General features: G+C 37.0%; 58 protein-coding genes (1 of these 58 running past the window's edge). All 58 read right to left on the bottom strand.

What is annotated here, in order from left to right:
• Positions 1 to 128 precede the first annotated feature (128 nt).
• A complete protein-coding gene (locus tag FS486_RS00005) occupies positions 129 to 2,354 on the bottom strand; it encodes a DNA translocase FtsK (protein ID WP_313956963.1) in 2,226 nt (741 codons plus the stop codon).
• Positions 2,355 to 2,508: 154 nt separating this feature from the next.
• The gene (locus tag FS486_RS00010) at positions 2,509 to 4,176 is read right to left on the bottom strand and encodes a ribonuclease J (RefSeq protein ID WP_144509204.1); all 1,668 of its coding nucleotides are present in this window, start codon (positions 4,174 to 4,176) and stop codon (positions 2,509 to 2,511) included.
• Positions 4,177 to 4,606: 430 nt separating this feature from the next.
• Positions 4,607 to 5,488 (bottom strand): 4-hydroxy-tetrahydrodipicolinate synthase, encoded by an 882-nt coding sequence (gene dapA / locus FS486_RS00015; protein WP_144509206.1) that lies wholly within the window; start codon positions 5,486 to 5,488, stop codon positions 4,607 to 4,609.
• A gap of 25 nt (positions 5,489 to 5,513) precedes the next feature.
• A complete protein-coding gene (locus FS486_RS00020) occupies positions 5,514 to 6,551 on the bottom strand; it encodes an aspartate-semialdehyde dehydrogenase (protein WP_144509207.1) in 1,038 nt (345 codons plus the stop codon).
• 154 nt (positions 6,552 to 6,705) lie between these two features.
• Positions 6,706 to 7,293: a dipicolinate synthase subunit B gene (locus tag FS486_RS00025; protein WP_144509208.1), complete on the bottom strand. Its 588-nt coding sequence runs from the start codon at positions 7,291 to 7,293 to the stop codon at positions 6,706 to 6,708.
• Positions 7,287 to 8,090: an NAD(P)-dependent oxidoreductase gene (locus tag FS486_RS00030; protein ID WP_144509209.1), complete on the bottom strand. Its 804-nt coding sequence runs from the start codon at positions 8,088 to 8,090 to the stop codon at positions 7,287 to 7,289. The genes FS486_RS00025 and FS486_RS00030 overlap by 7 nt, the downstream gene beginning before the upstream one ends.
• Positions 8,087 to 8,359: a YlmC/YmxH family sporulation protein gene (locus FS486_RS00035; protein WP_144509210.1), complete on the bottom strand. Its 273-nt coding sequence runs from the start codon at positions 8,357 to 8,359 to the stop codon at positions 8,087 to 8,089. Before FS486_RS00035 ends, FS486_RS00030 begins: the two co-directional genes overlap by 4 nt.
• A gap of 1,008 nt (positions 8,360 to 9,367) precedes the next feature.
• A complete protein-coding gene (locus FS486_RS00040) occupies positions 9,368 to 10,603 on the bottom strand; it encodes a M16 family metallopeptidase (RefSeq protein WP_144509211.1) in 1,236 nt (411 codons plus the stop codon).
• 94 nt (positions 10,604 to 10,697) lie between these two features.
• Positions 10,698 to 12,818 (bottom strand): polyribonucleotide nucleotidyltransferase, encoded by a 2,121-nt coding sequence (pnp, locus tag FS486_RS00045; RefSeq protein WP_144509212.1) that lies wholly within the window; start codon positions 12,816 to 12,818, stop codon positions 10,698 to 10,700.
• Between the two features lie 153 nt (positions 12,819 to 12,971).
• Positions 12,972 to 13,241 (bottom strand): 30S ribosomal protein S15, encoded by a 270-nt coding sequence (rpsO, locus tag FS486_RS00050; protein ID WP_144509213.1) that lies wholly within the window; start codon positions 13,239 to 13,241, stop codon positions 12,972 to 12,974.
• A 133-nt stretch (positions 13,242 to 13,374) separates the two neighbouring features.
• A complete protein-coding gene (gene ribF / locus FS486_RS00055) occupies positions 13,375 to 14,322 on the bottom strand; it encodes a riboflavin biosynthesis protein RibF (RefSeq protein WP_144509214.1) in 948 nt (315 codons plus the stop codon).
• Position 14,323: 1 nt separating this feature from the next.
• Positions 14,324 to 15,244, bottom strand: coding sequence for a tRNA pseudouridine(55) synthase TruB (truB, locus tag FS486_RS00060; protein WP_144509215.1), 921 nt, complete (start codon positions 15,242 to 15,244; stop codon positions 14,324 to 14,326).
• Positions 15,245 to 16,059: 815 nt separating this feature from the next.
• Positions 16,060 to 16,404 carry a 30S ribosome-binding factor RbfA gene (gene rbfA / locus FS486_RS00065; RefSeq protein WP_144509216.1) on the bottom strand — a complete coding sequence of 115 codons (345 nt, stop codon included), beginning with the start codon at positions 16,402 to 16,404 and terminating at the stop codon, positions 16,060 to 16,062.
• A 22-nt stretch (positions 16,405 to 16,426) separates the two neighbouring features.
• Positions 16,427 to 16,705: a DUF503 domain-containing protein gene (locus FS486_RS00070; RefSeq protein WP_144509217.1), complete on the bottom strand. Its 279-nt coding sequence runs from the start codon at positions 16,703 to 16,705 to the stop codon at positions 16,427 to 16,429.
• Entirely contained in the window at positions 16,705 to 18,942 is a 2,238-nt protein-coding gene (gene infB / locus FS486_RS00075) for a translation initiation factor IF-2 (RefSeq protein ID WP_144509218.1), read from the bottom strand. The genes FS486_RS00070 and infB overlap by 1 nt, the downstream gene beginning before the upstream one ends.
• Positions 18,943 to 18,946: 4 nt before the next feature.
• Positions 18,947 to 19,267, bottom strand: a complete 321-nt coding sequence (locus tag FS486_RS00080; RefSeq protein WP_093263075.1) for a YlxQ family RNA-binding protein — start codon at positions 19,265 to 19,267, stop codon at positions 18,947 to 18,949.
• A complete protein-coding gene (rnpM, locus tag FS486_RS00085; protein ID WP_144509219.1) occupies positions 19,264 to 19,542 on the bottom strand; it encodes an RNase P modulator RnpM in 279 nt (92 codons plus the stop codon). The genes FS486_RS00080 and rnpM overlap by 4 nt, the downstream gene beginning before the upstream one ends.
• Positions 19,543 to 19,567: 25 nt before the next feature.
• On the bottom strand, positions 19,568 to 20,698 hold the full coding sequence (nusA, locus tag FS486_RS00090; RefSeq protein ID WP_144509220.1) for a transcription termination factor NusA: 1,131 nt from the start codon (positions 20,696 to 20,698) through the stop codon (positions 19,568 to 19,570).
• Positions 20,699 to 20,720: 22 nt separating this feature from the next.
• The gene (gene rimP, locus FS486_RS00095; protein WP_144509221.1) at positions 20,721 to 21,200 is read right to left on the bottom strand and encodes a ribosome maturation factor RimP; all 480 of its coding nucleotides are present in this window, start codon (positions 21,198 to 21,200) and stop codon (positions 20,721 to 20,723) included.
• Between the two features lie 220 nt (positions 21,201 to 21,420).
• On the bottom strand, positions 21,421 to 25,734 hold the full coding sequence (locus FS486_RS00100) for a PolC-type DNA polymerase III (RefSeq protein ID WP_144509222.1): 4,314 nt from the start codon (positions 25,732 to 25,734) through the stop codon (positions 21,421 to 21,423).
• An 87-nt stretch (positions 25,735 to 25,821) separates the two neighbouring features.
• On the bottom strand, positions 25,822 to 27,081 hold the full coding sequence (gene rseP, locus FS486_RS00105) for an RIP metalloprotease RseP (RefSeq protein WP_144509223.1): 1,260 nt from the start codon (positions 27,079 to 27,081) through the stop codon (positions 25,822 to 25,824).
• 37 nt (positions 27,082 to 27,118) lie between these two features.
• The gene (gene dxr / locus FS486_RS00110) at positions 27,119 to 28,270 is read right to left on the bottom strand and encodes a 1-deoxy-D-xylulose-5-phosphate reductoisomerase (protein ID WP_144509224.1); all 1,152 of its coding nucleotides are present in this window, start codon (positions 28,268 to 28,270) and stop codon (positions 27,119 to 27,121) included.
• A gap of 17 nt (positions 28,271 to 28,287) precedes the next feature.
• Positions 28,288 to 29,079, bottom strand: a complete 792-nt coding sequence (locus FS486_RS00115) for a phosphatidate cytidylyltransferase (protein WP_144509225.1) — start codon at positions 29,077 to 29,079, stop codon at positions 28,288 to 28,290.
• Positions 29,076 to 29,870, bottom strand: a complete 795-nt coding sequence (locus tag FS486_RS00120) for an undecaprenyl pyrophosphate synthase (RefSeq protein WP_144509226.1) — start codon at positions 29,868 to 29,870, stop codon at positions 29,076 to 29,078. The genes FS486_RS00115 and FS486_RS00120 overlap by 4 nt, the downstream gene beginning before the upstream one ends.
• 284 nt (positions 29,871 to 30,154) lie before the next feature.
• Positions 30,155 to 30,712: a ribosome recycling factor gene (gene frr / locus FS486_RS00125; RefSeq protein WP_144509227.1), complete on the bottom strand. Its 558-nt coding sequence runs from the start codon at positions 30,710 to 30,712 to the stop codon at positions 30,155 to 30,157.
• On the bottom strand, positions 30,712 to 31,437 hold the full coding sequence (gene pyrH / locus FS486_RS00130; protein WP_144509228.1) for a UMP kinase: 726 nt from the start codon (positions 31,435 to 31,437) through the stop codon (positions 30,712 to 30,714). Before pyrH ends, frr begins: the two co-directional genes overlap by 1 nt.
• Positions 31,438 to 31,674: 237 nt before the next feature.
• Positions 31,675 to 32,559 (bottom strand): translation elongation factor Ts, encoded by an 885-nt coding sequence (tsf, locus tag FS486_RS00135; protein ID WP_144509229.1) that lies wholly within the window; start codon positions 32,557 to 32,559, stop codon positions 31,675 to 31,677.
• Positions 32,560 to 32,649: 90 nt separating this feature from the next.
• Entirely contained in the window at positions 32,650 to 33,372 is a 723-nt protein-coding gene (gene rpsB, locus FS486_RS00140; RefSeq protein ID WP_093263113.1) for a 30S ribosomal protein S2, read from the bottom strand.
• Positions 33,373 to 33,521: 149 nt separating this feature from the next.
• The gene (locus FS486_RS00145; RefSeq protein WP_144509230.1) at positions 33,522 to 34,004 is read right to left on the bottom strand and encodes a DUF6115 domain-containing protein; all 483 of its coding nucleotides are present in this window, start codon (positions 34,002 to 34,004) and stop codon (positions 33,522 to 33,524) included.
• Positions 34,005 to 34,012: 8 nt separating this feature from the next.
• Positions 34,013 to 34,315 carry an RNA polymerase subunit sigma gene (locus tag FS486_RS00150; protein WP_144509231.1) on the bottom strand — a complete coding sequence of 101 codons (303 nt, stop codon included), beginning with the start codon at positions 34,313 to 34,315 and terminating at the stop codon, positions 34,013 to 34,015.
• Between the two features lie 354 nt (positions 34,316 to 34,669).
• Entirely contained in the window at positions 34,670 to 35,443 is a 774-nt protein-coding gene (locus tag FS486_RS00155) for a FliA/WhiG family RNA polymerase sigma factor (RefSeq protein WP_144509232.1), read from the bottom strand.
• Positions 35,444 to 35,537: 94 nt separating this feature from the next.
• Complete coding sequence (locus tag FS486_RS00160) at positions 35,538 to 35,831, bottom strand: hypothetical protein (RefSeq protein WP_144509233.1); 294 nt, start codon at positions 35,829 to 35,831, stop codon at positions 35,538 to 35,540.
• A complete protein-coding gene (locus FS486_RS00165; protein ID WP_144509234.1) occupies positions 35,831 to 36,328 on the bottom strand; it encodes a chemotaxis protein CheD in 498 nt (165 codons plus the stop codon). Before FS486_RS00165 ends, FS486_RS00160 begins: the two co-directional genes overlap by 1 nt.
• Before the next feature lies 1 nt (position 36,329).
• A complete protein-coding gene (locus FS486_RS00170) occupies positions 36,330 to 36,959 on the bottom strand; it encodes a chemotaxis protein CheC (protein WP_144509235.1) in 630 nt (209 codons plus the stop codon).
• A 3-nt stretch (positions 36,960 to 36,962) separates the two neighbouring features.
• The gene (locus FS486_RS00175; RefSeq protein WP_144509236.1) at positions 36,963 to 37,418 is read right to left on the bottom strand and encodes a chemotaxis protein CheW; all 456 of its coding nucleotides are present in this window, start codon (positions 37,416 to 37,418) and stop codon (positions 36,963 to 36,965) included.
• A 32-nt stretch (positions 37,419 to 37,450) separates the two neighbouring features.
• Positions 37,451 to 39,508: a chemotaxis protein CheA gene (locus tag FS486_RS00180; protein ID WP_144509237.1), complete on the bottom strand. Its 2,058-nt coding sequence runs from the start codon at positions 39,506 to 39,508 to the stop codon at positions 37,451 to 37,453.
• A gap of 14 nt (positions 39,509 to 39,522) precedes the next feature.
• On the bottom strand, positions 39,523 to 40,632 hold the full coding sequence (locus tag FS486_RS00185; RefSeq protein WP_144509238.1) for a protein-glutamate methylesterase/protein-glutamine glutaminase: 1,110 nt from the start codon (positions 40,630 to 40,632) through the stop codon (positions 39,523 to 39,525).
• A 4-nt stretch (positions 40,633 to 40,636) separates the two neighbouring features.
• Positions 40,637 to 41,503 (bottom strand): MinD/ParA family protein, encoded by an 867-nt coding sequence (locus FS486_RS00190; RefSeq protein ID WP_144509239.1) that lies wholly within the window; start codon positions 41,501 to 41,503, stop codon positions 40,637 to 40,639.
• Positions 41,487 to 42,605 carry a flagellar biosynthesis GTPase FlhF gene (flhF, locus tag FS486_RS00195; protein WP_144509240.1) on the bottom strand — a complete coding sequence of 373 codons (1,119 nt, stop codon included), beginning with the start codon at positions 42,603 to 42,605 and terminating at the stop codon, positions 41,487 to 41,489. The genes FS486_RS00190 and flhF overlap by 17 nt, the downstream gene beginning before the upstream one ends.
• Entirely contained in the window at positions 42,602 to 44,635 is a 2,034-nt protein-coding gene (gene flhA / locus FS486_RS00200) for a flagellar biosynthesis protein FlhA (protein ID WP_144509241.1), read from the bottom strand. Before flhA ends, flhF begins: the two co-directional genes overlap by 4 nt.
• 24 nt (positions 44,636 to 44,659) lie before the next feature.
• A complete protein-coding gene (gene flhB / locus FS486_RS00205) occupies positions 44,660 to 45,745 on the bottom strand; it encodes a flagellar biosynthesis protein FlhB (protein WP_144509242.1) in 1,086 nt (361 codons plus the stop codon).
• A gap of 1 nt (position 45,746) precedes the next feature.
• Positions 45,747 to 46,523 carry a flagellar biosynthetic protein FliR gene (gene fliR, locus FS486_RS00210; protein WP_144509243.1) on the bottom strand — a complete coding sequence of 259 codons (777 nt, stop codon included), beginning with the start codon at positions 46,521 to 46,523 and terminating at the stop codon, positions 45,747 to 45,749.
• Positions 46,524 to 46,527: 4 nt separating this feature from the next.
• Complete coding sequence (fliQ, locus tag FS486_RS00215; protein WP_144509244.1) at positions 46,528 to 46,797, bottom strand: flagellar biosynthesis protein FliQ; 270 nt, start codon at positions 46,795 to 46,797, stop codon at positions 46,528 to 46,530.
• A 12-nt stretch (positions 46,798 to 46,809) separates the two neighbouring features.
• On the bottom strand, positions 46,810 to 47,475 hold the full coding sequence (gene fliP, locus FS486_RS00220; protein WP_144509245.1) for a flagellar type III secretion system pore protein FliP: 666 nt from the start codon (positions 47,473 to 47,475) through the stop codon (positions 46,810 to 46,812).
• A complete protein-coding gene (locus FS486_RS00225; protein WP_144509246.1) occupies positions 47,468 to 48,145 on the bottom strand; it encodes a flagellar biosynthetic protein FliO in 678 nt (225 codons plus the stop codon). The genes fliP and FS486_RS00225 overlap by 8 nt, the downstream gene beginning before the upstream one ends.
• A gap of 4 nt (positions 48,146 to 48,149) precedes the next feature.
• The gene (locus tag FS486_RS00230; protein ID WP_144509247.1) at positions 48,150 to 48,512 is read right to left on the bottom strand and encodes a response regulator; all 363 of its coding nucleotides are present in this window, start codon (positions 48,510 to 48,512) and stop codon (positions 48,150 to 48,152) included.
• 18 nt (positions 48,513 to 48,530) lie between these two features.
• On the bottom strand, positions 48,531 to 49,691 hold the full coding sequence (gene fliY / locus FS486_RS00235) for a flagellar motor switch phosphatase FliY (protein ID WP_144509678.1): 1,161 nt from the start codon (positions 49,689 to 49,691) through the stop codon (positions 48,531 to 48,533).
• Positions 49,684 to 50,682: a flagellar motor switch protein FliM gene (gene fliM, locus FS486_RS00240; RefSeq protein ID WP_144509248.1), complete on the bottom strand. Its 999-nt coding sequence runs from the start codon at positions 50,680 to 50,682 to the stop codon at positions 49,684 to 49,686. Before fliM ends, fliY begins: the two co-directional genes overlap by 8 nt.
• Before the next feature lie 28 nt (positions 50,683 to 50,710).
• A complete protein-coding gene (gene fliL / locus FS486_RS00245; RefSeq protein ID WP_144509249.1) occupies positions 50,711 to 51,145 on the bottom strand; it encodes a flagellar basal body-associated protein FliL in 435 nt (144 codons plus the stop codon).
• Positions 51,135 to 51,356 carry a flagellar FlbD family protein gene (locus FS486_RS00250; RefSeq protein ID WP_144509250.1) on the bottom strand — a complete coding sequence of 74 codons (222 nt, stop codon included), beginning with the start codon at positions 51,354 to 51,356 and terminating at the stop codon, positions 51,135 to 51,137. Before FS486_RS00250 ends, fliL begins: the two co-directional genes overlap by 11 nt.
• A gap of 67 nt (positions 51,357 to 51,423) precedes the next feature.
• Entirely contained in the window at positions 51,424 to 52,404 is a 981-nt protein-coding gene (locus FS486_RS00255) for a flagellar hook-basal body complex protein (protein WP_144509251.1), read from the bottom strand.
• 81 nt (positions 52,405 to 52,485) lie between these two features.
• Complete coding sequence (locus FS486_RS00260; RefSeq protein WP_144509252.1) at positions 52,486 to 52,866, bottom strand: TIGR02530 family flagellar biosynthesis protein; 381 nt, start codon at positions 52,864 to 52,866, stop codon at positions 52,486 to 52,488.
• 19 nt (positions 52,867 to 52,885) lie between these two features.
• The gene (flgD, locus tag FS486_RS00265) at positions 52,886 to 53,581 is read right to left on the bottom strand and encodes a flagellar hook assembly protein FlgD (protein ID WP_144509253.1); all 696 of its coding nucleotides are present in this window, start codon (positions 53,579 to 53,581) and stop codon (positions 52,886 to 52,888) included.
• Between the two features lie 3 nt (positions 53,582 to 53,584).
• Positions 53,585 to 54,799, bottom strand: coding sequence for a flagellar hook-length control protein FliK (locus FS486_RS00270; protein ID WP_144509254.1), 1,215 nt, complete (start codon positions 54,797 to 54,799; stop codon positions 53,585 to 53,587).
• 33 nt (positions 54,800 to 54,832) lie between these two features.
• Positions 54,833 to 55,432, bottom strand: a complete 600-nt coding sequence (locus FS486_RS00275; protein WP_144509255.1) for a MotE family protein — start codon at positions 55,430 to 55,432, stop codon at positions 54,833 to 54,835.
• An 8-nt stretch (positions 55,433 to 55,440) separates the two neighbouring features.
• Positions 55,441 to 55,890 carry a flagellar export protein FliJ gene (gene fliJ, locus FS486_RS00280; protein ID WP_144509256.1) on the bottom strand — a complete coding sequence of 150 codons (450 nt, stop codon included), beginning with the start codon at positions 55,888 to 55,890 and terminating at the stop codon, positions 55,441 to 55,443.
• Position 55,891: 1 nt separating this feature from the next.
• On the bottom strand, positions 55,892 to 57,214 hold the full coding sequence (gene fliI / locus FS486_RS00285; protein ID WP_144509257.1) for a flagellar protein export ATPase FliI: 1,323 nt from the start codon (positions 57,212 to 57,214) through the stop codon (positions 55,892 to 55,894).
• Between the two features lie 5 nt (positions 57,215 to 57,219).
• Positions 57,220 to 57,671 carry the 3' portion of a flagellar assembly protein FliH gene (fliH, locus tag FS486_RS00290; RefSeq protein ID WP_186321276.1) on the bottom strand. The gene runs 328 nt beyond the window's last position, so 452 of the gene's 780 nt are visible here — the last part of the coding sequence; its start codon lies beyond the right edge, outside the window — the gene reads right to left on this strand; its stop codon occupies positions 57,220 to 57,222.

Below are 57,671 nucleotides of genomic sequence, written 5' to 3' on the forward strand. Positions count from 1 at the left end.
ATTTTATTTTAAAACAAAAAAGACTGTAGGCAAACTCGAAATTTCGAGTTTGTCTACAGTCTGAAATACTTTTATTTTTATTTAAATAAAAGTATTTATTAAAACTTCATACAACTGTAATCATTTTGTCATATAGAATCATGATCTGAAGCGTGTTTTGGAACTAGTACTTGACGTGGCTTACTTCCTTCATAAGGCCCAACAATTCCACTCAACTCAAGCTGGTCAATGATTCTAGCAGCTCTTGAATATCCGATCCTAAAGCGACGCTGAAGAAGTGATACGGAAGCAGTCTGCATTTCTGTAACTAATTGGACTGCATCATCAAAAAGCTCATCTCTATCTATTTGCTCATTGGATTCTTCTACCTCATCTGGAATCATTTCCTCTTGATAATTGGCTTTTTGCTGTTCAATAACGAAGTCTACCATTCGTTCAACTTCTGCATCTGATAAGAAAGCACCTTGTACACGAACTGGTTTTGAGCTTCCCGCCGGTAAGAATAGCATATCTCCTCGTCCTAATAGTTTTTCTGCTCCCCCCATATCGAGAATCGTACGAGAATCGATTGCAGAAGATACTGCAAAAGCAATTCGAGAAGGTATATTTGCTTTGATAATTCCTGTAATAACATCTACACTCGGTCGTTGTGTAGCAATAATTAGGTGAATTCCAGCAGCTCGCGCCATCTGAGCCAAACGTGTGATAGAATCCTCTACGTCATTTGACGCAACCATCATTAAGTCTGCTAGCTCGTCTACGATAACTACAATATACGGTAGTTTTGGATGCTTTTCTTCATTCTCTATATTCCACTTATCGATATGATCGTTATAACCTTCCATATTGCGTGTTCCTGTATGAGAGAATAAATCATATCTCCGTTCCATCTCAGAAACAATTTTCTTCAATGCTTGTGATGCTTTTCTAGGATCTGTCACTACTGGAGCTAGTAAATGGGGAATTCCATTATAAACATTTAACTCCACCATTTTCGGATCAATCATCATCATTTTTACTTCATGTGGTTTTGCACGCATCATAATACTAGTAATGATTCCGTTTATACAAACACTTTTCCCGCTTCCGGTCGAGCCGGCAACTAGTAAATGTGGCATTTTGTTTAACTGTGCAAGCACCGCCTGGCCTGTCACATCTCGTCCAAAACCAATTAGCAATTTTAAATTTGGTTTATTATTCTCTTCGGATTCCAGTACTTCCCGTAAACTTACAATCGCCACTTCTTTATTTGGCACTTCTATGCCAATAGCTGATTTACCTGGGATTGGTGCCTCAATCCGAATATCCCTCGCAGCAAGTGCAAGCGCAAGATCATCATGCAAGCTCACGATACGGCTTACTTTTACCCCAACGTCTGGAAGAACTTCATATTTTGTTACAGCTGGACCTAAATGCACCTGTGTCACTTTTGCTTTTACACCAAAGCTTAAAAAAGTTTTCTCTAGTTTTTTAGCATTTGCTTGAATTGCATTTAACTCGCCACTTTGATCGCTATGTGCAGGTGCGTCTAATAACGTAATGGAAGGCAATTGGTAATCTTCATTCTCCACGACTTCTGCTTCCATATTAATCTCAATTGGTTCTGAAACTTCTACTGGTTCTTCTTTTTTCACAATACGTTCTGTAAATGCAGAAATAATTGGTGATGTGACTTGTTCTACTTCTTCCTCATTCGAGGGTAATACCTCTTCGTGGATAGTCACTGCTTCTTCCTGCAATGATTCTTTTTTGGCCCGTCGCGTCTTTCTTTCGGCAACGACTGGTTTCTTTTTTTTCTTACGATTTATCGCTATTTCTTGAAGTTTTGGAGCTAATTCTATTAAATAAGGTACAAGTGCTTTTCCTGTCAATAAAACAAGACCTATTAATAATAAAAGCCATCCTGCAATTTTCGCTCCCGCCGAATCAAACAGTACATGAAAAGAAGCAAATAAAATAGCCCCTATTATTCCCCCACCTAGAGAACTTGTTCTGTTCGTAATTCCTCCACTTTCTACTAACACTCGATAACTTTCCCTTAACACAGAATTTGTGACTAATGCCTTTCCTTCAAACAATTGCTCGAAAAGCGCTAAATGACTAAAGAGCAGTAAACTACTTAAAACGAAAACACACCCTAGTAAAAGACGATGATTCCAAGCAGGGAAACTCTGCTTAATCATTATAATAAGTGCATAAACAATGAACATAAAAGGAATAGCTATATGCCAGTTGCCAAATAGAAAATAGCCAATATATGCGAGCCCTCTACCTACCAAACCATATTCAAAGAAAGAAATGATAGCTAATCCTATGATTAGTAGACCTACAATTTCAAACATTAAAGGATGCATTGGTGGTTTTTTCTTCGTTCCTTTTTTTGCTGGTTTTTTTTTCTTTTGAGCCAAAATAATCACCCACTTTCTTGAAAATGTTAGTTTCTTTAGAACAAGTTTAAAAAAAGGATCTCCCTCCATAATCGGAAAGGAAATCCCTCTATTCTTCATATTAATATTCCATAATAATCGGGATAATCATTGGACGTCTTTTTGTTTGTTGGAATAGATATGAATTTAGCGTATCACGGATTTCTTGTTTTATGTTTGTCCATTCAAACGTTTCTTTATTCACATATTTTTCAACAATTGTTCTAACTAATTTCGCCGATTCATCCATTAGTTCCTCTGACTCTCTCACATATACGAAACCTCGTGAAAGAATTTCAGGACCGGAGGCAATTTTCTTTTGAGCACGGTTTAATGTTACAACAACGATAAAAATACCATCTTGGGAAAGAAGCTTGCGGTCTCGTAAAACGATGTTTCCGACATCTCCTACACCTATTCCATCAATTAGAACATTTCCTGCTTGTACTCTTCCACTCATTCTCATTTTTCCATTTTTATATTCGACAATATCTCCCTTATCCGCTATAAAAATTTCAGACTTCGCCATACCGGTATCTTGTGCCACTTTGGAGTGTGCCATTAACATACGATATTCCCCTTGAATCGGAATAAAGTACTTTGGTTTTGTGAGATTAAGCATCATTTTTAAATCTTCTTGACTACCATGTCCTGATACATGAACATTTTTACTTGAAGTAAGCACTTTTGCGCCTACTTTTGCTATTTGGTTCATCGTTTGATACATTCCAACTTCCATTCCTGGAGATGGAGTGAACGTGATTAACACCGTATCAGTATCTTTGATTTTAATATCTTTATGGTGTTTGCGAATCATTTTTTCTAAAGCTTCTAATGGCTCACCTTGATTACCAGAAACAATGACAACTACTTTCTCATCATCATATTTAGAGATTTCTTTAATAGAAATTAGCGTGTCCTCTTGAACAGTAAAATATCCAAGATCTAATCCTATCTCAAATGTATTTTCTAGCGTTTTACCTGCAATTGCTACTTTTTTTCCAGTTTCCGCAGCCTTGTCCAACACTTGCTGAATACGAATAAAGTTAGATGCATATAAAGCTACTAAAATACGCCCTTTTGCAGCGTGGAATGTTTCTGATAATTGGTTTTCAATCACGGCTTCTGAAGTTGTATAGCCTGGTCTTTCTGCTTCAGTTGAATCGGATAATAGGATAAATACACCATCCTCACCTAGCCCTGCTATTTTAGCGATGTCTGGACGATATTTTCCTTTAGCAGATTGGTCAAATTTAAATTCTCCCGTGTGTACAATTGCACCTTCTGACGTATGAAAAACAATACCAAGTGAATCTGGAATACTGTGAGTCGTATGGAAGAATGTTACATACGTGCTTTGAAAGTTCATTCGACTTTTATTCGTTACTTCAAAATATTTTACAGATTGTTTTGTAGGCAATGCTTTTAAGTGCGTTTTTGCTAGAGCTATCGTCAACTTAGAACCATAAACTGGTGCTTGTACCTTTTGTAACAAATACGCGATAGATCCTATTGCATCCTCATGCCCGTGTGTTAAAAATATCCCTTTTACTCGGTCCTTATTTTCTTCCAAGTAGGTAATGTCTGGGATAACTATGTCAATTCCGAGCATTTCATTTTCAGGGAACATAAGTCCGCTATCCACCACAAAAATTTCCTCATCTATTTCTACTACATACATTGCTTTTCCGATTTCGCCAACTCCACCGAGCGGGATTATACGAATAAGTTCATTTTTTACTTTTACCAAATCTTTTCCTCCTATAAATCAATTACGCCTCGGCAGAATTGCGGACAGATTTTGAATTTGCTTAGGCCTGCTTGATGCAGATCAGTTAGCTCAAGATCATGAAAGCGACAATTTAAGACTAACCTTATTCTAAGAGTCTGTTCAAAATCTGTGAAATCCGCCGAAAGACTTAACTTTTCAGCAAGGTTGTCCTCACTGAATTGCTATAATATATTGGTATTCATCTCGCCGCTTTCTCTAAAAGTGGGAGATATCTAATCCTATGTTAGCTTGTTGAATTTTTTCTAAAAAGTTTAACCCGTCCAACATCCACTAGTTTTTATTATATCGAACGACAACGATTCGCACAAATAAAAAAAAGACGGAAAGAAAAATAAAATGACCACTGCAAAGGGTACACTTTGAATTTCCTTCGTCTTTTTTATAAAAATTATTTATTTTTCAAGTATTCATCCCAAATTTGGTCAAACTCACTTTTCTCTTCAAGGGTCATTTCAATAAGTGGTAATCGTAAAGCACCTGCGTCTACTCCTACTTTGGAAAGTGCATACTTCACTACTACTGGATTAGGATGTGCGAACAATCCATTAATAACCGGTAATATAGTTTGGTGAATTTTTGCGGCTTTTGAATGATTTCCAGCAAAAAATGCTTGAATCATTTGCTGCATCTCTTCTCCAATTACATGAGATGCAACGGAAATAATACCTGATCCCCCAAGTGCCAACAATGGTAACGTTAAAGCATCGTCTCCACTATATACTTGAAAGTCCTCTGAAGTACCTGCTAAAATTTTCGTCATTTGATTCAAATCACCACTTGCTTCTTTTGCAATTTGAATCGTCGGTATTTTACTTAAAGTGATAAGCGAATCCGGCTCTAAATTGATAACTGAACGTCCTGGAATATTATATACAACAATCGGTAAGGTGGTAGCCTTTGCTATTGCTTCAAAATGGGCAATCAGCCCTCGTTGGTTGGGCTTATTATAATATGGTGTAACTATCATTAGCCCGTTTACTCCGAGCTCTTCCACTTTTTGCGACAACTCAATGGTAGCAGCTGTATTATTACTACCTGTACCAGCTATTACCGGGATTCTATTCGCCACTTTTGCTATTACAAATTGAATGAAAGCTAATTTCTCTTCTTTTGTAAGTGTAGGAGATTCTCCGGTAGTTCCGCAAACGACTAGGGATTCAGTTCCCGTCGCTATCAAATGTTCAATCAATTTCTCTGTAGCATGATAATCAATAGAACCGTCCTCTTGAAAAGGAGTAACCATCGCTGTCGAAATTCGTCCTATATTCATCTAGATCACACCTCTTTAATAATGCCTATAAAATACCTTCCTCTATAAGCGCTTCTGCGATTTGGATAGAGTTAAGCGCCGCTCCTTTTAACAGATTGTCAGATACAATCCACATATGGAATCCATTCGAATTAGAAGGATCCTTTCTAATTCTCCCTACAAAAACATCATCTTGGTCTTCCGCAAAATATGGCATTGGATATTGTTGATGTTCCGGTGCATCTTGCAATGTGATGCCTTTTGCATTAGATAATAAATGCTTTAAATCATCAACAGAAACGTTTTGTTGATCCATTTCAATATAAACGGATTCAGAATGACCAGTTACTACTGGAACTCTTACACAAGTCGCAGCAATTGACAAATCTGGCAAAGACATAATTTTTTTTGTTTCATTCATCATTTTATGCTCTTCTAGAGTAAATCCATTTTCTCCAAATATATCAATTTGGGGAATTACATTTCCCCCAATTGGATAATGTTTATCGGCACTTTTAACTGGTAAGATTTCAGGTTGAGGGTTATTCTCACAAATCTTTTCACTTTGTGTCGTTAATTCATTTATAGCTGCTGCACCTGCACCTGAGACAGCTTGGTAAGTGGAAACAATTACTTTATTCAAACCATATTGCTGTCTAATTGGCTCGAGCGCGCAAACCATCTGAATAGTCGAACAATTAGGGTTAGCAATGATCCCTTGCTGCTCATATAACGCCTGTTTATTTACTTCAGGTACAACAAGTGGAGTGTCTTTATCCATCCGAAAAGCGCTTGTATTATCAATTACAATAGCGCCACGACTAACCGCTTCTTTGGCAAGCACTTTTGAAATTGAGCCACCCGCGGAGAAAAATGCTATATCTACTCCCTCAAATGATTCTGGTGTTGCTTCCTCAATCGTATATGTTGACCCTTTAACTTCCATCTCTTTACCAGCAGATCTAGTTGAAGCTAAGAGTTTTAAATTTGAATATGGAAAGCTTCTTTCTATTAATTTTTCAATAATTTTTTGACCGACAGCACCTGTCGCCCCAACAACTGCTACTGTATACCCCTGTGACATAAAAGCTCTCCTCCTAAAATCAAAACATATTGGCGATATTGTATCATATTATACATTAAAATACACTATCATTTATATTTATCCTCATTTACAGGCTGTATGGGTTCAACTAAACATAAGCGGGGGAAAGCCCCCTGCTCTCAAAAGTTTCCCCTTATAATGAATGAGTGATGAGCAGAGGCTGTAATTGTTTTTTCTGAATGGCATGTTCAACTGTAGGTATAATTCTTGTGAAATCAGCGATTAAAGAATTTGGTTTGGTTGAAGGATTGTCTTGACCAAAGGGGATAAAATATATATTTTTTGTTGATAAAAGCTTCATAATATTCATGCCGTTTAAGCCTAATGCATCATTTGTAGAGATTCCTAATACTACTGGTTTCCCGTTTCGTAAAGTTGCCTTCGCGGCCATCAGAACTGGTGAATCCGTTTGAGCATTAGCTAGTTTACTAATAGAGTTACCTGTCATTGGTGCTATAACCATACAATCGAGTGGGTTGGTTGGCCCAAAAGGTTCTGCTTCTACAATTTTTGACACAACCTTACTACCACTTGCCGCTTCAATTTTTTCAATCCATTCTTCTCCCGTTCCAAATCTAGTAGCAGCCGTTAATACAGAATACGTAATGATTGGCACAACGGTCGCACCTAAATCCGTAAACTGTTTGATCATAGGAATCACTTCCTCATACGTACAATGAGATGCAGTAATTCCAAGACCTATGCGAAGATCCTTCAACACTCGTTTTCCTCCTTTAAAAAAGACAAATGATTTTGAACCGATTGAGCAATTAAATAACCTGCATCTTGCGGGAAATACACCCCTGGCAAACTAGTGGAAATAGCATAGTTTGCAGGAATATTTTCTTTATCAAGTAAACATCCTGGATTGGAAGCTAGATCGAATACTTGTTTAAAGCATGTAGCCTGTTCATTCGACAACCACTTGGAAGGTATTGTATTAATCAAGTAAACCGACTCGCCCTGTTGTTTTTCTACTACATTTTCTAACGTTTCTATTTGATAGCCGTAGCTTTTTGCTTCATACAATTGGTGTTCTGACCGCACCGATATGATCACTTTCCCGCCTAAATGATGTAATGCATGAGCAAGTCTTTTCCCAACTCTTCCGTAACCAGTAATGATAAATTGTTTATTATAGATTGCTTGTTTTTCATGTGTATAGAAATAATTTATAAAGCCTTCAGCAGTCAGATTGGCATTGTCCCAAATATATTGTTCATCTTCTAAATAGGAAAATACATACCGATCTTCACGTGTTATTTCTTGTTCTATTTCTTCATTCTTTTTACCAATAAATAAGACTTCACAGGATTGCGGTAAAATAAATGAACATTCCATCTTAAGTGCTTGAATAGGTAAAAATATGATATGTGGCTCAAATTGATCAATGGCATCTTTTAATTCATTGTCCCATGTCATGGTTGCATATAATTTAGTTTCTAAATCGTTACTGATTGCTGAGTGAAAGTAAGATAGGCGTAAATCAGTTCCAATAATTACACACCTTTTTTTCACGAGTATTCACTTGCTTCGCCAATAGAATCTGTTTCATTGAACAAAATGCGGTCTTTTCCTATCAGAATTATTTCGTTCCAAGCAATAAATTCTTTTTTCTTATTTGCTTTGTTCGCTTGAAAAAAGGATGGTGCCTTTTGAAACACTTCAAAGCCTTCTATTTTTCCTGTCTTTGGATTAAAAAGTAATTCCGTATCTGCTAATTTCCCGTATCGTGCACCATCTTTTACTTGTATAAGCTCTTTTTCTGCAAGTTCCGAAAGTAACAATCATTTCCCTCCTTATTTCTTTCTATTTATGTATATGCCATTTTATAAGACATAGTGAATAAGAAATAAGGCATTCCCACTTTAAGTACACCTGTAGATCTGGCCCTACGAAGATTTGGCTGCAGGGCGGACGCTTTCAGCGGGGTGAGTGATGAGCCTTCACCGTCCGCTTTGGCGTTCGATGTGGAGTCTCATCTTACTCACTTGATCCCACCGGAGTCGCCGTCCTTTTCGCTTCAATCCATCAAAATATATGCTTTTATCTGTATTTATTAGCCATTAAAAGTGAGGAAATGGCTTAGCGAGACCAATTATCACTTGAAAGCAACCAATTCAATAGGCAACGCAACCAGTTTGCGCTTGAAAGCAACCAGATCGGCAACGAGCGCAACCAATTCTACACGCAAAGGCTAGCGGACACTGATTGCCATGCACTTCCCCTATAGTATTCGCCTAATCAACATGAATAAGATGGTCCATTCAATATTGCGCAACATCGCAGTCGTTACTCGCAACTTTCTAGACCAGATGCGCAATATTTTGAACGGATGGAACTTTTATGCATGGGTAGCAACAAATTTGTGCCACATTGTCCCTGTCATGTCGGGAAATCATAATCAGTTTTCCCCCATAAACTTGCTATGTTATAAATTAGTTGCTTTCACGAGTAACTTTCGATAACCGATTGGTTACCCTAGTCCATTTATTGGATTTTCTCCCTTCGAAAAAACGGGATAATTTTTTAGCAAATCGATACGGGAAGATAAACAATTTCCTTTGATTTTCCCTTCAGGCGGCGACTCCTACCGAGGCCAACAAGATGTTGGTCACGAAGGCGTTGCCACACGATGTGGCACTCTTAGCCTTTGTTCCGCTGTGGGCAAATGAGCCATACCAACGACGCCTAAGCGGCGGGGGTGGCTCATCGCTCACCTGGCGGAAAGCGTCCGCAAGCCGAGAAAATCATAGCGGTCACTAGTCAACGTAATAAGACAAAAAAAACGCTGATCATGATTGATCAGCGTCTTTTGGCATTATTATTGATATTGCAGGTTCGTGAGAAAAGATTTCTTTTGCTAAATCCATAACGGATTGTAAAGTAACTTCATCTATTGTTTCACTTACTTCGTCAAGGGAACGATGCTTTCCATATAATAACTCATTTTTCCCATTTCTGCTCATACGTGCATTCGTACTTTCTAAGCCTAACAATAGATTTCCTTTTAACTGTTCCTTTGCGTTGGTTATTTCTGTTTCGGTGAAACCTTTATCAATAATCGTTTGTATCGTATCATTAATAGATGACTTCAATTCATTTAATTGATTACGAGAAGTTCCTCCATATATAGCCAAAACGCCCATATCTTCATATGAAGAATGGTAAGAATAAATAGAATAAGCAAGCCCTTTGTCTTCTCGTATTTCTTGGAATAGCCTAGAGGACATACTTCCACCTAAAATGTTATTTAGTATAACTAAGCTATATATATTATCGGCTTTTACCGATAATCCAGGATAGGCTAGACAAATATGGGCCTGTTCTGTTTCTCTGCTATTTTCAGTATAAATAGGTTTTAAATTTGGGGTAGTAAAATCAGTAATTTTTTGTACACTATTATCTGTGAAGTCTCCGAATAACTCTTCAATATAGGTTAAAAATCCATCTGGTATATTACCTGCCACTGAAATTACTACATTTTTAGGAATATAATGTTTTTCCATATATGTTAGAATTGTTTCTTTCGTGAATGTATTTAGTGTTTCTTCTGTTCCTAGAATAGGAGCTCCTAAAGGATCGTTTCCAAACATTTCTCTCCATAAATACTCATGTACAATATCGTCTGGAGTGTCTTCTACCATATTTATTTCTTCTAACACCACTTGTCTTTCTTTGTCAATTTCAATTGGGTCAAATAACGAATGAAAGAACATGTCCGCAAGTATTTCCACTGCGTGAGTTGCGTGATGATCCAATACTTTTGCGTAATAGCATGTATTTTCTTTTGAGGTAAAAGCATTGATATTTCCACCGATACGATCAAACTCTTCAGCTATTTGCTTTGCTGTTCTCTTTTTTGTTCCTTTAAACAACATATGCTCTATAAAATGTGTTAAACCATTCTCTTCGGGGAGTTCATAGCGGGAACCTGCCTGAACCCAAATTCCTACCGCAACTGAACGTACGTGAGGAATATGCTCTGAAACGATACGCAACCCGTTATTACAAGTAATTTTATTTATCAATATTGCACCTCTGTTTAATGTATTCATCTATTAAAAAAAGTTGCCGTAGATAAATGACTACGGTCAACCTATTTGATACTTGTGAAATGTTCAATTATTGGTTTTCTTTTTGCTCTTCGCGTTCTTTTTCTTCTTTTAATACAACTTTGCGAGATAAGTTTACGCGACCTTGGTTGTCAATTTCAATTACTTTAACTAAAAGCTCATCGCCAATTTTCAAGACATCTTCCACGTTTTTCGTACGTTCTTCTTGAATTTCAGAAATGTGAAGCAACCCATCTTTTCCATTGAATATTTCAACAAAAGCACCGAATTTTTCAATTCGTTTTACTTTTCCTAAATAATATTCGCCAACTTGCGCTACACGAACGATGTCTTCGATAATTTGTTTTGCACGCGCAATCATCTCTTCATCTGGGGATGCAATATAAATCGTACCATCTTGCTCTGTATCAATTTTCACACCAGTTTCATCAATGATTTTATTGATTTGTTTTCCGCCAGGTCCGATTACATCACGGATTTTGTCTGGATTGATTTTGATTACCGTTATTTTCGGTGCGTATTTAGACAGTTTTTCACGAGGTTCTGCAATTGTAGCAAGCATGCTCTCTAATATTTGCATACGGCCAATTTTAGCTTGCTCAAGAGCTTCTTCTAAAATTGTTCTAGATAGACCATCGATTTTAATATCCATTTGAAGCGCTGTAATCCCTTTAGATGTCCCAGCAACTTTAAAGTCCATATCTCCAAGATGATCTTCCATCCCTTGAATATCAGTTAAAATCGTGTAGTTTTCCCCTTTTTTTACTAGACCCATTGCAATACCTGCTACTGGCGCTTTTAGAGGTACACCCGCATCCATCATTGCAAGAGTCGATGCACATATACTTGCTTGAGAAGTCGAACCATTTGATTCTAATACTTCAGCTACTAAACGAAGTGTATATGGGAAATCATTTTCATCTGGAATAACTGCCTCAAGTGCGCGTTCACCAAGTGCACCATGTCCAATCTCACGACGCCCTGGAGCACGAATTGGTCCAGTTTCCCCAACACTAAATTGAGGGAAATTGTAATGATGCATAAAACGTTTGGATTCCTCTAATCCAATACCATCAATAATTTGAACATCGCCTAATGGCCCTAATGTACAAATACTTAATGCTTGAGTTTGTCCGCGCGTAAACAGTCCAGAACCATGAGTTCTTTGTAAAACGCCAACCTCAGAAGAAAGAGGACGAATTTCAGCTACACCGCGTCCATCTGGGCGAACTTTATCTTCTGTGATCAAACGACGAACTTCATCTTTAACCATCGCATCTAAAATTTCACGTACTTGTTTTAATGTTTCATCTGAAGCTTCTTTTTCTGTATATTGTTCTAATACTGAATTTTTAACTTCCGTAATCGCATCTTCACGTGCATGCTTTTCTTGTACTTGAATAGCTTGTACAAGTTCAGTTTCGCACATACCTTTTACTTCTTCAAAAAGTTCTTTGTCTAATTCGAATAGTGGAATTTCTTTTTTCTCTTTTCCAATTTCAGCTACTACTTTTTCTTGGAATTCGATTAGTTTGATGATTTCACTATGACCGAACATGATTGCCTCTAATACAGTCTCTTCTGAAACCTCTTTTGCTCCAGCTTCTACCATGTTAATCGCATCTTTTGTCCCTGCTACTGTTAAGTCCAATGTACTTTTTTCCATTTGTTCAACAGTTGGGTTGATAATGAATTCATCCTCTATTAATCCAACTTGAACCCCAGCGATTGGTCCGTCAAATGGTATATCCGATACGCTAAGTGCCAACGAAGAACCCAACATTGCTGCCATTTCGGATGAACAATTTTGATCAACTGACATTACGATTGAGATTACTTGCACTTCATTACGGAATCCGTCTGGAAATAAGGGACGAATTGGACGGTCAATTAAACGACTAGTTAAAATTGCGCGTTCAGAAGGACGTCCTTCTCTTTTGATAAATCCGCCTGGAATTTTACCAACAGCATATAATTTCTCTTCATAATTCACTGTCAGCGGGAAGAAATCTAAGTTCTTCGGTTGTTTAGAAGCAGTTGCTACAGATAATACACTTGTATCCCCGTATCTAACTAATACTGCTCCATTTGCTTGCTTGGCAAGTTGTCCAATTTCAACTTGTAACGGGCGACCTGCCCATTCGTACGTAAATACTTTCTTTTCACTCATTTATTCAAAACTCCTCTCGACTTCAAAAACTCCTTAATAAGGGTATATAAAATCTATATGTATCATAAGTAGTGTATCAAAAATAACGAAACTATGCGAAATATTTTATGCAAAAGAAAAAGCGGGATAAATCCCGCTTTCCTAAGTAGTATCTTATCGACGTAAACCAAGTTTTGCGATTAGGTCACGGTAACGTTGTACTTCGTTTTCACGTAAGTATTTTAACAAGTTACGGCGACGTCCAACCATTTTGAATAGACCACGACGTGAGTGGTGATCTTTCTTATGTGTACGTAAATGTTCGTTTAAAGAATTGATTTCTTCTGTAAGAATTGCGATTTGAATATCTGCAGATCCAGTATCACTTTCGTGAGTTCTGTACTCAGCGATTAATTCATTTTTGCGTTCTTGTGTAATTGCCATGTTGGTTTCCTCCTAAAATTCATAATATCCCCTATTCCTGAGCAATCGTTGGAGAATCGAAAAAGCCAAGGAATGGTTAAGTACGATTTTGTACTTTTAAAGAATACCATATAATAATTATTGAAGCAACTAATTAAGCTTGTCCAAAATACTCAATTGCTTCAAGTTTATCTTTTCCAATTTGTGTTTTTAGCTCTTCGATTCCATTGAACTTTTGTTCGGAACGAATTCGTTTATACCAATGGACGATTACTTCTTCCCCGTAAATCGATTGGTCAAAATTAATAATATGTACTTCAATCGATAGCTTTTTTTCATCTGGGTTATTGAATGTTGGCTTATATCCAACATTACACACACCATTATGCCATTTTTCTTGCACGCGGATTTTTACTGCATATACCCCCGTAGCTGGAGTGTATTGCCCTTCTGTCGGTTGTATATTCGCTGTAGGAAAGTCAATTGTTCTACCCCTTTTGTCTCCATGTACCACAACGCCGGAAAGTAGAAAAGGACGACCTAGCAATTCTTTTACCTCTTCCATATTACCGACTTTTAACTCTTCTCTTATTCTAGTAGAGCTTATTTTTTCTCCGGAAAGTTCTTGTTTTCCTACAACCGAAACAGTATATTTTCCTTCTGCAAGCTGCTCCATATCTTTCATTGTTCCTTTTCCAAACGCTCCAAACGTAAAATCAAAGCCCGCTGTAACATGTTTCACATTGGCTTGTCTGATAAACGAATCAATGAATTGGGAAGGTGTTAGTTTCGCAAAATCTGAGGTGAAGCGCACAACAAACACAGTATCCACTTGGAGACTTTTCAGTATTTCTAATTTTTGTTCAAGCGGCGTTATATAAAATATTTGTTCTTTTCTCCCACCGAGAACTAGCGATGGATGTGGATCGAAAGTCATTACAGCCGTTTTAATACTTTGTTCTTTTCCTTTGTTCAGCGCTTCTTGAATAACAGCCTGATGACCAGCATGTACTCCGTCGAAGAAGCCGAGCGCTAAAGAATATGCATCATTATGTATATTGTTATACAAATGATTTGGATATGATAAGTAGTGTACGTGCATATTAATCTCCTTTACTTGCTGAAAACATTTTTTCTGGTTTCATCATACCACTTTTTGATGGATGTTTTATATAAATAGCAATCGGATTAGAATTCTGCGTATATATTATTTTTTCGTTTGCTTCCAGCAGTGGGTGCGATTCTAGTACTTGTCCGTTTGTGATGCTCTTTTTTGTTTCTTCTACTATTTCTATGAATGGCCAATGTCCAAGGGCATCCTTTAACGGTAAAATAACGCTTTCCAACTGATCATTTTCGACAGATTGTTTCACTTCATGAAGGGTCAAACATTGCTCTTTCGTAAAGTTACCTGACTTAGTTCGTACTAATGAAGACATATGTGCAGGGTATCCGAGCAATTCCCCAATTTGTACTGCAAGTGTACGTATATACGTGCCCTTACTGCAACCTATTTCGATAGTGAATTTTACAGTCTCACCAGAAAAATTCTCCAGTTCATCTAGTAGGTTCAATTTATAAATTGTCACTTTTCTACTTGGTCGTTCTACTTGTTTTCCTTCTCTTGCATACTCATATAGCTTTTTCCCATTCACTTTAACTGCTGAATACATTGGTGGGGTTTGCGTAATTTCGCCTGTTAATTGCATAAGTACATTCAAAATTTGATCTCGTGAAAAATGTTTTTCTGTGCAGTCTTTCTCTACTGTTTCTCCGTCTGCATCCTCGGTCGTTGTAGAGGTACCTATTGAAATAGTGGCTATATAAGTCTTACCTTCATTCATGATATATTCAGATACTTTTGTTGCTTGCCCTAAACAAATTGGTAGAACACCTTCTACACTAGGGTCTAGTGTGCCTGTATGACCGATTCGTTTCATTTTTAATATTTTACGCAATTTGAATACACAGTCGTGAGAAGTCATTCCTTTTTCTTTCCATAATGGAAGTATACCTTCGTACATATAGTTCACCTCAAAATTAATAATAATTTCCACTTATTTTCATAACTGACTATAGAGATAATACGTCGTAGCAGGTAACCGCTATGATTTTCTCTCCTTTCGGACGCTTTCCGCCGGGTGAGCGATGAGCCACCCCCGCCGCTCAAGCGTCGTTGAGTTGTCTCAATTGCTCACTCATCCGGCAGGAGTCGCCTTCAGCAGGGAAAAGAAAATTGCTTCCGCTCCGAGCAAAGAATGTTGCTATGCGGGCATAACGAAGTAGCATACGAGCATAAAAGTTCGATCTGTCCCAGATGTTGCGAGTTTGTAGTGAAATGTTGCGCCATATTGATTGGAACATCTTATCCATGTTAATTTAGCGGAAACTATAGGGTAAGTGCATGTCCGTAAGCCTTTACTTGAAGAATTGGTTGCGCTCGTAGCCATATTGGTTGTTTTCAAGCACAAACTGGTTGCGTTGCCTATTGAATTGGTTGCTTTCAGGTGACAATTGGTCTCGTTAAGCCATTTCCTCACTTTTAATGGATAATATATACAGATAAAAGTGTCAATTTTGTTGGATTGGAGCGAAAAGGGCGGTGACTCCAGTGGGATCAAGTGAGTAAGATGAGACTTCACATCGAACGCAAAAGCGGGCGGTGATGGCTCATCACTCACTCCACGGAAAGCGTCCGTCCTTCAGCGGAAATCTCAGCGGAAACTCCCTTACGACGCATTATCCCTCAAGCGAAATTTTAAGACTCCAAAATGTAACAATTGTTCCTAAAAGAACAAAAAAGTCTGCTCAAATAAGTAAGCAGACTTCTTGTTTGTTTTTACTCTTCCGATGATTTATTGATTTGTCTTAGTAAATCATCTATTCGATTGCCATAAGCTGCCGATTCATCAAATTCAAATAATAGTTCAGGCGTGATACGTAATCTAATACGTTGTCCAATTTCAGAACGTATAAATCCTTTTGCCTTTTCTAAAGCTTTTAACGTATCTTCACGGTTTCCATCAAGGACGGTAAAATAAATAGTCGCTTGTTGTAAATCGCCAGTAACAGCAACATCCGTTACTGTGACAAAACCAATACGTGGATCCTTTAATTTTCGACCTATGATTTCGCCTAACTCTTTTTTCATTTGTTCAGCAACTCGGTTAGCGCGCATCGACATGATGGCTACACCTCATTTTCTATCATAAATATTCTTTTCTAATGTCAATACATTCCCATTCCGGATACGACTCCAGATGTCGTATAGCATGTGTAAGCTCTCTTTCAGCTGCATCCTTTTGTGAAGCTACAGCTACTAGTCCTATAGAGGTACGTTGCCACACGTCTTGGTGGTCTATTTCCGAAATGGAAACATTAAACTTTTGTTTCGTGCGAGTGAGCACTCGTTGAAGAACTGCCCTTTTCTCTTTTAATGAATGTGCAGTAGGAATGAGGAAATCACACTCTGCATATACAATCATTATCGTTTAATCTCTTCCATAATATAAGCTTCAATGATGTCATTTTCTTTAATATCATTAAAGTTCTTAATGGTAATACCACATTCGTATCCTTTAGCTACTTCTTTCGCATCGTCTTTGAAGCGTTTTAATGTATCCAATTCACCTTCAAAAATTACGATAGAATCACGGATGATACGAACACCACTATCTCTAGTTATTTTACCTTCTGTTACGTATGAACCAGCAATTGTTCCAACTTTTGATACTTTAAACGTTTCACGAACTTCCGCTTGACCGATAATTTTTTCTTGGAATTCAGGATCTAGTAATCCTTTCATCGCAAACTCAATCTCTTCGATCACTTTATAAATAACTCGGTGTAAACGGATGTCTACCCCTTCTTCGTCCGCTGCACGTTTAGCGTTCGTATCTGGTCGAACATTAAATCCAATTACAATTGCATTAGAAGCAGCCGCTAGCGTTATATCTGATTCCGTGATCGCTCCCGCACCCGTGTGGATGATACGAACATTTACACCTTCTACCTCAATTTTCATTAAGGATGCTGCCATTGCTTCAACTGTTCCTTGTACATCGGCTTTTACGATTAAGTTTAACTCTTTCATTTCTCCTTGCTTCATTTGATCAAATAAATTGTCTAATGTCACACGAGCTTTTTCAGATCGTTGGTTAACTTGTGCATTGGAAGCACGCGTTTCTCCAACTTGACGAGCAGTTTTCTCATCTTCGAAAACAACGAAACGATCTCCTGCTTGTGGTACTTCGTTTAGTCCAGTAATTTCTACTGGAGTAGATGGACCTGCTGATTTTACACGACGTCCTAAATCATTTACCATTGCACGAACACGACCAAATGCATGACCTACAACAATTGGATCTCCGACATTAAGTGTTCCATCTTGTACTAATAGTGTGGCAACTGAGCCTCTACCTTTATCAAGTTGAGCTTCAATTACAGAACCTAATGCCAGACGTTTTGGATTTGCAGTCAATTCTCCTACTTCTGAGACTAACAATACCATTTCTAGCAGATTATCGATACCTTCTCCTTTTAAAGCGGAAATCGGTACGAAAATCGTTTCTCCACCCCATGCTTCTGGAACTAAACCATGTTCGGTTAATTCTTGCATGACACGATCTGGATTTGCTGCTGGTTTATCCATTTTATTTACAGCAACGATAATTGGAACTTCTGCGGCTTTTGCGTGGTTAATCGCTTCTACAGTCTGTGGCATAACACCATCATCTGCAGCAACTACAAGAATTGTAATATCTGTAATTTTAGCCCCACGCGCACGCATTGTTGTAAACGCTGCATGTCCTGGTGTATCAAGGAAAGTTATTTTCTTACCGTTTTCCACAACTTGATAAGCACCAATATGTTGTGTAATACCACCAGCTTCACCTGCAGTAACTTTCGTGTGACGGATAGAGTCAAGTAACGTTGTTTTCCCGTGGTCAACATGCCCCATGATTGTAACAACAGGGGGACGCTCTGTTAGGTTTGCACTATCTTCTTCAGCAGAATCGAAATGAACTTCCAAATCCGTAATATCGATTTTAATTTCTTCTTCCACTTCTACTCCATAGTCTGCACAAATTAACTCAATGGCATCCTTATCTAATTCTTGGTTAATAGTAGCCATTACACCAAGTAAAAACAGTTTTTTAATAATCTCAGCTGGTTCGCGACCCAACTTTTTCGCTAATTCCATAACTGTTAATGAATCAGTAAATGTAATTTTTGCAGGAAGTTCTCTTTCTTTTCTTGGTACTGGCGGTTGGACTGGTGTAGTCGGCCCTTTTCTTCTTTTGTTTGGACGTTGACCTGGGCGATTATTATTAAATCCACCTGGTCTATTTTGTCCACCCGGACGGTTGTTTCCACCTGGCTTGTTATTATTAAAAGGTTTTTTGTCTTTTGATTGATAATTTGTTCCTTGGTTTGAATTAGTTTGGCCCGGTTTTGCTTGACCTTGCCCAGCAGGTTTTGTCTGGCCTTGGTTTGCTGGTTTTGGTTTTGCTTGTCCTTGGTTTTGAGTTTGAGCTTGAACAGGTTTACTAGGTTTCGCTGTATTTTTTTTGTAAATACCATCTAATTTATTTACAGCATCTCCTTCAAGCATCGACATATGATTCGTCACTTGAATATTAAGCTTTCCTAATTGCTCAATAACTTCTTTACTTGATTTATCTATTTGTTTCGCGTATTCATGAACTCTGATTTTAGTCATTAGCTCACCCCCGGTTATATTCGTTGAGAAGGCCGGACAGTTTTTTAGCGAAACCGTCATCCATAATGGCTATTGCCACCCTGGCCTCTTTTCCCGTCGCATGTCCGAGATCGTGCCGGTCTCCAAAGACATGCAGCTCAACGTTAAAAGATGCACATTTGTCATTCAGTTTTTTTGCTGTATTATCAGAAGCATCCGACGCTAAAATTACTAGCTTTGCTTTCTTACTTCTTATTTCCTTTACGACTAACTCTTCACCAGAAATGGTTTTTCTTGCCCGTGTTGCAAGACCAAGTAGTTGTGTTATTTGCTGTTCTATTGTCATTTTAGTTTTTCTCTTTCAATAATGACGATTAGCTCATCATATATTTCCTCTGGAATTGAAGCTTCTAAATGATTGCTTAGTGAATTTTTCTTTTTCGCTTGGTTGACAGCTTCGATTGTTTTGGAAACGTAAGCACCTCGACCAGATTTTTTGCCAGTCAAATCTACGGTTACTTCTCCTTCTTTCGAACGAACAATACGAATCATTTCTTTTTTAGGGAACATTTCACCAGTAGCAACACATTTACGTAATGGAATTTTCTTTTGAGTAGCCATACAAGCTCACCATCCTTGCTTATTCTTACTCTTCGTCTTTGTAGAAATCGAAATCATCCATTTCATCATCAAGGCTCTCTAAAATTACTTTAGGAGAATTTTCATTTGGATAAATCCCTAACTCTCTTGCGTCTGTTTCACTTTTGATATCGATTTTCCAACCTGTCAATTTCGCTGCCAGTCTTGCATTTTGACCTCTTTTACCGATTGCAAGGGAAAGTTGGTAATCAGGTACAACTACTGTAGTAGATTTCTCTTCCTCATTCACTTGTACATCCAATACTTTGGAAGGACTTAGTGCGTTTGCCACGAAAACAACTGGATCTTCTGACCATTCTACAATATCGATTTTCTCCCCGCTTAATTCGTTGACAATTGTTTGTACACGAGCTCCTTTTGCTCCAACACAAGAACCGACTGGGTCGATTTCTTCGTTATGGGCAAAAACAGAAATTTTAGAGCGGTCTCCCGCCTCACGAGCAATCGATTTTATCTCCACGATTCCTTCAAAAATTTCAGGAACTTCCATTTCAAATAGACGACGAAGTAGCCCTGGGTGAGTTCTAGATACGAATACTTGTGGTCCTCTAGAAGTACGTTCTACTTTTGTGATATACACTTTAATACGATCATGTGGACGATAGGTTTCAGCTTGAATTTGCTCATTTGCAGGTAATACTGCTTCTACTTTACCTAAGCCTACATAAATATTACGGGCATCTAATCGCTCTACGATTCCGTTGACGATGTCGTCTTCACGATCTACATACTCTTCATAAATAAGTCCACGTTCCGCTTCTCTGACACGCTGCGTCACTACCTGCTTTGCTGTTTGTGCAGCAATGCGACCGAAATTACGAGGAGTTACCTCTTCTTCCACAACATCCCCGATCACATAATGCGGATTAATCGCTTGTGCATCTTCTAGGGAGATTTGTAAACGATCATCTGCTACTTCCTCTACTACATCTTTTCGAGAATAAACAAGCATTGTACCAACGCCCAGGTTAATATCAACTCGAACATTTTGCGCTTGGTTAAAATTTCGTTTATATGCAGTTACTAATGCAGCTTCTATTGCTTCTATCAAAACATCTCTTGAAATTCCTTTTTGTTTTTCGAGCGCAGTTAACGCATCTAATAAATCACTACTCATAGCTATCACTCCTCAATATACATTATGCAGAGAAATCGATTGCTAAACGAGCAAGCGCAATTTTCTCTTTATCAATTTGAATTTTTACTCTTCTTGTTTTTACACGTACTTCTATTAAAGCGCCTTCTTCAACTGAAAAGGAAAGCAATGTCCCTTCAAATTCCTTTGCGCCATTTACTGGCTCGTACGTTTTGATAAAAACATACTTTCCAACTGCCGAAATAAAATCAGCATCTTTTTTCAAAGGACGCTCAGCCCCAGGTGATGAGACTTCCAGAAAATAGTTTTCCTTAATCGGATCGACCACATCTAATTTCTCGCTTAGTTTTTCACTAACTTGAGCACATTGTTCAATATCTATACCACCTGTTGGTGTATCTATATAGATTCGTAAAAACCAATCGCGTCCCTCTTTTACATATTCAATGTCAATTAGCTCTAAGTTCAATTCTTGTAAAATAGGTGTTACAAGGTTTTCAATTTCGCTGGTAATATTACTCATATAAGCCTCCTACACAACAATGATTTTCTATATAACAACAGAAAAGAGCGGGAAACCCCACTCTTTCGTCACAGAACTATGAAACATTGGTAGTTTTATATTACCATACACTTGGCTTTCATGCAAATTGCCAGGAAAAAAAGCGGTGTGTACCAAAGGAATCAAATGGTATTTCATATTTGACTCCGACAACTCCGAGAATAAAAATTTTGTTATTAACTCAAAACAAGGATAGCTGATTGGCATCTGGAAGTCCTTCTAAGCAACCCATTGCATCCATATATTCTATAATGGTTTTAGAAACTCTTCCTCTTTGCTGTAAGTCTTCCTTCGATAAAAATTCTCCATCTAGCCTAGCCTTTGCAATTTGTATTGCTACGTTTGTTCCTAAGCCAGGTATTGCATTAAACGGTGGAATAAGTGTGTTACCTTCAATTGTAAACTCAGTAGCTTTTGATTTGTATAGGTCTATTTTTTGCATTTTAATGCCACGTTCTGTCATTTCCAGTGCTATTTCAAGTACTGTCAATAAACTTTTTTCTTTTGGAGATGCTTCTAATCCCTTAGCATTTATTTCATCTAATTTTGCTCGCATCGTATGAGATCCATTAACCATTGAGATTAAATCAAAATCAGATGCTCGCACTGTAAAATAAGCAGCATAATATAGTATTGGAAAATGTACTTTGAAATATGCGATACGCACTGCCATCAAAACATAAGCAGCGGCATGCGCCTTAGGGAACATGTACTTAATCTTTTTACATGATTCAATATACCAATTGGCTACACCTTTCGCTTTCATTTCCGATTCAAATTCAGGAGACAAACCCTTCCCTTTACGAACAGACTCCATAATTTTAAATGCCAAAGAAGGCTCAAGACCTTGATAGATCAAATAAACCATAATATCATCACGACAGCCTATTACGTCAGATAGCTGACAAGTACCATCTTGAATAAGCTCTTGTGCATTTCCTAGCCATACATCCGTCCCATGGGAAAGTCCTGAAATTTGAACAAGTTCTGAAAAAGTCGACGGTTTCGTTTCTTCTAACATCTGACGAACAAATCTTGTACCAAACTCCGGAATCCCAAGTGTACCAGTTTTACAGTCAATCTGTTCCTCCGTTACACCTAGCGATTCTGTTCCACTAAAAATTTTCATTACCTCTGGATCATCCGTAGGAATTGTTTTTGGATCGATTCCCGATAAATCCTGTAGCATACGAATAACCGTCGGATCATCGTGTCCAAGTATATCGAGTTTTAGTAAATTATCATGAATAGAATGAAAGTCAAAATGCGTCGTTTTCCATTCAGAATCTTGGGCATCTGCTGGAAACTGTATTGGTGAGAAATCAAATATATCCATATAATCTGGAACAACAATAATTCCCCCCGGATGCTGCCCGGTCGTCCTTTTTACGCCTGTACATCCTTGTACTAACCGATCAATTTCTGCTCCCCGCATCGTCAGATTATTATCATTCATATATCCTCGCACATATCCATATGCTGTTTTTTCAGCAACCGTGCCGATTGTTCCCGCCCTATATACATACTCTTCACCAAAAAGTTCCTTAGTATAGTTATGTGCAACCGGTTGATATTCCCCACTGAAATTCAAATCGATATCAGGCACTTTATCACCTTTAAATCCAAGGAATGTTTCGAACGGAATATCTTGTCCATCTTTTACATAAGGCGTATCACATTTTTCACAATTTTTATTGGGTAAGTCAAATCCAGAACCGACAGAACCGTCTTGGAAAAACTCAGCATGTTGACAGTTTGGACAGACGTAATGGGGAGGTAACGGATTTACCTCTGTAATTTCGGTTAATGTTGCGACTAAAGAGGACCCAACTGATCCACGCGAGCCTACTAGGTAGCCATCATCAAGCGATTTCTTAACGAGTTTATGGGAAATCAGATAAATTACCGCAAAACCATGTCCAATAATAGAAGTTAACTCTTTTTCTATTCGCGCTTCTACAATTTCCGGAAGTTGCTCACCATAAATTTCTTTTGCTTTTGTATAGGTTAATGATCTAACCTCGTCGTCCGCCCCTTCAATTTTCGGAGTATACAAATCATCTTTAATCGGTTTTATATCCTCGATTGAGTCTGCAATTTTGTTCGGATTAGTTATAACAATTTCTTTTGCTAGCTCTTCCCCTAGAAACGAAAATGCATCAAGCATTTCATTTGTCGTACGGAAATGTACTTTGGGTAACCCATGACGATTAAGCGGGTTTGCCCCCCCTTGTGAGTTAATTAATATCTTTCTAAAAATCGCATCATTCTCATGTAAATAATGCACATTCCCCGTTGCGACTACAGGAAGATTTAGCTTTTTCCCTAGTTTAATCATCTTACGTATAATGTCTTCTAAATTCCATTCATCACGTACTAACTCTAGCTCAAGTAGATGTGAATAAACTTCCTTCGGATGAATTTCTAAATAATCATAGAATTTGGCTATTTCTTCCACTTGCTCTAATGGTTTTTGCATGAGCCCTTCAAAAACCTCTCCTTTATCACACCCGGATCCTATTATTAGACCTGCACGATGCTTCTGTAATACAGATCTCTTAATTCGTGGTACACGATAAAATGTGGAAATATGCGATAAGGAGACAAGCTTAAATAAGTTTTTAAGACCCTCATCATTCACAGCTAAAATTGTACAGTGAGACGGTCTTGCTCTTTTATACGAATCTCCTTGTCCGATATGTTTATTGAAGTCATCGTGATATTCAATATTTTTTTCTTCCGCTTCTTTTAATAGATGAAGCAGTAGATATCCCGTTGCTTCACAGTCAAATATCGCTCGGTGGGCTTGGGTAAGTTCAATATTAAACTTTTTCGCTAAAGAACCTAGTCGATGAGTCTTAAGCTCTGGATGCAAGAATCTTGCAAGCTCTAATGTATCAATAACCGGATGCGTGAAATGATCAATCCCACATCTACGGTATCCTTCATATAAAAAGCCCATATCAAAAGAGGCATTATGAGCAACAATTATCCCATCACCGATGAATTCATAAAAATCTTTAATGACGTCTTCAATTTCTGGTGCATTTTGAACCATATCATCTGTAATTCCAGTTAATTCAATCGTTGTGGCAGATAGTGCATGATGTGGGTTTGCAAAGCGCTCGAATTTATCAATAATATTACCATTTTTCATTTTAACTGCGGCTAATTCAATAATTTTATCATATGTGGCCGATAACCCCGTTGTCTCCACGTCAAAAACGATATAAGTAGCATCTTCTAATAATGTATGTTGCTCATCGTATGCAATTGGAACTCCATCATGGACTAGATTTGCTTCTAATCCATATAAAATTTTAATACCGTTCTTCTTACCTGCAGCATACGCTTCTGGAAACGACTGTACGTTCGCATGATCTGTAATGGCAATGGCTTTATGTCCCCATTTAGCTGCCTGCGATACAATGGAAGATACAGAGGACACTGCATCCATCTGACTCATAGGGGAGTGCATATGTAATTCCACTCTTTTTTCTTTCGCAGTGTCTATCCGAATAACAGGGTTTATTTCTGACATATCTTGCGCCATAATGATCAGATCTCTTACAAATGTATCATTTTGCACAGATCCTCTCACTTTTATCCACATTCCTTTGTGGAGACGTTCCATCATTTGAGCATCTTCTTTATCTCTAGAAAACATTTTAACAAGTATAGAATCCGTGTAATCCGTTACTTTTGCTGTTAGGAGTGATCTTCCACTTCGTAGCTCTTTTACTTCGACGTCAAATACAAAGCCTTCTATCGTCACTCTTCTTTCTTCATCCTGTATAGAGCGGATTTCTAAGATTGGTTCTTCTTTCTTGAGCGGTATACCTAATTGGAAAGGTCCGTCTACTGCATCGTTCCCAGTTTCTTGACGCTGTTGTTCACGGTTTTGCAAGTCGGCTAACGCTTTTTTCCCAAGTTCTTCTTCTTCTATTCTTCTCTGTTCTAAAAACGCATTTTGTGCCTCTGCTAACGCCTCCGTATTTTCCACTAATCGAAAATCGATAGCGACCTTAGGAAAACCAAAACTTTCAAATATATTAGCGATTAGTTCGATATATTTCTTTTTAAATGTGCGAAGCTCTAAATCATTTCCACATGTAAGTTGAATCATTTGTCCGTTCCACTCCGGCTGTTGCTTTTGCAGACACTCTTTCAGTGGCGGTGACATATCACTTAGTTCTTTTAGAATACTTGTCCAATACTGTTTAATTAACTGATCTGTTATTACGGCATCATCACATTTAATAGTCAATGAGACATTTGCTATACCTGCAAATTTTTCCTGTAAACGAGTTTGTAATATAGTATATACATCAATAGGCAATATCGACTGTAATTGTAATTGAAAATGCCATTGTCTAATTTTTTTATGTACCGTAAATCTTGTAATAGAAGCATTTTCAAAATATTTAACGAAAGAATCCTCCGTTAACTCGAGTTGTTGGAGCAATAAATGCATCCTCATTTTACCATCTTCCATAATAGCGAATCCCTCCTTCACTAATCTTTCACAGAAAAAGAAAGGAAAGTTCATAGAAACGAACTTTCCCTTCTTAATAGTTCTTCTCTAGAAGAAAAACCGTTGTATATCATTCCAAGTCACTACAACCATCAGAACCATTAGAAGCATGATGCCAACAAAGTGGACCATTCCTTCTTTTTGCTTGTCTACTGGTTTTCCGCGAATTGCTTCAAATAGGAAAAATAATAATCGACCACCATCTAATGCAGGAAGTGGTAATAAGTTCATGATTCCTAAGTTAATGCTAAGTAGTGCTGCCCAATACATTAAATTAAACACTCCATATTGAGCGACCTCTTCTGTTGCTTTATATATGCCAACAGGGCCTGATAAATCATCAATGGAAAAATTGCCTGCAATTAATGAACCTAGTAGAGTAAATATTCTTTTGGTCGTTTCATATGTCTGCTCTGCACCATAAGGTATAGCTTTCAATGGATTTTTTTCCAATGGGCTTACATATTGCACACCAATTTGTCCTACTTTTTCATTACCTGCTACTACCTCATTTGGTGTTACAGACAGTTCTATCTTTTCACCATTTCGATCAATTAGGAAATCCATTTTTTCATTTGGACTTACTTTTACTTCTTCTGAAAACTCATCCCATGTTGAAATTGGACTCCCATTGATTGCCGTTATCAAATCTCCATCTTTCATCCCTGCTTGGGCTGCGGGACTATTTCCAACTACCGTTGTGATAACAGGTTCATACGTAGGAATACCTTGCAATAAACCTAGCATTAAAAAAATGAAAAAAGATAAAATGAAGTTAAAAAGTGGACCCGCAAAGATAGCCATCGATCTTTGTCCAACTGTTTTCGATCCGAATTGACGGTCAAAAGGAGCAATGAACGTTTCATTTCCATTTTCATTGATAATTGCATTTCTTGCCACTTTGTAACGAACTAATCGTTCTTCTTCGTCATAGCCTTCGATGAATAAGTCTTTCATCAAATCGGATTTTTCTACTTCTAAAAAGAGCATATCAGGAAACTGTTTGTTTTGATTGAGTACAATTTGATCGATTTCATTGTCATCGTTTACTCTAATACCTAAACGATAGCCCGGTTGTAGCTCGACTGAGTCCAAGTCTTCTCCTGCCATCCGAACATAACCACCTATTGGTAGTAGTCGAATTGTATATAGGGTTTCCCCTTTGGTCATAGAAAAGATTTTAGGTCCCATACCAATCGCAAATTCTCTAACCATTATCCCCGCTTTTTTTGCAAAAATAAAATGTCCCAGTTCATGAAAAAAGACAATACTTCCAAAAATTATTATAAACGCAATGGCTGTCTCCATTTTACCCCACCTTTATTCTGTTCCAGCTTGTCTTGCATTATTTTATCATGTTTTGTACGGTTTTTCTTGTTTCAGTGTCTACATGTAATATTGTTTCTAAATCTGGACTTGAAATGTTCACATGTTCATCCATTGCGCGTTCAATCAGTTCATCAATAGTTAAAAAGCCAATCTTTTCTTGTAAAAACAAAGCCACGGCCGCTTCATTAGCTGCATTTAGAACCGTCGTCATCGAACCACCTGCTCGTCCTGCATCAATTGCTAGTTTCAATGCATGATATCTTTGATAATCCATTTCTTCAAAATGCAATCTACCAATTTCCGCTAAGTTTAATCTCTTGGCATTCGAACGAGGAAGTCTCTCTGGAAAAGACAATGCATATTGAATCGGCACTCGCATATCTGGCGTACCTAATTGAGCAATTACACTTGTGTCTTGGAACTCGACCATGGAGTGAATAATGCTTTCCCTATGCAGCAACACTTCAATATCATCATAAGAAATATCAAAAAGTATACGCGCTTCAATGACCTCTAACCCTTTATTCATCATCGTCGCTGAGTCAATTGTAATTTTAGATCCCATTGACCAATTAGGATGATTTAATGCATCTTGTACTGTAACATTTTTTAGTTCTTCTCTCGTACGATCTCGGAAACTACCACCAGAAGCAGTAATAATCAATTTGGAGACTTCTGATTTTTTTTCTCCGTTCATCGCCTGGAATAGAGCAGAATGTTCACTATCTACAGGAAGTACAGGAACATTATATTCTTGTGCTGCTTGCATAACCAAATGACCTGCTGTAACAAGCGTTTCTTTATTGGCAATGGCAATAGTAATTCCTTTTTTAATGGCTTCAAGTGTTGGATTCAACCCAACGCTTCCAAGTACCGCATTCACTAAAACATCAGCATGTGTTTGCGCTGCAACTTGAACTAATCCTGAATCCCCGTACACGACTTCTAAGTGAGAAAACTCTTTTTGTAGCTGCCGTGCATCTTCTTCCTGCAAAACAGAAACTAATTTTACATCGGGAAATGCATGGATGATTCTTTTCGTCTCTTCCATGTTTTTTCCTACTGAAAATGCAACTAATTGAAATTGCGCTGGATGTTCTTTTATAATATCTAACGTTTGAATTCCAATAGAACCAGTGGCTCCTAATAAACTTATTCTTTTTCTCATAAAATTATGTCGTCTCCTTAGATGAAATGTAAAAAATGTAGCAACGGTAAGACAAAGAGAAGGCTATCAAAACGATCTAAAATACCACCATGACCAGGTAATAGGCTCCCAGAATCTTTTACATTATAATGTCTTTTAATTGCGGACTCTACCAAGTCTCCTAATTGTCCAAAAATTGATGCAGCAATCGTTATTGCTATTAATACAAAGTAAGAAGACGTCAACGGACTTATCCATTGAATGATAAATGCAGCGATTACAGCCCATATAATTCCTCCAATAAACCCTTCAACTGTTTTGTTTGGGGAGATTTCTGGCCATAATTTACGCTTTCCAATTTTTCTTCCTGTGAAGTAGGCTCCTGAGTCCGTTGTCCAAACAACTAATAATGCAAATATCACATATGCTAATCCAATGTTTCTAGTTTCGATAAAATAATAGAAACCGATCCCCACATACAATGTCCCTAAAATTACAAATGCCGCATCATCAAACGTAAAACGATTCTTCACGAATACCGTATATATGAGCAACAGAAAAACCACCACAAAAATCCATTCGAGTTTTGAATGACCAGTTACTGCTAATACATCGCTAGCAATAGATGATGGTAGTAAAAGTATAAATAATAAGAGCAAAGAAATGATTCCAGCAAATGAAAATAAACGTATTCCTTTCATTCGCAAAATTTCAAATAAACCTACTGCAGCCATTATGTATACAAGCCCCGTGAATATAGAGCCACCTTTTAAAACTATTGGAAGAAAAAGCGCTGCTGCAATGACAGCTGTAATTATACGTACTTTCAATTCCCTTCCCCCTCCTTCAGACCACCGTATCTTCTGTTTCTTTTTTGATAATTTTCAATCGCTTCCAACAAACATAATTCATCGAAGTCCGGCCATAATGTGTCCGTAAACCAAAATTCCGTATACGCTAGTTGCCAAAGCATAAAATTACTTAAACGCACTTCTCCACTTGTACGAATAAGTAAATCCGGATCACTTAGCTTATTTGTCATTAAGTGACTAGTTATTAATTCTTCTGAGATTTCATCTGTAGAAACGTTTCCATTTTGCACTTCATGAACAATCTGTTGTACCGCTTGAACAATTTCATCTCTACTGCCATAATTCAATGCAAAGTTTAAAATAAGTCCGTCATTCGTTGCTGTTTTCTCCATTGCTTTTTTTATCGCAATTTTAGTATGCTCCGGTAATAATTCTATATTTCCCATCATTTGTACTTGTACATTTTGCTCTATAAGCTCCGGTAAATACGTATCTAAAAATTCTTCTGGTAAACGCATTAAAAATTCTACTTCTACTTTAGGTCTTTTCCAGTTCTCTGTAGAAAAAGCGTATAAAGTTAATACTTTTATGCCAAGATCACTAGCAAATCTAGTTATTTTCTTTACAGTCTTCATGCCTTCGTGATGACCAGCTATCCGGGGCAAGGTTCTCTTTTTAGCCCACCTGCCATTTCCGTCCATAATAATCGCTATATGACCCGGTAATTGTTCTTGTTGGGCATTTTCTTTTCGTTCATCTAAATGAACACTTATCGTTCGTTCACTTTTACGGATAAGCTTTCTTAACATATTGAAACCCCCACAATCAAATTCGCATTGGCGTATTTGCGTTTCAGAACCAGTTAACAAGATAGCTTAAGTATAATGCCTCCTTGTATTACTGACCTGTAGCGTCAATCAAGCCCCATGTATCTTTTAACGCAAAGCCCTTTGCCAAATTAGGAACCTATATGTCTTATCATATCAAATATATCCTAATATAAAAAGACGTCCCACTAAAAGGACGCCTTTTCCAAATAAAAAGTTCAAAATATCACATTCATCTTACTGTAAAAGATTTCAGTTGGATAAGATTAAACTTCCAAAATTTCTTTTTCTTTATCTTTCGTAATTGCATCAATTTTATCAATATTTGAGTCTGTTAGCTTTTGTATTTCCTCCGTATAGCTTCTCAATTCATCCTCTGTGATTTCACCGGCTTTTTCTAACTTTTTAAGGTCATCGTTACCGTCACGACGGACATTACGGATATTTACTTTCGCTTCTTCTGCTTCTTTTTTTACTTGCTTGACTAATTCTTTACGGCGTTCTTCTGTTAAAGCAGGTATAGCAATACGAATCAATGAACCATCGTTCGTAGGAGTGATGCCCAAATCCGACTTCATAATTGCTTTTTCGATATCGCCTAAAATTGTTTTATCATAGGGCTGAATTGTGATCAATCTAGCCTCAGGAGTTGAAATACCTGCCATTTGATTGATCGGTGTTGGGGCACCATAATAATCAACAGAAATTTTGTCAAGCAAAGATGCGTTTGCACGACCAGCGCGAATAGAGGCAAGTTCTCTACTGTAAACTTGAATCGTTTTTGCCATTTTATCTTTCGTTTGCTCAATTACTTGTTTCGCCATTATGAATTCCTCCTAACGACTGTACCTATCGTTTCACCTAGCACAGCCTTTTTAATATTTCCATTTTCCATTATTGAGAATACAACAAGAGCGATGTCATTGTCCATACATAATGTGGAAGCAGTTGAATCCATCACTTGTAATCCTTGTTGAATTACTTCAATAAAGGATAGCTCATCATATTTTACAGCTGTTGTATCCGTCAAAGGATCTGCAGAATAGACTCCATCTACATTATTTTTAGCCATTAATATAACATCCGCTTCAATTTCTGCGGCTCTAAGTGCCGCGGTAGTATCTGTTGAGAAGTATGGATTCCCTGTTCCAGCAGCAAAAATAACTACTCGTTTTTTTTCTAAATGACGTATTGCTTTTCTACGTATGTATGGCTCTGCGACTTGGCGCATTTCAATGGAAGTTTGAACACGGGTTTCAATTCCGCATTTCTCAAGTGAATCCTGTAAAGCGAGTGAATTCATAACAGTAGCAAGCATTCCCATATAATCTGCTGTTGCACGATCCATACCCATTTCACTTCCTACTTTACCACGCCAAATATTTCCTCCACCAACAACTACTGCAACTTCAACTCCAAGTTCCACTACTTCTTTCACTTGTTCAGCTACAGATTTTATAATCTCGGGAGATAATCCAAAACCTTGTTCTCCAGCCAACGCTTCGCCACTCAGTTTTAAAACGATTCTTTTGTATTGTGGTGTGCTCATAGGTATCCTCCATCTCTTTTGTTGAAAAATAGGGAACACAAATTGCGTGCTCCCTAGTTGTTTCTAATTATTTTGTGCTTGCGCTTTTCTAATGTCCAGACTCCTGCGCACAGCTCGTCGCAGAAGAACGTTGCCCCTCGAGGTCAAATAACCTTGCACCAAGGAAGACAAAGAGCGTCTTCTTTGGCGCAAGAACATTTGCCTGTCGGGCAGTGATAGGCGCCTACGCTTTTCTTATTAGTTACCTTTAACTTGGTTCATTACTTCTTCTGCAAAGTTATCTTCACGTTTTTCAATACCTTCACCAACAGCATAGCGAGTGAATGAAACTAGTTTACCACCAGTTGATTCAACGAATACACGTACTTTTTGGTCTGGATTTTTAACGAAAGATTGATCCAATAGACAAACGTCTTCGAAATATTTACCAAGACGGCCTTCTACCATTTTAGCAACGATATTTTCAGGCTTGCCTTCGTTTAAAGCTTGTTCAGTTAATATTTTACGCTCGCGCTCTACTTCATCAGCAGATACTTCGTCACGAGAAATATAAGCTGGGTTTAAAGCTGCAATATGCATTGCAACATCTTTAGCTGCTTGCTCGTCAGTAGAACCTTCAATTACAGTTAAAACACCAATACGGCCACCCATGTGTAGGTATGGACCAAAAGCATCTGCATCTGTTTTTGTTTCTACTACAAAACGGCGAAGTGTAATTTTTTCTCCGATTTTTGCAACTGCGTTAGAAATTGCATTTTCAACCGTAACTCCGTCTTCCATTGTAGAAGCTAAAGCTTCTTCTACTGAAGCAGGTTCAGTTGCAAGTAAGTGTGATGCTACTTGTTGTACTAATTGTTGGAATGCTTCATTTTTAGCAACGAAGTCTGTTTCTGCATTCATTTCTAGTAATACAGCTTTGTTTCCTTCAACTTGAATAAATGTAGTACCTTCAGCAGCAATACGATCTGCTTTTTTAGCTGCAGAAGAAAGACCTTTTTCACGTAAAAAGTCGATTGCTGCTTCTAAATTACCGTCTGTTTCTACTAAAGCTTTTTTACAATCCATCATTCCTGCGCCAGTTTTTTCACGCAATTCTTTTACCATTTGTGCTGTAACTGCCATTTTATATTCCTCCTAGTACAAATAAAGTGATTTTCTCAAAAAAAGGTGATAAGTGGTTTGGCCGCTTATCACCTGTTAATTACATGTGTCTTACTCAGCAGCAACTTCAGCTGGAGTTACTTCTTCGTCTTCACCTTGTCTTGCTTCAAGTAATGCATCTGCCATTTTAGCAGTTAATAATTTTACCGCGCGAATTGCGTCATCATTTGCAGGGATAACATAGTCGATTTCATCTGGATCACAGTTTGTATCAACAATACCTACTAATGGAATGTTCAATTTGCGTGCTTCCGCAACAGCGATACGCTCTTTACGTGGGTCAACAACGAACATTACATCTGGAATAGCTTTCATATCACGGATACCGCCTAAGAATTTAACTAGACGTTCGTGTTCTTTTTTAAGTTGAACAACTTCTTTTTTAGGAAGTACGTCGAATGTACCGTCTTCTTCCATTTTTTCGATTGCTTTTAGACGAGCTACACGTTTTTGAATAGTACCGAAGTTTGTTAAAGTACCACCTAACCAACGTTGGTTGATATAGTAGTTACCTGAACGTTCAGCTTCTTCTTTGATAGCTTCTTGCGCTTGTTTTTTAGTTCCAACAAATAGAACTTTACCACCGTCTTGACCAACTTGACGCATGAAATCATAAGCTTCTTCTAATTTTTTCACCGTTTTTTGAAGATCGATGATGTAGATACCGTTACGTTCAACAAAAATGTATTTTTTCATTTTTGGGTTCCAACGGCGAGTTTGGTGTCCGAAATGTACACCAGCCTCAAGTAATTGTTTCATTGAGATTACTGACATGATAATTCCTCCTGGTTTGGTTTATTCTTCCGCATTCATCATTTTTCATTAGCTACTCTTTCATAAGAGCACCTGCTAAATTCATCCGAACTGCGTGTATATTCATACCGTCTTGTAATATACCATACATATTTTATACTTTCAACTATTTAATTCTTAAATTTTAAGAAAAGCTCTACTTCTGTTTTCCCTATTTGCAACATTTTTGCTATTTCATCAATACTTTTTCCTTCATCGTGATAATAAAAAACTTTTTCTTTTATCGTAACAGGGGCTTTTTTTTCTGTGGAAGCAGCAGTTTTTATATAACTTCTTGCTACATGTTTTTTAGAAACAAATGCTTTTGGAAGTTCAAAAGGCGGTGATTCTTCTATTAAACTTTCCTTCTTTACTATATTTGTAGTCGTTGCAGAGACAGACTTTTCGGTATTATTCAATTCCTCAAGAAGGCGATTGTTTTCGTCTTTAATTTCTGCTATATAGGCACTGAAAGAGTCTTCAATTTCAGCCAATAGTTGTTCTTGTTTGGACTCTGTATCCTTAAATTTGGTCAGTTTGGCATTTAATAAGGCAATGAAATAAAAACTTATTAACTGATGTAAAAATAATATGACTAATATGATAGATGTCATAAATTCTCCTATCCACTAAAATCCACAAAGTTTCCTTTAAAAGGATGCTTTATCTCTTTCATTTCTTGTTCTTTTTTTTCACGTTTTTTTCTTTCTTGTTCTTCTTGTTGTTTTTGACTATCTGTCAGGCTAGCTTCGGCTGTATTTTTTGCTTCAGTAACCGTTTCTCTATTTTTTTCTAATTGTCTTTCAGATGCAGCTTGTGCATTTGCTTGGTTGACAGAGCTTTGCTGTTGTAACTGATCAGCAACTTTTCCAGCATCGAATGTTTTAGGAATAGCAATTTGGAGCTCTACACCTTTTAAACTCATGAAATTGTCCCCTTACCAAAATAAAATTTAGCAACTATAATGATTTAACTAAACAATCACTAATTAAGGAAGTAAACTCTATTGAATGAAGTTCACACGGGATTAGTTGAGCCAAATGAGCCTTCTCATCGACTCGCAAACTGACGGGTGACGGCTTATCGCTCACCCAGAAAGCGTCCACCCTGCAGAGGAAATCCAAGTGGTAACTGTTTATGACACACTATTCCTAATAAACGGATCGAATTATCAAATAGTAGGTCCTTTTTTACTAAATCGAATAAGATAGATAATTAACACTTGTGACGAGAATTTTTTAACGTCCTTAACTTAGATATCATCCTGCCTGTTTTTTTCTTACGCGTTCATCATTTCATTCGATAATAGCTTGCGCAACTTGAAAAGGGCCTTTGAATGTATTTGTGAGATTCTAGACGTTGATAGTCCTAGCATTTCGCCAATGACGGTTAATGTTAGCTCCTCCGTATAAAAAAGGCTTAAAACTAACTGCTCGTTTTCGTTTAACTGTTGAATTTGTCCAGCAAGGTCATGAAGTAATTCTTGTTTAACCATTTGCTGCTCTGGTGTTTTTTGCACATCGTCTCTAATAACAAATGACTTAGCCTCTGCTTCTTCGTTATCTTGCAGCTGTTCATCAATTGATAAAACATTAGAAAAAAAATGTTCTTGAACCGTTTGGTATACGTCTTCTACCGGCATTTCAACATAATCTGCTATTTCTTCTGCCGATGCATGACGCATTAATCGTTGTTCGAGTTCTTCAATTTTACTTTCTAGCTTTTTTGCCTTTTCTCTAGAAGATCTTGGCAGCCAGTCTTCTTTTCTTAAACCATCGATGATTGCCCCACGAACTCGAAAAGAAGCATACGTATCAAATTTTAGCTCTCTGGAATAATCAAATTTATTGAGCGCATCAAATAAGCCCATCATTCCGAGGCTTTTCAGCTCATCTCTTGATATATTTTTAGGGATGCTTGCGCCAATGCGTTGAACATGATAGGTAACTAGGGGCGTATACTTACGTATGAGTAAATCTCCGGCATCTGGATCTTTGGAATCTAGCCATTTTTTCCAAAGTAGTTGCTCCTCTGTCGAATTTTGTTTTGCCACAATTATCCCCCTCTCCAATATATCTTATGAATACGTATATTATAACAAATTTCCTCATAAAAGGGGGAGTCGAATATATCGACTCCCCCAACTTTCATTCTTCTTTTAACATAGATTTGACAATTTTCGCAAGTTCTTCTGAGGAAGCTTCCGATTGATTTATATCTTCCTTCGTACCAATGATAATTTCTTCCTCGTTAACCACTGGGTTTTCAATGATAAATGCGATAAGGGCTCTAGCGAGAAACGTTAGTAGAAAAAAAAGGATAGCCAGCATACTTGCATTTATCAAAATGCTTTTCCCATTTATAAAAGGATAGGAAGAAAAAAAATAAGTACTAAAAACAATAAGAGATACCCAAAAATTTGAAAGAATTGATCCAACCATTAAATATCTCTCACTCCTTGGTTTACCGTTCTAATGTTTAGTAATTTAGTAAGTGGATCAAATTCAATAGTTCTTCCGCTATTTCCGCCTGTATCTTCAGAAATAATCGGTATGGAATACTTTTTCAAGTAAGTTTTTACTGCTTCAACATTTCGAGGTCCTATTCGCATAGTATCTTTACTTGAAGTAAATTGAAACATTTGCGCACCGCCCGCAATCTTTGCACGCAATCTAAAAGGTTGTACTCCTTCTAATTTGAGTTGTTCAATCATAGCTGGAATCCCTGTATCTGCAAACTTAGCAATATTAACTGTTTCTGTTCTTCCTAAACTAGAATCTGGTAACATTACATGGATTAATCCAGCAACTTGAGACTTCTCATCGTACAATACAACTCCGACACATGAGCCAAGCCCAGAAGTACGTATTGTATTTGGAGCTTTTGCTATCTTCATATCCGCAATCCCAACTTTAACTACCTGACCTAATACAACCATATTAGTGGACTCCCAACGCACTAAAAATAGCTTCAAAAGAGTCGGGATCAGGTAATAAGAAGAAATGGCCTCTTACACTTTCGCCGTCAGGAGCATCTTCTTCATTAATCGCAGTATCAATAACGATGACATAATCGCTTACGTGAGAAACCTCTACTAACCCGAAACTAATAATAGCACCGACCATATCTATACTTAACGCTGGTACCGTTGGATAAATTCTAAGACTTGTAAAATCAGAAAGCGCAGACAAATAAGATCCAGAAAGTATATTCCCAAGCTCCTGCATTGCGGATGCACCTATTTCGGAAACTTCTCCTGTTTGAAAGTCCAAACTTGTATCTTGGACTAAGCGTTGGATGAATCGATTCGCTTGTTCTACAGGCAATACAAAAAACATACTGCCTGTCACATCTCCCTCTATTCTAAGATAAATACCAGCAACGACACTATCTGGTCCACCTGCTAAATCCATCATATCATCGAAAGAAACCATTTCTACTTTTGGAACTTTCATATCTATTTTTTTATTAAGCAGTGTAGATAATGCGGTAGCAGCATGAGCTGCACCAATATTACCGATTTCTTTTAAAACATCTAAATGAATGGATGTTATTTTTTTTTCATACATACATTAAACACCTGACTTTATTGGATCTAATACTAAATTCAGATGTAACAGTATTAACAATCGACGATCAAGTTTTGCAACACCCGCTATATAATCCTGTTCCAATCCACCTACGACTTCAGGTTGGGGCTCTATCGAATCAGAAGGTATATCCAAGACGTCGTTAGCGGAATCTACAATTACCCCTACGTCCATATCCTCTAAAGTAATAATGATAATACGTGAAGACTCATTCAAATCACTTTGACCAAGTCCCAAACGATCTTTCAAGTCAATTATCGGAGTGACCACTCCTCTTAAGTTAATAACCCCTTTCACATAAGAAGGTGTTTTAGGAACTCTAGTAATATGTGAGAACTTTTCAATTCCTTGTACATGAGTAACAGGAATAACATATTCTTTATCTGCTAGTTGAAAAACTACTACTTTTAAATTTTGAACTTCTACAGTCTCTGTCATTTAGTCTCGCTCCCTTCCCAAGAGATCATCTCTTATATTATCAATGCATTACAATCAACGATTAACGCTACTTTACCATTTCCTAATATTGTTGCTCCTGAAATTGCAAATACACTTGTTAAGTATGTCCCTAGAGATTTTAATACGACTTCTTGCTGACCAATAAATGAATCCACTACGAGTCCAGCTAGTTTGTCCCCTTTTCGTACAAGTACAACGGAATGGAATTCATCGTCCGTACTTTCTCGTGGAACTTCAAAAACATTTTCTAAAAATACTAGAGGAACTACTTTTCCACGGAAATCAATCACTTTTTGATTGTGTGCATTTAAGATGTCAGACGAACGAATAATTGCTGTTTCAATAATAGAAGAAAGCGGAATCGCGTAAATTTCTTCCCCCAGTTCTACTAACATGACAGAAATAATAGATAATGTTAAAGGTAATTGAATAGAGAATAATGACCCTTTTCCTTCTGTTGAAGTAATATCAATTTTTCCACCTAATGATTCAATCGTCGTTTTCACAACGTCTAAACCTACTCCTCTTCCCGAAACATCAGAAATTACATCTGCTGTTGAAAAACCGGAAGATAAAATAAGTTCTGCAACTTGTTTATCACTTAACGTGGAAGCAAGTTCCTCAGTTACAATTCCTTTAGAGATTGCTTTTTTCAGTACTTTTTCACGGTTAATCCCTGCTCCATCATCTTCAATTTCAATAAAGACATGGTTCCCACTATGATACGCACGAAGTACAACAGTACCTTCCTCAGGTTTACCATTTGCTTTCCGGATTTCCGGACTTTCGATTCCATGATCAAGTGAATTACGAATAAGATGGACTAACGGGTCTCCAATCTCATCAATAACAGTACGATCTAATTCAGTTTCTGCACCGATAACTTCCAAATTGACTTTTTTATTTAAATCTCTTGCTAACTGTCTTACCATTTTAGGGAAACGATTAAATACTGTTTCTACAGGCACCATGCGCATATTCAAAATAATATTTTGTAGGTCCCCTGTAATTCGTGACATGCGTTCAACCGTTTCATCTAACTCACTGTTATGAATATCTTCGGAAATAGATTGAAGTCGTCCACGATCAATAACTAGCTCTTCGAATAAGTTTAATAGAATATCCAGACGCTCAATATTGACACGAATTGTTTTATTTCCTGCTGTTGCAGAATTTTTAGTAGCTGTTGACTTTTCTTTTTTCTCTTGTTTTGTTTCTTTTTTAACGTCCACTATTTCTTGTGTTTCAACTAATTGCTTTGTTTCTTCTACTTTATTTAACGCATCATTTTGACGATTTTTTAATTGCTCTAAAGTTACTGGGTGCACAAAAACTTCTGTTACTTCCGAAACTTTCATTAATTTCTTTTGTACATCATCTTTTGGCTCAGAGGTTACTAAAGCAATATAGAAAACTTCATCAAAGTCTTCCTCTTCCAGCTTCTCCACCGACGGAGAAGACTTAATGACATCACCCATTTTTTCTAATAGTTCAAAAACCATGTATACACGAGCGGCTTTTAAAAGGCAATCTTCGCGTAATTTTACTGAAATCTCATATGTCTGATAGTCCTGTTCAAAAGATTGTTGGATAACCGTTAATTCATAGTCGTCATATGTCAACCAGTTCTCTTCTTGAGTTACAGTGGCAACATTTTCATCTACCGTTGTGGCAGCCACAGGTGCTGTTTCTCCTGTTTCGATTAAATGCAGCTTTTGAACAGTATCGGCTACATCTAATTTTCCATCGCCACCTTCCGCAATATCTACCACCATTTCTTCTAACTGATCTACCGCAATAAAAACAACATCCAATAAGTCAGGAGTAACATGCAGACGATTATTTCTTATCTCGTCTAATACGTTTTCCATTTTATGCGTTAAATTTGCAATATCTTCGTAGCCCATCGTTGCAGACATACCTTTTAATGTATGGGCTGAGCGAAAGACTTCATTAACAATAGCAATGTCTTCAGGGTCTTTTTCTAATGCTAATAGGTGTTCATTACAAGCCTGTAAATGTTCTTTACTTTCTTCGATAAACATTTCTAAATATTGATTTGTATCCATTCATTAACACCCCTTTAAGGTAAATATTGTATAATTGCTTTTGCTATATTATCTAGTTCAACTACTTCGTTTACTAAATTTGTTTCAACTGCAGCTTTAGGCATTCCGTAAACTATACAAGTTTTTGAAGACTCAGCAATAGCTACTACATTGCCGTTTTTCTTAAGTTGCTGAAGACCTTTGGAACCGTCTGATCCCATTCCGGTCATAATAACAGCAATTTTATCAAAATCATTATAGCGGCTGTTATCTTCAAACAGGACATCTACTGCAGGTCTATGTCCTGCCCTAGGGGCTTCTTCGTTATCTAAAACGATTGAATATGTACTTCCTATTTTATGAATCTTCATATGAAAGCCACCAGGAGCGATATAAGCATGTCCGTCCCGAAGAATGTCTCCATTTTCCGCTTCTTTCACAACGATTTCTGCTAATTGGTTAAGTCTTTCGGCTAGCGATTTGGTAAACCCAGCTGGCATATGTTGAACAATCAACACAGGGGCTTTCATATCTTTTGGTAGTTTCGTGATTACTTCTTGCAATGCCCTCGGACCACCAGTAGATGTACCAATTAAAACCATTTTCCTATTAGTTTTACTCCAATTTTGCACTCGCTTAGAAGTAGGTGTTTGTACTTCTAGAACTTTTTTTTCGTATTGATGGGAAGTCGTTGCTAAAGGAGCTGTTGTGTTACTTTTACTCAGTTTGCTAATGGTCACGCTCGCGGCATTTTCTACTTTTGTTACAAGTTCGTCTTTAATTTTATGTAAATCTAATGAGATTGTCCCACTCGGTTTTGCCACGAAGTCTACTGCACCATATTCCATCGCTTGCATCGTTATTTCTGTACCTTTTTGTGTCGTACTCGAAAGCATAACGACTGCTGTAGGCGTTTCCGACATTATCTGTTTTAACGCATCTAATCCATTCATCTCAGGCATTTCAACATCCATCGTTACAACATCGGGCTTTAATGCTTTTATTTTTTGGATGGCATCTTTCCCGTTGCGTGCAATCCCAACAACTTCAATCACATTGCTTTCGTTGAAAAAATCACCTATCAGCTTACGCATAAAAGCAGAGTCATCAACAATTAATAATTTCTTTTTTTGTATAAAAACCATCTGTTCATGACCTCCCCGAAAATAGTTTTTTCAATCGAGATATGAATTTGCTTTGTTTTGGAATTGCTTGATCTTCCATTTCAAAATCTGCAAAGCGACTCACGATATGTTTTAACTTTTTCGTAATGGCCGCATTCGGGTATAAAATAGAGAAAGGAACTTGTTCTTTTACTGATTTGCGAACGACTGGATCCTCTGGCAAAGATCCAAGTACAATAATTTCTTTTGATAAAAACTTCGACATGGCAAGTTGTAGTCTGGAAGTAGTATCCTCTCCTTCTTCCTCAGAAAACGCTCGATTGCAAAGTAAAAAGTAGTTTTTATCGGGATCTTTAAAATGGATAAACTTCATCATAGAATATGCATCTGTTATGGAAGTCGGTTCTGCGGTTGTAATAACGATAATCTCGTCGACCGAAACAAGTAAGTCCAATGTTTGTCTAGTGGCACCTGCTCCCATATCAAAAACAATATAATCATAATTTCTTTGTAAATATTCGAACGCTTGGACCAATCGCTCGAACATTTTTTCGTTCCATTCCATCACTCCAGACAAACCAGATCCTCCTGAAATATATCGCAAATTATTAGGACCTTCGAACATTACTTCTTCAATCGATTTTTCTCCAACCAAATAATCTTTTAGATTTGTCGGGACCGTTTTTCCAAGTAATATGTGAATATTCCCCATTCCAATATCCATATCAATAAGTACGACTTTCTTTCCTAACCCGCTTAAAGTAGTAGTGAAATTCATGGAAAAGTTGCTTTTACCTACTCCTCCTTTTCCACTAACTACCGCAATTGATCGACCGAGCCTATTTTGACTTCGAAGCATTTGCATTCTTAATTCTTCAGCTTGATCTCTCATAACGAATCCCCTTTAACAATAAATTGAGTAATTCATTTAGATTAGCTTCCACAATATCCTCCGGGACTTCTTGACCATCCGTATAGTAAGCAAGTCCCTTCTTATATTTAACCATTAAATTAATGATTGAGCCAATAGAATTTGTTTCATCAATTTTTGTAAAGATAAATTTTTCAATAGGAAAATCATTAAATTGTTCAATGATCACTTCCATATCTTTTTGCTTTGATGTAGAAGATAAAACAAGGTATGTTTCAGTATTTTCTTTGAAATCAATTAGTTTTTGTAAATCTTCCACAAATTTAATTTCTTTATAATTTCGACCAGCTGTATCAATAAAGACAATATCTAATTCCTCATATTTACCCATAGCTTCTTGCAAATCTTTTTCGTTATAAACAATTTCTATCGGTGCTTGAAGCAAACCGGCATACGTTTTGAGTTGCTCAATCGCTGCAATTCGATATGTATCTGTCGTTATAAACCCAACTTTTTTCTTTTTTTCCAATACGGCACGTGCGGCCATTTTCGCAATAGTTGTCGTTTTTCCAACTCCGGTCGGTCCTAAAACATTTATATATTTCTTCGTATACGAAACTCCCCCGTATGGTAATGCAGCTAGCAGTGAGGTTAAATAATCTTTTGTAACGTTTAACTGATCATCGTTGGTAAGGGTTCCGTTATTTTTTTTCATATGCGCGAAAAGCTCATCACTAACCGATGTGATAAGCTCTTTTGCTAATTCATGTTCTTTCAAATGATGAATAAGCGCTTCTGTTTCACCTGGATATACAGCATTGGTTTGTGGACGCTGAATCGATTTAACCATTTGCTTTAAGTCTTCCAGTTCTTTTTTTATTTCTAAGGAGGTAGTATCCTCCTCTTGAATATGTTGAAAACTTACTTGTTCAACTGACGCAATTGGATTATCAAAAGCATCCATTCCCGCCAATACTTCAATAGATTTCTTTTTAAACATACCTAAAAAACCTTTGGTATAAACAACTTTAGAATTTAAAATGACTGCTTCTTCACCTAATTCTTTACGAATTTGCTTCATTGCTTCTGGCATTGTATTAGCAGTATATTTTTTCATTTTCAATCTATATTCACCACCCCAACACTTTGTACCTCAATGGAAGATTCTAATTCATTGTAAGAAAGAATTGGTATTTGAGGGAAATACCTTTCTGTCATTTGTCTTAAATACATACGAACTGCAGGAGAGCATAAAATAATAGGAGATTGTTCCATTAAGGATGCTCGTTCTATTTCTCTTGCCATCGTTTCCAAAATTGCTTGCGAATCGTTTGGATCTATAGATAAATAGTTCCCATGTTCTGTTTGTTGAATACTATCAGCTATTAACTTTTCCACTTTTCCAGAAACAGTTAAAACTTTTAAGACATGATTATTTCCTGCATACTGGGTAGTGATTTGTTTTGCTAAAGATTGTCTTGTATATTCTGTTAATATATCGACATCGGAAGTCATTTTTGAATAATCGGCAAGTGTTTCAAAAATAATTGGTAAATTTCGAATCGACACATGCTCACGCAATAAATTCCCTAATACTTTTTGAATTTCACCAACTGTTAAAGGAGTAGGTGTTAGTTCATCAACAAGTATTGGATACGTTTCTCTAATATGATCGATCAGCTGTTTCGTTTCTTGACGCCCTAGTAATTCATGAGCATTATTTCGGATTATCTCCGTCATATGAGTAGAAACAACACTTGGTGGATCAACTACTGTATAGCCAAGTATTTCAGCCTCTTCTTTTACTGATTCTGTAATCCATTTAGCAGGTAGGCCAAATGAAGGTTCAATTGTATCAATTCCTTCAATCGAATCATCGTCACCTGGACTCATGGCTAAATAATGATCAAGTAGCAGTTCTCCTCGAGCCATTTCATTACCCTTAATTTTGATACGATATTCATTCGGTTGTAATTGAATATTATCTCGAATACGAACGACGGGAATTACTACTCCGAGCTCAAGCGCTAACTGTCTACGAATCATTACGACACGATCGAGTAAATCTCCACCTTGTGCGGCGTCCACTAATGGAATAAGTCCATAACCAAACTCAAATTCGATTGGATCTACGTTTAGTAGATTAATAACATTTTCCGGACTTTTCATCGTATCCGTGGCAATTTCTTCTTCGTATTCTTCGATTTCTTCCGGATCTTCTTTGCTATTTCTCGACATCATATAAGCACCTATGGCTAGCGCAATCGCGATTGGAAAAGTAATAAGAGCACCAATTGGTGTAACAATTCCTAAAAGTGCAATGGTAACCGCTGCAACGTACAGTAACTTAGGCTGCGAAAACAACTGACTTGTAATATCAGTTCCTAAATTCCCTTCAGATGCTGCTCTCGTTACAACAATACCTGTTGCAGTAGAGATTAATAGAGCTGGAATTTGAGAGACTAAACCATCCCCAACAGTCAGTGTGGAGAACAATACAGCTGCTTCTCCAAAAGGTAGACCTAATTGTACTACCCCGATAATAATTCCAACTGTTAAATTGATAAGAACGATAATTATCCCAGCAATAGCATCTCCTTTTACGAATTTTGTAGCCCCATCCATGGCACCGTAAAAGTCAGCTTCTCCACTAACTTTTTCACGTCTTTCTCTTGCTTCCTTTTCGGAAATCATACCTGCATTTAAATCCGCATCAATACTCATTTGTTTACCTGGCATCGCATCAAGTGTAAAACGAGCCGCAACTTCGGATACACGCTCCGCTCCCTTTGTAATAACAATGAATTGAATAATTACCAAAATAGCAAATACAACTAAACCTACTAAAATATTACCCCCGGTTACAAACGTCCCAAACGTTTCAACAACTTTACCAGCGTCTCCTTCCGATAAAATTGCTCTCGTAGTGGATACATTCAGACCAAGTCGGAACAAAGTAACGATTAGCAATAAGGGTGGAAATACGGAAAATTGAAGTGCTTCCTGCATATTCATAGAAGTCATTAAAATAAGCAATGCAATGGTAATATTAATGATTATTAAAAAGCTTAATAACCAATGAGGAAGAGGTATTACTAGCATCGCCACAATAGATATTACAGCAGCTAATACAGTTATATCGCGGACTTGCATATACTTCCACCTCAATCTTTGCCTTTAAATTTTTTGTTTAATTCGATATACATAAGCTAGTACTTCTGCAACTGCCTTAAAGAATTCATCTGGAATTCGTTGACCAATTTCCACTTGATCAAACATTGCTCGAGCAAGTGGACGGTTTTCAACCATCACTACATCATTTTCTTTAGCAATTAGCTTGATCTTTTGTGCAACAAAATCAGCACCTTTTGCAACAACTATTGGAGCATCCATGGATTCGTCATCGTATTTAAGCGCGATGGCAAAGTGGGTCGGGTTGGTAATCACCACATCGGCAGTCGGAACTTCCTGCATCATTCGGCGCATGGCCATCTCTCTTTGTCGCTGTCTAATACGCGATTTAATAATTGGATCTCCATCCGAGTTTTTATGTTCATCTTTAATGTCTTGTTTCGACATCTTTAGATTTTTTTCATAGTCGAAACGCTGATAGAAGAAATCCAGAATAGAAATAAATAGCAGCACACAAGAAGCAGCAATCCCCATCATGCCAGTTAACCATCCAACGGTCGATAGCGTATCCCATGCTGTTTTAAATGACAAGGAAAGAACTTGTTCTAGATTCATCCATAAAATAAGCGTAGTTACAGATCCAATAAAAGAAATTTTCAAAATAGATTTCAATAGCTCAATAATTGCCTTTAAAGAAAAAATTCGCTTTAACCCTTTAATCGGATCAATCTTTTTTAAATCAAACTTAAGAGGTTCCGTTGTAAAGAGTAAACCAAATTGAAAAAAGTTAGCAGCTATAGAAGCTAAAACTGCTACTAGCATGATAGGAAGTAAGATTTTGGCCATTTCCATCAGCATATCTTTATAAATTTTAATAGCCGTCTCAATAGTCATTGAATCTATTAACATATATTTTGTAAATGTAACTTCAAAGAATGAAAATATTTCCGTTCGTAGGAAACCTGAAAAGAAAAATAAAAATAGGAAAACTGCTAGTAATACAATTGCACTTGTAACATCTTGGCTTTTTAATACTTGACCCTTTTTTCGCGAGTCTTGTCTTTTTTTAGGTGTCGCTTTTTCTGTTTTTTCCCCAGAGAAAAACTGTAAATCTAATTGGAGTCTGTACATATTAGCCACCGCCTAAAATGATCATTAAGTCTCGCATACTAACGACCATAATTTCAAACATCTTTTGAACTACCGCCATTAATACACCCATCATAACAAAAAGCACTAAAAAACTAACACCTATTTTAATCGGAAAACCGACAACAAAAATATTTAACTGTGGAACTGTTCTCGCAGTAATACCAAGCGCGATATCTACTAAAAATAGAGTTGCTACAATTGGAATAGACATTTGAAATGCTACTGCAAAAACTCCAGCAAAAGTTTTCATTATAAATTCTATAAAGTTTTCTTGACCAAAAGGTGGCCAGGAAAGCTCCATCGGTATAAATTGATAACTATAAAAAATACCGTCCAACAATAAATGATGACCATTCAAAGCAAGCAACAATAGAAGTGCCAGCGTGTTTAAGAACTGGCCTATTAAAGGACTTTGCGCTCCTGTTTGTGGATCAATTACATTCGCAATAGCAAATCCCATTTGGAAGTCAATAAACCCACCTGCAATTTGTATGGCAGACATAATGATATAAGCAAGTAATCCGATAAATAAACCAACGATCACTTCTTTCATAATCAGTAATATATAATCACCATTCACTTCAAATGGCTCAACATCCATTGTGTAATACATCATCCACGAAATAACGACAGCAAATGCAATCCGATGCGTTGCAGGAATCGTACGGTGTGAAAAAAGTGGTAGCGTAACAAAAAATGCAGAAACTCTTGCAATAATAAGTAATAAAATCGTCAATTTTGGTAAAATTTCTTCCATGCCATCAACCAATGTATCGTACTAAATTTTCAAAAATATCGGATGCATAGGAGGTTACATGTGACAACATCCAAGGTCCAAAAAAAACAATTCCAACTAAAACAGCAATAATTTTAGGAACAAATGCAAGTGTTTGTTCTTGAATTTGTGTTGTCGCTTGAAAAATACTTACTGCAAGACCAGTGATTAATGCGATCAATAAAAGAGGACCTGATGTAAGAAGTATGACCCAAATAGCTTGTTCTGCAATCGAAATAACCATTTCATTACTCATTACTATCAGCTCCTAAAAACTTTGTAAAATGGATTTCATGACTAAATACCAACCATCCACTAACACAAACAATAAAATTTTAAATGGTAGTGAGATCATTACTGGCGGTAGCATCATCATACCCATTGACATTAATATACTGGCTACAATCATATCAATTACTAAAAAAGGGATAAAGATCATAAAACCAATTTGAAAAGCGGTTTTAATTTCACTTAATGCAAATGCAGGAACCATTACTGTAAGCGGTATGTCATCTATGCTTTCTGGTCGTTCTGCTTCTGTATACCGTAAAAATAATTCTAAGTCTTTCTGTCTTGTATGCTTGCTCATAAACTCTTTAAATGGTCCACTTGCATTTTCGTATGCTTGTTCTAACGAAATATCCTCGTTGAAAAGTGGAGTTAACGCTTCCTCATTCACTTGTTGAAACGTAGGAGCCATGATAAAAAAAGTTAAAAACAAGGCCAATCCCACAATAACTTGGTTGGGAGGCATTTGTTGTGTCGCCAAGGCAGTACGAACAAACGAAAGAATAATAACAATTCTAGCAAAACTAGTCATTAATATTAAAATGCTTGGTGCCAAAGATAAAACCGTTAGCAATAGCATTAATTTGATTGAAGTAGAGACATTTGACGGATCACTGTCCGAGAAAAACTGGACAAAATCATTCATTTTTTTCGCGCTCCTTTGTCTTCCAATCCTCTAATACATCACTACGGTCTTTTTTAATTTCTCGTAACTTTTTTTGGAATGTTTCGTTAAATGAAAGATCCTTTTTTTCATTACTTTTCGATTTAGAAGATATATTCTCTTTAAAGCGGTTAACGAGTTCAGATATGTATGGAACTGTTTTTCCATTCTCTTGCTTTTCTACGTATATTTTTGTTAACATCTCTATCTCTTCAGGATTCTTTATTTCTTTTAATAATGTGATATCTTCTCCAATACCAACGAGATAGATAGAGTTACCTACTTGTAATAACTGAACAGATTTACCTTGACTTACTCCAACTCCACCTAGATTTTGTATTAGCTGACTACGTTGGAATGTTTTATTTCTGCTATTTACAAACCGTAATAGTGTATAAAGCAACAATACAACAAATAGTAAAGCAAAGATCATTTTAATATAATCCCAAATAGTAACCGATACCCCACTAGATTCATCAACATTAGGTTTCTCATCATCAATAGCAGGGGCGGGTTTTTCTTTTGTATCGGTCTTTGATTTATTGTAATGTTCTTGAATACTTTCATTTGAATCTGTTGCGGCATTTACGTCCATAGCAAACGGTAATAAAAAAAGAGATGTGATACATAAAACGAGGGATAATTTCCTCATTGTATTACCCGAGAGCTTTGGAAATTGCTTCAATTACACGGTCCGCTTGGAAAGGTTTAACGATAAAGTCTTTCGCTCCAGCTTGAATTGCATCAATTACCATCGCTTGTTGACCCATAGCTGAACACATAATAATAGTAGCATTTGAGTCTTTTGCTTTAATTTCTTTCAAGGCAGCAATTCCATCCATTTCAGGCATGGTAATGTCCATTGTTACTAGATCCGGTTTAAGTTCTGCATACTTTTCAATAGCTTGAATCCCATCTGCGGCTTCTCCTACTACTTCAAATCCATTTTTGGACAAAATATCCTTAATCATCATTCTCATAAATGCTGCATCATCAACTATTAAAATTCTTTTCGACATAATATGTCTCCTCCAGTACTATCTTAAATTATGAATACGTTCCGCTTGGCTTAGAATGTCTGTAATACGTACACCAAAGTTTTCATCGATTACAACAACCTCACCTTTAGCAATGTGTCTATTGTTCACTAGAATATCCACTGGCTCACCGGCTAACTTATCCAGTTCAATAATGGACCCGCTAGTAAGTTCTAATATTTCTTTCACAGTTCTTTTAGTACGACCTAATTCTACTGTTACTTGCAGTGGAATATCAAGTAGTAAATTTAAATTTCTTGATTCATTTTGTGATAAACTTGGCGCTTCAAAACTAGCAAATTGTGCTTGCTGCACTTCTACTGGTGGTGCTACAGGACGGGCAGGTTGACTAACTTGCGTTTGTGCTTGTGACGGCACTTGTTGATGCGTTTGTGTTGTTTGTGATTGCGCCTGCGCTGGAGAAGTTTCTACTCTTTCTTCCATGATGGTCGCTGCAGCTTCCTGCTCATCGTCTTCTCCCATTAGTGACTTTACTAATTTCAAGCCAAATTCTAGTGGAAGTAATTGCATAATATTCGAATCAATTAATTCTCCGATCCGTAAACGAAATGAAATCTTAATAAGCATTTCATCATTCGGAATAGCATCTGCTCCTTCATCTGCTAATAAATCCATCAAATCAATAGAAGGAGGAGAAATATCAACCTTTTTATTAAAAACAGTGGACATAGATGTAGCTGCTGAGCCCATCATTTGATTCATTGCTTCCTGAACAGCACTTAGCTGTATTTCACTAAGCTCAGGTTTAGGATCAATCCCATCTCCACCAAGCATCAAATCAGCAATAATTGCAGCATCTGATTGTTTGATCACAAGAAGGTTCATCCCGATTAGCCCAGCTGTATATTGAACTTGTACAGCCACATATGGATGAGGGAATTCCTCCTTTAATCTAGATCGATTAATCATGCTAATACTTGGGGTCGTTATATCAACTTTCTGTCCCAACAAAGAAGACAAAGCAGTCGCCGAACTACCAAATGAGATATTCCCGATTTCACCAAGCGTGTCTTGTGCAAAAGCATCAAGATAATCCTCTACAATGATCACTTCCGTGTTTTCATTATCTTTTTCCTCTTCTAATGTGGTTCCTCTAAGGAGGGCCTCAATTTCTTCTTGGGAGAGCATATCATCACTCATCATCATCCTCTCCTCCTTTCAAAGTTTCAATGACTTGTACAGCCATTCGTTTTTTTAGTTTTCCTGGTTGTGCTTTAAATTTTGGAATATCTCCTACTTTAATCGTTAACGGATTATCTATTTTAGCATTTAATTGGATAACATCACCTAATTGTAAATAAAGCAAATCTTCAACGGAAATATCGGTAGAACCTAATTCTACTATCATCGGAATCTCTGCTGATTTTACCCTTCTTTCAAGCACTTTTAATTGTTCTGGTGACACTTCTTTTTTATTTGTTTGCATCCAATAGCGTACCGATAAGTTTGGTACAATAGGTTCTAAAACAACATGTGGTATACAAATATTAATCATTCCACTCGTTTCACCAACAATTGTGTTAAATGATATAACAACGACTGTTTCATTTGGAGAAATCATTTGTAGAAATTGTGGATTTACCTCAAGCTCTGTCAATATCGGATCTATATCCGCAATGTTAACCCACGCTTCCCGAAGATTATCAAACGAGCGTTCAAATAAGTTCGTCATAATTTTTGTTTCAATTTCGGTCAAGTTATCTGTTTTTGTATGTGCTTCACCTTTACCACCCATTAGTAGATCGAGCATGGAATAAGCAATGTTCGGATTTATCTCCATCAAGATATTCCCTTCGAGCGGCGGGACTTCAAATACATTAATAAGTGTCATATGTGGTACCGATCGAATGAATTCTTCAAACGGAATTTGGTCAACTGACACAACTGAAATTTGTACGTACGATCTTAATTGGGCAGAAAAAAATGTGGTTAACAAACGGGCAAAATTTTCATGGATCCGGGTTAAACTTCGAATCTGATCCTTTGAAAAGCGAAGCGCTCGTTTAAAATCATATACTCTGACTTTTCTAGATTCCTGTTCGCTTTTCATCTCATCTGCTGTCATTTCGCCTGTCGAAAGCGCACTTAACAACGCATCTATTTCTGATTGAGATAATATATCTCCTGCCAATCTGCCCACCTCCATTCCAAATATTACTTTACTGAATTATATAAGAAGTTATATAAACCTGCTGCACTTCTCCTTCATCCATTAACTCATTAATTTTGGCTTTCAACAATGATTGAAAATTCGCTTTGCCTTGCTTACCTTCTAAATCTTCTGGAGTCATTTCAGAAAGCTCTGTAATGACAATATCTTTCACTTGGAAATCACGTTTCGTTAATTCTTCTCCAGCTTTCGTACTATCCGTTTGCACTTTTAACGAAATGCGTATGAATTTATTTGTTGAAAGATTCGTTGTAATTTCGGGTATATCAACGGATGATTCCACTATTTCATCAATAGTCGGGCCGGTTTCTTCCTTATCGCCTTTATTTAACTGAAAAATAAGGAGTAATGCAATAACGCCAACTAAAGTAATGGAAACTAAAATAATAAGCATAATGGTAAGCAGTTTATTTTTACTCTTCATGTTCTTCTCCTCTAATATGGGGGTTCGATAATATATGTATTTCCTTGTAAAATCGAGAAATTTGAGCGTGTACCTCTTCTCTGGATTCCAACGCAACATATTTATGACCGTTTGTTAGTGTTATCGTTGTATCCGGAAAAGATTCAACCGTCTCTATGTATAGAGCATTCAACGAAAACTCTTTGCCGTTCAATCGAGTTAAATTAATCATCTATATAAGGGCCGGGCCATTCTAGGAACGGCCCACCCCTCCCTTACAAAATTATTAGTTTAATAGATTAACGTTTTAAGTTTACAAGTTCTTCCAGTATTTGGTCAGAAGTTGTAATGATACGCGTATTCGCTTGGAACCCACGTTGTGCAACGATCATATCTGTGAATTCTTCAGATAAGTCAACGTTAGACATTTCTAGGAAACCAGAGTTTACAGAACCCATACCCTCATTTGTAGCAGTTTGATTAAATGGAGAACCGGAGTTTGCTGTTTGTTGAAAATAATTTGAACCAGCTTTAGCTAGTCCTCCTGGGTTAGGGAATTTCGAAAGTACTAATTGTCCCGCCCATTTTAAAGTACCTTCCGAATCGACAAATGAAACTGTACCATCCTGACCAACACTCATACTTTGTGCGTTTGTAGGGATTCTAATTGGTGTATATTCTATTGTTCCGGTTGTGGAGGTAACAGGTTTGCCATCGGGAGTGAACCCTGTATTGTCTGTATCTAAATTTCCAGTTACTGTTGTATCTGCTGTTACATCAGATGCATTTGGGTACTCAGTACCTACATCATCGGAAACACCATTCCAAGTAGCTGCAACTCCTACTACATATTTTCCATCCGAATTAACCAAATAGCCATTGTTATCCATATAGAAGTTGCCTGCTCGTGTATATAATGGATTAGTAAATTGACCTGCTCCTGCATTGTCTACGCCTACCCCATCTGCAACAATGAAAAATCCATCTCCAGATATCGCCAAATCTAATGTATTTCCCGTAGATTGCATAGAACCACCAGAGTGAATTGTGTCAATCGCAGCTAACTGAGAACCTAGTCCTACTTGTTTTGCGTTAACTCCACCACGTGTTCCCGTTGCAGCTGATGCCCCGGAAGTCGTTTGTGAAATTAAGTCTTTGAAAATAGTACGTCCTTTTTTAAATCCATACGTATTGACATTGGCGATATTGTTACCGATAACATCCAGTTTGGTTTGGAAGTTTTTTAAACCTGAAATACCTGAGTACATTGAGCGAATCATTTATTTTTTCTCCCTTCAATTTGCGTGCTAGCTTCAATCAGTCCGCTGCACATAGCATCCTTTAACAGGTCCTGCTATTTATTAGTTAAGCACAATTGTGCCATCGATATTTGTAAATAATTGATCTTTCGCTTCCGTGCGATCCATAGCGGTAATCACTGTTGCGTTTTTTGCACTAACGATTAGCGCTGCTTGGTCCATCAATACTAATGAGTCTTTTACACCTTTTGAGCGGGCTTCAAAAACTTTGTCACTCACAAGTTGCCATTCTGCATCCGTTATATGAATATTTCTTTCAGTTAATCGTTGGTTGGCATGTTTACTTACCTTCAATTCAGTTTTTCCAGTAGCTTCATGAAGTTGCTGTAAAAACGATTGTTTAGGTGCAACAACTTGTTTAGGCGTAATCGGTTGACGGATGGTTGTTTGCAGCGGAACACGGTGAAGATTTACGTTATCCATTGCAGTTCTCCGTTCAATTTTATTTAATAGATATTATTTGATCTGAAGTAATAGTTGTTCCATCACTCAAATTAAATACGACTTTTCCATCTTTTTTAGAAACAGATTCAACCTGTGCTGTTTGTCCAGTAGGTGGTTCTGAATTTTCATCAGTTTCACTAGTTGTTTTTTGATCGGTTTCTGCACTCTTCGGTATATAGCTAACCGTTTTGCCTATTAGCATACTAGCTTCCACTAGACTATTGGAATTTGCGCTACCTCCAATAATCTCAGAAATATTACCTGGTGTAATAACTTTACCGTCAGCAAGTGTAAATTCCACACTTCCATTTACAAATTTAATGCCTGTAATTTGACCGGTGCCTTCATTAATAATAGGCTTTTTATTTTCATCTAGTTTATCTGTTACTTCATGCCATTTAACTTCCTTACCGACAAAGCTACTGTACTCAATCATTTGAGATTGCTCTTGTACTGCAGCAAATTCTTTAAAAGCAGTAGCTAGGTTTTGCATTTGCTCTAGAGATGAGAACTGAGCCATCTGGGCTATGAATTCATTGTCTTTCATTGGGTTAGTTGGATCTTGATTTTGTAACTGAGTCATTAGTATTTTCAAGAATGCATCTTTCCCAAGAGCACTACTTCCTGTTTGCTTTTCTACTTTTTTTTGATTTGCCAAGTACATATTATTTGTAATTGGATTCATATCTGCCATCTATTAAACCTCCATTTCCTTCAAAAAGTCTTCGAAATTAGAAATTTCTTCTTTTTCTTCTTTATTAGTTTCTTGTTGTTCTTGTTGGTGCTGTCTAAATGATTCTTGGAAAGATTGATTGCGTTCCTGTCTAGAAGTATCTTGCAAAGCTTGTGTGATTTCCAATTTATCTAATTGAATATTTTGACTTACCAAGCCTTGTTTCAATTGATGAGAATGCGAATCTAATAGTTCTTTTCCAAGGGCAGTAGACGCTAGCATTTTAGTTGTAAGCATGCCATCTTTTTGAATTAGTTCTATACGTATTGTTCCTAAATGTTCCGGATACAGTTTTACTACAAGTCGGTTTGCTCCACCTGCTTGACCAAATTGGACACGGGACATGGCTTTTTGTAGTTCTTTCATAAGTTCTTCAGATTGAGCAGGTTTTTCATTAGGGAGCGTCACTGAGACGGTTTCCACCTTTGTCTGAACAATCGTTGGTGATTGACTCTGTATATTCGTAGTGACTTCTTTAGTATCTATCACTTTTTCAGTAGAAGTTGCCATTTGTTTAATAATCACTTGCTGCACGACAGGTCTCATCGCTTGTTCTAATGTTAGGGTCTTCGTATTATTCGGTATTAATTGTACATTTTCTTCAGTCGCTAAATCTTTCGAGACCATTTCTTTAATACCTTCAATTAATTGCTCTACATCAAATAATGTCGATTCCTGTTTAAATGTCAGATCTGATTTTTTCCCAATTAATTGAACCACTTTTAACAATTGTACAGCTTCTTTTGCTTCAAGCGGATTTACCGATCCTTGACCATTTAAGGACTGAATGATGGTATCTGTTAGCTTACTTGCTTGTTCGTTAATACCTGCTAGCAAATCCCAAACATTGGAGTCATCCATATCATTAGGATCTGAATCTTCTCCTAGCAGCTTACCTAGTAATTCTTTCAATTCCTTTGGTTTTACTGCTAAATCATTGGAACCTAGTAATGTTTCTAACTCTTCCAAAGTTGATGATTCAAGAATAGCTTGTAAGTCCCCTATAATATTCTGGTCTTTCATATTAACTATTACTTCATTTGGCTGTTGTATTTGTTGGTTTGATAAGATTTGACCAAATACATTCCCAAAAATTTGATTGGATTCAATCGGTAATTCTTGACCTTTGGATTGGAGGGTAATATTATTCCCCATGTTTACTAACGTCGCGATATTCAAGTCTTTTCACCTCCTTTCAAATTAAAGAATAGCTTATTGTTTTGTCATAAGCTCTGTATATTTTGCAGCATCTTCTGGTGTCATTTTTTCATAAATTTTTGCTACCGTATCGGGTTTTAAACTAGTTAAAATACGTAAAGCTTCTGCATCACTCATTTTCGCAATAACGGGTGCTGCCGACTTAGCAGACATTTTTTCGAAAGTAGAAACTATTTCAGCATATTCTTGTTTCGTACTTGTTTGTTCTCTTTTAAGCGTTTCAATTTCGTCCAGTAATCTTTGTTGTTCTACTAAAAGGGCTTCGTTTGATTTTGCGGAATTGTCTATCTCTGTTTGCAATTTTCCAATCTGAGCTTCTTTTTCTTGAATATCGGCTTGTAACGAAACGACTTTAGTTTCTAGACGTTCAGTTTGTACATCTGTTGTTACTGTTTGGGCTTGGTCTGAACTAGTAATTTCTTTTACTTTTTCAAAAACATTTATATTTGCTATTTGTGCAACAATTAAGAGCAGAGCTAAAGCAAATAAAAAAGGAATGATAAACCAATACAAAAACATTTTCATCTTGCTAACACCTTTTGAATCTTCTTTCACTTGTTGAATGCTTTTATCCGATTTGTTCCGTTTAGCCATGCTACTACTCACCTAATCTCTTTGTTTTGAAACTTTAAAGAAGAAATTTCATCTAATTGTATTGTTTCTAATCGATTTTGTTCTTGTTGGAATTGCTCAAAGTCTTTTTCTTTGATTTTTTCAAACTTACGAACTTCCAACGACTTTTCTACTAACTTTTCTTCAAACCAATTCATTTTCGAACGCGCTTGTATTACTTCTTTTTGAACAATATCAATTCTCTTTTGTAGACCTTCTATATAGTTTGAATAATGGTGAACTGCATCAATCGATAACCCTAACGTCAAGCGATCATTTTGAACATCCATTGTATTTTCCTTCTTTTTCAGAAGATCGTATAATTCAGTAGCTATTTTCTCAAAAGTGTTCACCGATTCTTTATAAGCAATTTCCGTTTCTGACTTTTCTTGTTCTCGAATATTTAACACTTTTGCAAATTTATATTGATACGCAACCATTTTATGAACCACCACCTGATAGTTTCACTAATTCATCCACAGTCGAATTTAACGATACTTTGTCTAAATAGCCTTGCTTTAAAAAAGAGGTAATAAGAGGCTCATATTGTATAGCTTCATCAATTTCTTTAGAAGTGCCTCGTTTATATGCCCCTATATTGATCAAATCCTCTGATTTATTGTACGTAAAATATAAATCTCGCAATCGTTCAGCAGCTTTTTTATGGTCCTCATCCGAAATATGATTCATTAGACGACTGATGCTCTTTAGAACATTAATCGCTGGATATTGCCCTTTATTGGCCAATGAGCGATCGAGTACAATATGTCCATCCAAAATCCCTCGTACGGTATCTGCAATCGGCTCGTTCATATCGTCCCCATCTACTAACACAGTATAAAAAGCTGTAATTGTTCCATGCTCATTTGTTCCTGTTCGTTCCAAAAGCTTCGGTAAAATTGCAAAGACGGAAGGAGTATATCCTCTTGTAGCGGGAGGTTCCCCAACTGCTAGTCCTATTTCCCGCTGTGCCATTGCTACTCGTGTAACAGAATCCATCATTAGCATGACATTTAAACCTTTATCTCGGAAATACTCCGCAATCGCAGTAGCAGTAAAGGCCCCTTTAATACGCATTAAAGCAGGTTGATCAGATGTGGCTGCAACAACAATTGACCTCTCTAATCCTTCTTTACCCAAATCTCGCTCAATAAATTCACGAACTTCTCTACCGCGTTCTCCTATAAGTGCAATAACATTTAAATCGGCATTTGTATTTCTTGCGATCATACCAAGTAGAGTACTTTTTCCGACCCCAGACCCGGCAAATATACCTACCCGTTGGCCTTTACCGATTGTTAACATACCATCGATTGCTTTTACTCCTACTTCCATTCGTTCATCGATTGGTGGACGAGTAAGAGGATTGGGTGGATCCTGTTCCGTACCAACAGTCATTAATCCTTTAGGTAGTACTGTACCATCAATTGGATTCCCCATAGAATCGAGCACTTTTCCAATTAACTCTGCGCCTACCTTTATCTCTAAAGGACTATTCGTTCCTTCTACCAAACAACCAGTAGAAATTTCTCGAATATTTGTATATGGCATGAGAACAACTATTTCTTCTTTAAATCCGACTACTTCAGCAAGAATAATGGAAGGACCGTTTTTAGAAGAGTTTATATGAATTTTACAGACGTCCCCTATGGAACTCTCAGGACCTTGTGATTCAATCATTAATCCAACAACACGACTAACACGACCATATTTTTTAAATGTAGGTACACTCGATATTTGTTGAATTAAATCGGCCGCTTTCATCACATTCACTCCAAGTTATCTATCATATTCACTAATTTTTGTCGTAGTTCTTGCAATTGTTCATCTATGCTTACAACAATTCTTCCATGATTGGTTTCAATATAGCAATCTGTTTCATTCATCTCATCGTCTACGAAGATCATAAATGGCACGTCAATTGGAAACAAAGAGGCAAGCTCCTCACGATTACTAGATACTAATGCAAAATAAGTAGGAGAAACATACAATTTAATCTCTTTCATTTCTCTTGCTTCTTTTAAGCCTCTTTGAACAATGGATAAAAACAGTTCTTCATTTTCCTCTAGCTTTGTCCCTATAATTCGTTCAGCTGTACGAAGACCAAGTTCCAAAATAATCTGTTCTTGCTGTTGCAAATATTTCGCTGCATTTTCATGAGCTATTTGCATCGTTTCGTTTGCAGTTTGTAATGCACCTTGCATATCGGAAAGCGCCTTTT

The sequence above is a fragment of the Bacillus sp. FJAT-22090 genome, assembly GCF_007676755.1.
Taxonomy (GTDB): Bacteria; Bacillota; Bacilli; order Bacillales_A; family Planococcaceae; genus Psychrobacillus.

Excerpts from the sequence above, each read along its gene's own strand:
- FS486_RS00005 (WP_313956963.1), bottom strand. The coding sequence starts at position 2,354 with ATGCATCCTTTAATGTTTGAAATTGTAGGTCTACTAATCATAGGATTA.
- dapA (WP_144509206.1), bottom strand. The coding sequence starts at position 5,488 with ATGAATATAGGACGAATTTCGACAGCGATGGTTACTCCTTTTCAAGAG.
- FS486_RS00020 (WP_144509207.1), bottom strand. The coding sequence starts at position 6,551 with ATGTCACAGGGGTATACAGTAGCAGTTGTTGGGGCGACAGGTGCTGTC.
- pnp (WP_144509212.1), bottom strand. The coding sequence starts at position 12,818 with ATGAGTGAAAAGAAAGTATTTACGTACGAATGGGCAGGTCGCCCGTTA.
- rpsO (WP_144509213.1), bottom strand. The coding sequence starts at position 13,241 with ATGGCAATTACACAAGAACGCAAAAATGAATTAATCGCTGAGTACAGA.
- ribF (WP_144509214.1), bottom strand. The coding sequence starts at position 14,322 with ATGCACGTACACTACTTATCATATCCAAATCATTTGTATAACAATATA.
- truB (WP_144509215.1), bottom strand. The coding sequence starts at position 15,244 with ATGTACGAAGGTATACTTCCATTATGGAAAGAAAAAGGAATGACTTCT.
- rbfA (WP_144509216.1), bottom strand. The coding sequence starts at position 16,404 with ATGTCGATGCGCGCTAACCGAGTTGCTGAACAAATGAAAAAAGAGTTA.
- FS486_RS00070 (WP_144509217.1), bottom strand. The coding sequence starts at position 16,705 with ATGATTGTATATGCAGAGTGTGATTTCCTCATTCCTACTGCACATTCA.
- infB (WP_144509218.1), bottom strand. The coding sequence starts at position 18,942 with ATGACTAAAATCAGAGTTCATGAATACGCGAAACAAATAGATAAATCA.
- FS486_RS00080 (WP_093263075.1), bottom strand. The coding sequence starts at position 19,267 with ATGACAATAGAACAGCAAATAACACAACTACTTGGTCTTGCAACACGG.
- rnpM (WP_144509219.1), bottom strand. The coding sequence starts at position 19,542 with ATGGCTACTCAAAAGAAAATTCCATTACGTAAATGTGTTGCTACTGGT.
- nusA (WP_144509220.1), bottom strand. The coding sequence starts at position 20,698 with ATGAGTAGTGATTTATTAGATGCGTTAACTGCGCTCGAAAAACAAAAA.
- rimP (WP_144509221.1), bottom strand. The coding sequence starts at position 21,200 with ATGAGTAATATTACCAGCGAAATTGAAAACCTTGTAACACCTATTTTA.
- FS486_RS00100 (WP_144509222.1), bottom strand. The coding sequence starts at position 25,734 with ATGGAAGATGGTAAAATGAGGATGCATTTATTGCTCCAACAACTCGAG.
- rseP (WP_144509223.1), bottom strand. The coding sequence starts at position 27,081 with ATGGAGACAGCCATTGCGTTTATAATAATTTTTGGAAGTATTGTCTTT.
- dxr (WP_144509224.1), bottom strand. The coding sequence starts at position 28,270 with ATGAGAAAAAGAATAAGTTTATTAGGAGCCACTGGTTCTATTGGAATT.
- FS486_RS00120 (WP_144509226.1), bottom strand. The coding sequence starts at position 29,870 with ATGTTAAGAAAGCTTATCCGTAAAAGTGAACGAACGATAAGTGTTCAT.
- frr (WP_144509227.1), bottom strand. The coding sequence starts at position 30,712 with ATGGCGAAACAAGTAATTGAGCAAACGAAAGATAAAATGGCAAAAACG.
- pyrH (WP_144509228.1), bottom strand. The coding sequence starts at position 31,437 with ATGAGCACACCACAATACAAAAGAATCGTTTTAAAACTGAGTGGCGAA.
- tsf (WP_144509229.1), bottom strand. The coding sequence starts at position 32,559 with ATGGCAGTTACAGCACAAATGGTAAAAGAATTGCGTGAAAAAACTGGC.
- rpsB (WP_093263113.1), bottom strand. The coding sequence starts at position 33,372 with ATGTCAGTAATCTCAATGAAACAATTACTTGAGGCTGGTGTACATTTC.
- FS486_RS00145 (WP_144509230.1), bottom strand. The coding sequence starts at position 34,004 with ATGACATCTATCATATTAGTCATATTATTTTTACATCAGTTAATAAGT.
- FS486_RS00150 (WP_144509231.1), bottom strand. The coding sequence starts at position 34,315 with ATGAGTTTAAAAGGTGTAGAGCTCCAAATTGCTATTCCTAAAACATTC.
- FS486_RS00160 (WP_144509233.1), bottom strand. The coding sequence starts at position 35,831 with ATGGTTGGATCAATTCTTTCAAATTTTTGGGTATCTCTTATTGTTTTT.
- FS486_RS00165 (WP_144509234.1), bottom strand. The coding sequence starts at position 36,328 with ATGGTTGTATTAGGTCAGGTAGTTAAAGTTGGGATTGCGGATATGAAG.
- FS486_RS00170 (WP_144509235.1), bottom strand. The coding sequence starts at position 36,959 with ATGTATGAAAAAAAAATAACATCCATTCATTTAGATGTTTTAAAAGAA.
- FS486_RS00175 (WP_144509236.1), bottom strand. The coding sequence starts at position 37,418 with ATGACAGAGACTGTAGAAGTTCAAAATTTAAAAGTAGTAGTTTTTCAA.
- FS486_RS00180 (WP_144509237.1), bottom strand. The coding sequence starts at position 39,508 with ATGGATACAAATCAATATTTAGAAATGTTTATCGAAGAAAGTAAAGAA.
- FS486_RS00185 (WP_144509238.1), bottom strand. The coding sequence starts at position 40,632 with ATGGTTTTTATACAAAAAAAGAAATTATTAATTGTTGATGACTCTGCT.
- FS486_RS00190 (WP_144509239.1), bottom strand. The coding sequence starts at position 41,503 with ATGAGAGATCAAGCTGAAGAATTAAGAATGCAAATGCTTCGAAGTCAA.
- flhA (WP_144509241.1), bottom strand. The coding sequence starts at position 44,635 with ATGCAAGTCCGCGATATAACTGTATTAGCTGCTGTAATATCTATTGTG.
- flhB (WP_144509242.1), bottom strand. The coding sequence starts at position 45,745 with ATGTACAGACTCCAATTAGATTTACAGTTTTTCTCTGGGGAAAAAACA.
- fliR (WP_144509243.1), bottom strand. The coding sequence starts at position 46,523 with ATGGAAGAAATTTTACCAAAATTGACGATTTTATTACTTATTATTGCA.
- fliQ (WP_144509244.1), bottom strand. The coding sequence starts at position 46,797 with ATGAGTAATGAAATGGTTATTTCGATTGCAGAACAAGCTATTTGGGTC.
- fliP (WP_144509245.1), bottom strand. The coding sequence starts at position 47,475 with ATGAATGATTTTGTCCAGTTTTTCTCGGACAGTGATCCGTCAAATGTC.
- FS486_RS00225 (WP_144509246.1), bottom strand. The coding sequence starts at position 48,145 with ATGAGGAAATTATCCCTCGTTTTATGTATCACATCTCTTTTTTTATTA.
- FS486_RS00230 (WP_144509247.1), bottom strand. The coding sequence starts at position 48,512 with ATGTCGAAAAGAATTTTAATAGTTGATGATGCAGCATTTATGAGAATG.
- fliY (WP_144509678.1), bottom strand. The coding sequence starts at position 49,691 with ATGAGTGATGATATGCTCTCCCAAGAAGAAATTGAGGCCCTCCTTAGA.
- fliL (WP_144509249.1), bottom strand. The coding sequence starts at position 51,145 with ATGAAGAGTAAAAATAAACTGCTTACCATTATGCTTATTATTTTAGTT.
- FS486_RS00250 (WP_144509250.1), bottom strand. The coding sequence starts at position 51,356 with ATGATTAATTTAACTCGATTGAACGGCAAAGAGTTTTCGTTGAATGCT.
- FS486_RS00255 (WP_144509251.1), bottom strand. The coding sequence starts at position 52,404 with ATGATTCGCTCAATGTACTCAGGTATTTCAGGTTTAAAAAACTTCCAA.
- FS486_RS00260 (WP_144509252.1), bottom strand. The coding sequence starts at position 52,866 with ATGGATAACGTAAATCTTCACCGTGTTCCGCTGCAAACAACCATCCGT.
- flgD (WP_144509253.1), bottom strand. The coding sequence starts at position 53,581 with ATGGCAGATATGAATCCAATTACAAATAATATGTACTTGGCAAATCAA.
- FS486_RS00275 (WP_144509255.1), bottom strand. The coding sequence starts at position 55,432 with ATGGCTAAACGGAACAAATCGGATAAAAGCATTCAACAAGTGAAAGAA.
- fliJ (WP_144509256.1), bottom strand. The coding sequence starts at position 55,890 with ATGGTTGCGTATCAATATAAATTTGCAAAAGTGTTAAATATTCGAGAA.
- fliI (WP_144509257.1), bottom strand. The coding sequence starts at position 57,214 with ATGAAAGCGGCCGATTTAATTCAACAAATATCGAGTGTACCTACATTT.